We start from the raw sequence: 57,091 nt of genomic DNA, 5'->3' as shown, positions 1-57,091 counted from the left end.
GACGAGGCGGACGCCTTTGCACCTCAGAACCCGACGCCGGGCGCCGAGCGGCTGAAGGGCGCTGTCGACAAGATCGCGCGGCGCGGCCGCGTGAAGGGCTTCAGGCTGATGACGATCACGCAGCGGCCGGCGGTCCTGGACAAGTCCGTCTTGTCCCAGATCTCGACGCTGGTCTCGATGCAGCTGACATCGCCACAAGATCGGAAGGCGCTTGAGGGCTGGATCAAGGGTAACGCCGACGAGGGCGCTGCCAAGGTCGTTCAGGCCAGCCTGCCGAAGCTGGCGCGCGGCGAAGGGTGGATCTGGTCCCCGGCGGCCGATGTGCTGCGACGGGTCCATTTTCCGGCGATCCGAACGCTCGACACGTCGCGCACGCCGGAGCCGGGCGAGCGCCTGGTTGAGGCGAGGGCTGCGGCGACGGTTGATATTTCCGCGATCCGCGATGCGCTCGGTTCGGCCGCCGCGCCTGCGGCGCCGGATGTTGCGCCGACCAGCGCTCGCATTGCGCCCGAGGTGATCGAGCTGGAAAAGGCGTCGATCGAGCAGCGAGGCTATGAGCGAGGCTACGCCGAAGGGGCGCGCACGGGTGTCACCGTCGGCTGGAAAGCCGCTGCGACGTCGCTGCTCCGGGACATTGCGGGGTTTCGCAATGTCCCTGGCGAGCGCGACCATGATCTGATCGCCGATCTTCTCCTCGCGACCACTCGGCTCGGCGCCAGCGAGCAAGCGGCAAGTTTGCCGGTTGATGCGGCACCGGCGATCGTCGAGCCACTCCGACCGGCTGCCGCGCCGGTGCGCCGAAAGGCGGCGGATGCTTCATCAAGCTTGTCCGGGCCGCAGCGGCAGCTGCTCGAGGCGCTGGTGTTCTGGGCCGAGCTCGGCGAGCCCATGCCGACGCGCGCACAGATCGCCGCGGTCGCGGGATGGAAGGTCACGTCGGGACACCTCAGGAATATTGCCGGTTCACTGCGTGCAGCCGGGCTGGTCGACTATCCGGCCGAGGGGCGAGTATCGATGACGGACGCGGGCCGTTCCGCCGCACCTGAAGCGGATTCGAGCATTGGCGTCATCGAGCGGGTGAGTGCGATACTGTCCGGGCCGCAGAGGGATGCGCTCGGCGTTCTGCTGCGATCGGATGACGGCTGCCTGACGCGTGTCGAACTCGCACGCCGAGCCGGCTGGAACGCCTCCAGCGGACATTTGCGAAACGTGCTCGGCTCCCTTCGGACGCTCGATCTCGTAACCTATCCGGGCCCGGGAGAGGTTGAACTGACGGCCTGGGTGAGGGCGGCCAGGGGATGAAGAACGCGGGGCATTCTGATGCTCCACCAGCGTTTGCCGATGCGGCCACAGTTCAAACATCAGAACAGCGATGGTTGTGCCAATCGATCGACACGCAAGACACCGTTGATAAGCCAGACGTCCGGATATCGCGAATGCGTGCCCATGGCCAATACCATCCCCAGTCGAGGGTATTCGACGCCGAACTTCTCTATCATGCGCTCCAGCGCGGTCTGCTCGCCGTACAATCTCGACCATCTGAAAAATGTGGCTTCGATCTCCCAATCTTGGCAGGTTCCCTGACGATCGCCGTCTTCGGTCCGATAGCGGTAGATGAACCGGTAAGGGCAGGGCTGATACGCGGCCAACTCCTTCGCGAACAGATCGACCTGACGCGCCAGCAGCTCAAAACTTCGACGATCCCGGTCGAACTCCTCCTGAGGTTTGCGCTCGTACGAGAAGCCCAGAATTTCAGGGCGGATGACAGCTAGACTTCTGCCTTGCTCGCGCTCTTTGACTAGGCTCGAAACCACTGCCTTATCGACGAAACTGGCTCTTTCCGACTGCTTGAGCTCGCGCAAAATCCGGATCGTATCCTGATCAACGCGCTGACTTTCGAACCGCCCGTCATCCTTCGGTTTGCGCCAGTTATATCTGATCTGGTCCCATCTACCGAACTGCTGATCCTTGGTGAGCCGACGGAACGCAATCGGATAGAGGCGCCGCCAATTCCCGTAGATGTCCAAGCCGGCGCAGCAGACGGTCTCCCCGCGGGCAGTGGCGTTGGGGGCTGCCTTGATAAGGATTACGACTTCATCGGAACCCGACTTGCTCTGCTCGGTCATGTAGCGCTCGGTCCGCTTTCTCGATCGTCATGGCCAAACCTGCTTTGACGCCGAGGTGCGTAACGACAAATCCCGCCCTACGCGTCATCGCATCCGCAACCATTCGACGATGACAATTTGAAAAATCGCGTTCAAAGCAGAGTAAGCATGCCGAGCGTCCGGTTGCAGCAGCAATTGCACTATCCAATCCGAGTTGTGCTGCATCCGTTGTCAAATGTTGTGAATAGATCGATCGGAACTCGTCGAACCGACCCTCTCGCGCTGCGATCCTACCTGCCTTGGGGTCGCCGAGAGACCTGATGTGCAAATAGTCAATTCCTGCTGCAGCCAATTGAGACTCTAGCGCGCGTTTTGAAAAGCCAGGCTTTCGCGAGATCGGTACGTCCCGCACGTCGACGACGAGTTCTATGTGACGAAGGGCTAGCGTAGCCACGAAGTCGGCCAGTACGCTGCCTTCATATCCGATGGTGTATAGGGCGCGGCTGGTGAAGTCCGGCTTTATGGTCATTGCACTGCCCTCTGGCGAAGCATCTCGTTATGAGAGACGCCATAATCCATGGCTGTGCAAGAAATGGTTCATTTCATGCCGATCTTGACAATCTCTTCGTGAAACTGCCGGACGATGTCGTCGATCGCGGCATTCTCCCATCGGCGGATGGTCTCGTCATGTTTGCCGAATTTCGCGGCCAGCTTCCATGTTGGCGTGCCGAACGCTCGTGCGGTGATGATCCGCACATTGCGCGCCCCATCGTTCTGCCGGCCAAGCCAGGACAGCCAGGCGAGCACGTCGAGATAATGATCGATGTCCTTGGGCTCAGGAGAGAACCGCGCTGCCCGCGCGGCCTGCCAGCCGAACGACTCGACGGCTTCGCGCACGTGCTCCGGCATGCATGAGCGTGGGCTGCTCAGCCAGCCACGCTCGCGATCGGGCTGCGCTGCAAGGGTCAGGATAGCCCTATAGAGAAGCTTGGCGCAGCCATCCCGCAGAAGTCTGGCGTGTTCCCGGCTGGGGGAGCTTGCATAAGCGCGCTGGGTGCCGGCGACGTGTGCGGCTGAAGACGGAATCGGTAGGCCCTCCTTGGCGGGGAGAACCGGGTGCGGTGACGGCAACTATACAATCGTATCACGCAAATCCGATCCCCGCAAAAATTGCCGGCAGTTAAGTGGAGGGTGAGTTTGAATGCCAGATCTGTTCGATGGAGGACATGCATCGCCTCGCGATCAATTGCCTCCTGTTGGCCCAACGCCGTCTTTCTTGAGGACTGTGCATGGCGCCCTGAGCGGTCGGCCGGTTAGAGCAAGGCTCCTTGATCAAATCCATGTGGGGAGCATGGATGGAACGTATCGCGCTCCGGCGCCACCGTCTGGCAGAATTTCCACGATCCTCGCCAGATCCTCGGGCGTCAGGTCTAAGTCGACAGACGCAATGTTCTCATCCAGGCGGTCTTTGCGGCGCGTTCCCGGAATTGGCACGATGTCGTCACCCTGTGCGAGAAGCCATGCAAGCGCCAATTGCGAAACGGTTGCGCGTTTGGCCCTCGCAAGTTCAGTGAGCTGCCGTACCGCTTCCATGTTCCGCTCAAAATTGCCTGGCTGCCAACGCGGATCGAAGCGCCGCATGTCGTTGCTCTCGTACTCGGCTGCGGGCTTGACGGCTCCTGTCAAGAAGCCCCGGCCGAGCGGAGAGTAGGCGACGAAACCAATTCCGAGCTCGCGAAGTGTTGGAAGCAGAGATTCAACCTCACGCTCGAACACTGAATATTCGGTTTGCAGGGCGGTGACGGGCTGAACGGCATGTGCCCGACGGATTGTGGCGGCGCCAGCCTCGCTGAGGCCGAAATATTTGACCTTGCCGGCTTCGATCAGATCACGAACGGTGCCGGCGACATCCTCGATCGGCACGTTCGGATCGACCCGGTGCTGGTAGAGTATATCGATCTGCTCTATTCCGAGATTGCGGAGACTGTTATCGGCGACTTCGCGGATGTGGTCCGGCCGGCTGTCGGTGCCGAAATCGTGGGTGAAACCGAACTTGGTGGCGATAACGATGTCGTCGCGAAAGCCCTTCACCGCCTCGCCCACGATCTTTTCGTTTTCGCCCCAGCCATACATCTCGGCCGTGTCAAAAAGAGTCACACCCCGCTCGTAGGCATGCTTGATCGTCTCGACACTTTGGGCGTCATCGCTCGATCCATATGCTATTGACACACCCATCGCGCCGTAGCCGATCGCAGAAACAACCGGGCCGTCTTTTCCAAGTTTGCGGTACTTCATCGTGCATTCCCTGATCGCGCACTGTGCCCATTCGCTAAGGCTCCAACATGCGCTCGGTCCATCGGGCTCTTGCTGTCGCTTGCTCAGTTGCCGAGCATGGCCAGGAGGTCGGCTTCCGGCAGACCAGGATCGGCCAGTGGATTGGCGCTGACCTGAGTGTACCAGTCTGGCGGCACTTGCACCTTCGGGCGAGAGAAGCGGATCCAGTCGACTTCCAATATCATGTCTACCGGCGCATCGCGGTTTACGGTGCGGTTGACGACGTCAGGGTTGTCGGCGCCAATCGGGACGTTGTCACTGATGGTGTAGGCGTTCAAACCGACCTGCATGACCGGATTGCTCTCCATGCGATAGAAGCGGTCACGCACCTGCCAAGCCGTCTCGCCTTCCGGGCGCGCCATGACGATGATCGACACACCGACTCGCACCATGCGCAACTCCACCCAGCCGCTGGGGAATGGTCGCAACTTCAAGGAGGAGTAGCTGTTGAAGGTCGACTTCGCCTCCGTCATCTGCTGACCAGCCACATATCCAACGCCGGTGGTAAGGAAATGCCAGTTCTCGGAACGCGGCACCCAGGTCTTTGAGTCCAATTTGTTTGGAACACGCGCCATCAGGCCGCCCAAAGACCATGTACCTCCAGCAATTGCCTTTTCCGCTCCGCGCACCCTCACACGAGCACGAACATCGAAGTCGCCATGGACTTCGCGGAAGAGAAACGGCGCGTTCAGGTCATAGATCCAACCCGAATGGTATGGCTCGATATGCAGAGTACCGGGCGTTGTGACCCCAACATCCACCTTCTTGACTTTGTTCGGCCAGCCATACGCTTCATGAAACCAAGTCCAACCGCTCAGGCTGCCGCCGTCAAACTCATCCGACAGTGTTGCCAAATCGTCCTGCGCCGCGGCCGGCCAGGCGACCGAGGCCGCGAGCAGACCTGCTACAAATGCCATGAGTACGCGCACCGCACTTCTCCCTTCTGGACATCGAAACATAAGCGCCCGACGAACGGCCCCTTGCGCCATGTCGGCAGCCTCTAGCTTAACGGTAGGTCTTCGGGATCGTTGGCACGTGCCCAATTATCCTGACATCTTGCCTAATTCTCTCGATACGTTGTGTTTGGTCGGGAGGTTGCACTACCCTAGGGAGATGAGCACACTTGAAGAACTGCGGCGCTTGGCGCTGCAACACTCGACCAAGCAGAAGACGGTCACGCCCATCGCGCGGTTCGAGTTCCTGCGCCAGGCAATGGCTACAGAGCTGGTTCCGGTACTCTATGTGCCGGTTCTCTGCCTCGTCCTCCAGGGCGCGAAGCGCGTTCTGATCGGCGACACGGTGCTGAAATACAAAGAAGGCGAGTACTTCGTCGCAGCAATCGAAGTTCCGGCCCTTGGCCAGATCGCCGAAGCGAGCAGCGATCGGCCTTACCTCGCCATCAATTTCTATCTCGATCCGGCGATCATTGCATCAGTGCTGCTGGAAACGCCCAGCGTAGCAGAGGCCTCCGTGGCGTGTGGATTTGCGGTCAATTCGGCGGATCCGCATCTCTTGGATGCGTGGCGAAGAATGAGCGACCTGCTCAACAGACCGGAAGAAATATCTGTGCTCGCGCCATTAATAGAGCGGGAGATCATTTTCCGACTGCTCAATGGTCCCCAAGGAGCGCTCCTGCAACAAATCGCCAATTCCAACAGCCGCCTCTCCCGAATTCGAACATCAATGGCATGGATACGAGAGAAGTATAACTCATCGATTGGTGTCGAGGATCTCGCCAGAGTCGCTGGGATGAGTGTTTCAGTATTTCATAAACACTTTAAGGCTGTGACGACGTTGTCTCCGATCCAATATCAGAAGCAAATTCGCCTTCATGAGGCCCGCCGGCGAATGCTTGTCTTGCAAGATGACATTGCCAGTGCTGCTTTCTTCGTTGGATATGAGAGCGTCTCCCAATTTAGCCGAGAGTACAGACGACTGTTTGGGGCTTCGCCGGCCAAAGACAGCAAACGTCTGCGTTCGATATCGAGTCCAGATGTCTTGGCGTCAGGCGATTAGCGAGAAGCCGTTGACCATAGCGTCGGACGGATGGGGTTGTGACCCTCATCCTTGGGGCAACATGCAGCGCAACCAGAATACGAATGTCCGGTTCGGTCGCACGGCGGCGATTGGACGCTTACACGCCGACGTTCGTACAGGTCGCTAGACGAAGTTACGGTGCCAAGGGTCTATGTGATCAGAATGTCAGGCAACAGGCTCGATAGGACCAGAAAGAGCGCAAGGACGAATGACTAGCGCAATCGGAATTCTCGAAATTTCTTCGGCTAATGCCCAGTCCGCTTTCGGATCGTTTCCCGCTCCCGGAGAGCTCTGCTGGTATTCGGTGCCTTCCGAATTCAATCTGACCTACTGCCGGATCTCCCAATTTGCGGCTGCAGATGCATCTTCGACGTCGCTGACGTTGACCCGCTTCAACCATTCGAGCTTGTGCTCGAGTGTCGGTCCTTCGCCATAGCGGGGACGGTTGAACTTGTGGCCCATCAAGTCGGCCTGCAGGCGATCGGGCATGTCGGCGGCCGTCAAGCGGTCCTGGAAGCTGTGGCGAATCGAGCGTATATAATTCGTGTTCGACAATACGGCCTCTGCGTACCAGCTTTTGTACCAGAAAAAGCACCAGACGCCCGAACCAACCTCCTCTGAAAGCTGCTGAACGCTTGGATTTTGCGCCCAATCAGAGTTTAGTTCGAATCCCGCTCCCTCCGCCATCAACTAACCCATTGATATTGTTATTCTTTTTGTCTTTTGACGCTGCGAATTGGCCCGACATTTCCGCGGCTTGCGGCTGCCTCATCACCGGCGGGGGTTCGCGAGACCTTTTCCCCGCCGATTCTGTGCCGCTTTCTCGGCCGTGCCTCCCCGCCGGCTTTCGGCAGTACCAAAGCTCGGTCGGACCGGGACTGGGCGTTTCGTGGACTGCGTGCTGGCCGGTCCGGGCGGGCGAGGCGTTAGAAGACGGCGGTCCGGCACTATCGTCAGGCTTAGAAGAACGTTGGTTTCGGACCGCGGTCGACAGCGTCGCTGAGCACAGTTTGCGGCAGGTAGGCCATGATGACGGTGACAGGGCCATGAACGCACTTGGCTGGAAGCGATGGCCGGAATTGGGCTCAGTGAGCCTTGACGCCTCGATGCAGAGGGGGGCGAGGATCGTGCCTGCTACGCCGTCATCGACCGGCTATGCGAATCCGAGCGCCTGCCGCTGCCCGGCCCAATCGACGGGAAGTCGCGTATCCACCATGAGCTTGTTCGCGCTGAGTTCGACAGGCTGGCGACCCACAAGAATCACCTTCCGAGCCGGATCCCGCTTAACGCCTGAGCGAAGTCCTGGCCGACGATCCGGAACTCGCCGGCGTCGACCGACTGACCTTCCCGCAGAGCTTTCGCTGCACCAATCTCGCCCTGTGGGATGGAAAAGAACAGGACCATCGCCATGACTGGATGATCCGCCTATTCGCACCGACGAATTCGTCGCAGCGATCGTCTACTGGCGCCCACGGACGAACAACTGCGCCTTCTTCTTTGCGAACAGCATCGGCGGCTGATGGAACGGCGAAGGGTAAGGCACCCTGAGTTCCATCGATGGGGAACTCTACTCTGCTACCTTCGGCGCCAAAATGCCAGCGCCAGCAACACCGTCAGGACAAGATGCAGCGCCACCGCCGGCCAAAGCAGGACGCCGACAGGACCGCCCGCCGTGCCAAACCGCGCCAGTCCGAGCGTCACCAGAGTGCTGTAGAGCAGCATGCCGAGCAATGGTGGCCCCGGCCAGCACGCAACGCCGAGCGCGGTCAGCGCGATGCCGGCGAGGCGCGCGATATCGCCGGCGACCCCTTCAAGCGGCTGGCCGAGCAGCAAGTGCCCGACCAGCGATGGCACGATCAGCAGGGCGATGCCGGTAGCTGTCTCTGCGACGGCAGCGAAGACCAGAAGACGCTTCATGACATCTCAGGGCGGATCGGGCACGCCGCCGCCGGACTGCGCAGCATGCCACGGTCCCCGTCAGGGCTTGACGGCAGCATCGCGATCCGGCTCCAGTTTGACGGTCAGTCTATCGATCTTGCCGGTGAACTTGAACGGCGACTCGTAGCGATCCTCGACGAGCGCCACGCCCGTCCGCGTATCGAGGCCGACATCGAAGGTCTCGTCCTCGGGGAAGGTGATCGGCGTCGTGTGATCGAGCGCATTGCGAGCGACCTCCTTGCCGTCGACGGACAGCACGCCGGTTCCTCCCTTGCCGAGGCCCGGCTCGGCCGACTTGAAATCGAAGACGATCGTGTGCTTGCCCGGCTCTAGCTGCGGCCCTTCCCAAAGCGTCCGCTTCAGATCGAGCAGATTGTAGAGGAAGACGACCTTGCCGCGCCCGATGCCGAACTCGCCCTTGCCGAGATAGAGCCCATAGCCACCGAAGCGCCCGCCCTCGGTGACGATCATGCCCTCGGCTCCGCCATCAGGAATTTCGACCTCCGCCGTGATGGTATAGGACTTGTTCAGGACGCTCGGCGCCGCGCTCGGCGGGACGCCGCTGAGTTCGCCGGAATAGGTGAACTCGGTCTGGCCGGCGGTCAGGCTCGGACGTGGGGTATTCCAGCGCGTGAGAGTCGAGTTGTCGAGCGGCAGGACGTTGTATTTCGCCGCCTCGGAGTAGAAGAGCGCCTTCATCTCGTTGACTTTGTCCGGCATCTTCGCTGCCAGATCGTCAAACTGGGTCGGGTCCTTGTCGACGTTGTAGAGCTCCCAATTGTAGCCGGTGATCACGTCCGGCGGCGTCTTGGTGCTGAGTTCCCAGGGCAGCGTGACGGGTGTCGTCGCCGCAACCCAGCCATCGTGGTAGATGGAGCGGTTGCCGAGCATCTCGAAATACTGGGTCGTGTGCGGTGTCGGCGCGTCAGCATTCGCCTTGTCCCAGGTATAGGCCATGCTGGTCCCTTCTATCGGCTTCTGCGGAATGCCGTCGATCGCGGCAGGCGCCGGAATGCCGGTGGCATCAAGGATGGTCGGCACGATATCGATGACATGCGAGAACTGCCGGCGGATGCCACCGCCCTCGGGAATGTGACCCGGCCAGGACATGGCGACGCCCTGCGCCGTGCCGCCGAAATGCGACGGCACCTGCTTGACCCATTTGAACGGCGTGTCCATCGCCCAGGCCCAGCCGGCCGCGAAATGCGGGAAAGTTCGCTCCGAACCCCAGAAAGGATACCAGAGATACTGGTCCTTCACCGGCACTGCGACGCCGTTGAAGGTGGTGAACTCGTTCGGCGTGCCGTTGAGCATGCCCTCGGCTGAGGCGCCATTATCGCCACCGATATAGATGATCAGCGTATTATCGAGTTCGCCGAGGTCGTCGACCGCCTGGATGACGCGGCCGATCTCATGGTCGGCATAGGCGAGATAGGCGCCGTAGACATCTGCCTGCCGGATGAACAGCTTCTTTGACTCGAGGTCGAGTGAGTCCCATGTCGGGAGGGTGTCCGGCCAAGGCGTCAACTTCGCGCTCTCCGGCATGATGCCGAGTCGCTTCTGGTTGGCGAAGATCGTTTCGCGCACCTTGTTCCACCCCTCGTCGAAGAGATGCATGGCGCTGATCTTCTTGACCCATTCTTCCGTCGGATGATGTGGGGCGTGCGTGGCACCCGGAACGTAGTAGACGAACCAGGGCTTGCCGGGAGCGACTTCCTTCAATTGCTTCACATGCTGGATCGCTTCGTCGGCCATCGCGGTCTCGAGGTTCCAGCCGGGATTGCCCTCGAAGGGATAGATTGCCGTCGTGTTGCGGAAGAGGTTCGGCTGCCACTGGCTCGCGTCGCCGCCGACGAAGCCGTAGAAATAATCGAAGCCCATGCCGTTCGGCCACTGATTGAACGGTCCCGCCTGGCTCGACTGGAACGACGGCGTGTTGTGATCCTTGCCAAACCAGGCTGTCGAATAGCCATTGTCGCGCAGTATTGTGCCGATCGTGCCCTTGTCGATCGGGATGATCGAATCGTAGCCGGGGAAGCCGGTCGAGACCTCGCCGACCACGCCGAAGCCGACCGAATGGTGGTTGCGGCCAGTGATCAGCGCCGCCCGCGTGGGCGAACACAGCGATGTCGAATGAAAGTCGGTGTACCGCAATCCGGCCTGCGCAATGCGGTCCATCGTCGGCGTCGGGATGACGCCGCCGAACGTGCTCGGCGCGCCGAAGCCCTGATCGTCGGTCATGATCAGCAGCACATTCGGCGCGCCCTTCGGCGGCACGACGCGGGGTGGCCACCACGGCGTCGAGTCCGAGGCCTTCTCCTTGATGACGCCACCAAAGGGCGGTGGCGGCGGCGGAAGCTGCGACCCGCTGATGGTCGTGGTCGCGCTCGGTGATCCGGCGACGCCGGTTACGGTTTGAGCCGCCGATTGCGCGAGGCCGAACGAAATCAGACCCACGCTCGCCAGAAGAACATGAAAAGCCCGCATATCAGCACCTCCCCGACGCATGCCAGGTGACCCTTGCAAAATGCCGCTCGGCACGTTGGCCGTCGTCATGGCAAGACTGCTGGACTGTTGATCCCGGTCGCCGAGGACGTCAATTGATACGAAGGCGAGGGCCATGGAGATTCTGGCGTGTCGGGTCAAATCGCTCTATGGTCGCCCCGTTCTCGATTGCCCAAGGGCATTTGGGCATCGGTCGCACGGAGACCGGCCGACGATGGCGACATCCATCCCCTTGATCCGCGCGGCGCCGCTGCAGATTATCTTGCGCTGGCTTGATGCTCAGGGTCGGCCGGCAGGCGATCGGTTGCGAGCGGTAGACCTCGCCTATGTCGCCAGATGTTCAGCCGAACTCCCCATACCGCTGCTTCCCGCCCTCAGACTCCTGCGGCTGCTGGCCTTGGTCGAAGGACCGGACATCGCCGCTCGGATCATCTCGCAGAGTAACGTTGCAGACTTCGGCAATTTCGGCCGCGTCATCCTCGGTTCGGATACGCCGCGTCATGCACTCAACCGGATCGTTGCAGCGCTGCCCCGTTACTCGACGCACGAATATGTTGCCGTCGAGCCAATTGCCGGCGGGCTGTGCGTGCGGGTCGGATGGTCGCTGGTGCTGGATGATGAGCGCATGCACCTGTCGCAGCAGTTCGCTGCGTCGCTTGTCTGCGGGCTCTATGCGGCGACCTGTCGTGGCCAGACGCCGCCCCGCAGCCTCCGGATGCGTCGGCATCCAGATTTTGGCATTGAGCATCTTCGCCCACTGTTGGGACCGTCTCTCGCTTCGACTGACGCGGCGACATTGGAGATCGATCTAGACGATGCCGTCCTGGATGCGCCTCTATCCTTCGGAGCGAAGGGGTTGGCGCTTCCAGACAGCGACTGGGTACCGCTGCGGGGCGATGGCTCTTTCAATCACTCAGCGCGACTTGTCCTTGCGGCGATGGTCATCGATCCACCTGTGACCATCCAGCGACTGGCTCTTGCAGCCGGCATGTCATCGCGTTCGTTACAGCGCGTTCTGACCGCGGAAGGGACGAATTTCAGGCGCCTCAGGGACGAAACGCACGAGGCGAAGGCGCTCGGCGCACTGAAGGACGGTTACAGAAATTTGTCGGCTGTTGCCGGCCATCTCGGCTATTCGGAGCAGTCGTCGCTCAGCCGTGCAGTCCGGCGTTGGACCGGCGCTCCACCCGGGCATATCGCCTCAAAGGGCTAGCCGAATGGCGACGGGGCTCACCAAAGCGCGTTCAGGATAGACCTGCTTGCGCTTGAATATCCCGCAATCGAACCAGACTGCCGGCCAGACCAGGACACCTATCGGCAACGCGATCGTAGGGACGGTTGAAATGAGCCCGCCTTGGTCATCTCCCCCCGCGCAGCAATCCTCCGATCTGGCATCATGCCAACGCATGACAACGACCTCATCCGAAAGAGAGCAATCGTTGGTCGACTTGGAGTTCGCTTGGCGGACCGCTCCCAGCATTCGACAATCGGACTTCGCAAAGCGACAATCTCTGCCCGCCTTGCGGCAGGGCAACACTGCGTAACGACAATGCCGAACCGATATTCGACAAAGCGATCCCGCATCTGCGCAATCGGATCCCACAGGCGTGCAGTCCGATCCAGGCGAACGACAATGCAATCCCGCCAAACGACAATCGCTTTTCCCTGATAGCGACTGCGAACGCCGCTCCAGAGTCGGAAAATCGGCCCATCAATTCAACAGAGGATTTCGGGTAACCCACGGAAACAGCGTCATTTTCTAGCGGGCGTCCCCATCCGAGCCGAGAGAAAGACGCTCTCTGGCGTTTCTGCTCCGAACAGGGAATGCAGGCAGAGACGGGTTTGCAACGGACTGCGTCCGCCGCCATCAATTAACAAATTGATATTATTGCTCTTTTTGTCTTTTGACGCTGCGAATTGGCCCGACATTTCCGCGCGTTGCGGCTGCCTCATCGCCGGCGTGGTTTCAGGAGACGTTTTAGGCGCCGATTCCGCGCCGCTCTCTCGGCCGCGTCTCCCCGTCGGCTTTCGCCAATACCGAAGCCAGGCGGGCTGGGACCGGGCGTTCGCAGACTGCGCGCTTGCCAGCGTGTCTGAGCGCGGCAGGAGGCGACAACCGCAGGGCAGCCAGGCGACTCCGAAGAACTTTGGTTTCGCATCACTACCAGCGGCATCGCTGCCGCCCGAGCGACCAACGGGCTACGGAAATCGTGGGAGGCCATGGGACGTTTCTGGCTGGAGCGACGGCAGGGCCGGCTGGCAGTATTCCCCCAGCCGGCATCGATTTATCGGGTTCTTTGATCGTGTCGCCAAGCGGTCCGTGAGACCGCTACTCGAACCCAAGCGCCTGGCGCTGTCCCGCCCAGTCGATCGGAAGACGAGTATCGGCCATGAGCTTGTTCGCCGTGAGTTCGACCGGCTGCCGGCCATCAAGAATGGCGGCGATGATACCGGGCGCCAAGAAGGCCACCCGAGGCCGGGCCGCGAAAGGACCGCAGGCGTATTGTCTGACGAGGCATAACCACGATTCCTGACCCGAGATGACCGTTGATGGCTGCCCCCGTTGGCCCGTTCATAAATCCTCTGATCCGCTAGCTGTCGCGATCGGATAGCGCAATGGCGTCCTCTGCGACTGCGGGATTGACCGCCACAGGCCAGATGTTCGCTCATCAAGTCAGAAAGGAAGCGAACATGGCACAGACAATCCTCATCACCGGCGCCTCGAGCGGCCTCGGTCGCGCAACGGCCATGCAATTCCATGCCCAAGGCTGGAACGTCATCGCCACCATGCGCTCGCCCGATCAAGAGAGAGCGCTCAACGCGCTCGACAATGTGCTGGTGACGCGCCTCGACGTTCAGGATACCGCTTCAATCGACGCTGCGGTCCAGGCCGGCATCGCGCGGTTCGGACGGATCGACGCGCTGGTGAACAATGCCGGCTACGGCGCCTACGGCCCTCTGGAAGTGACGCCTGCCGATAAGATTCGGCGCCAATTCGAGGTCAACGTACTGGGGCTGCTGGCGACGACGCAAGCGCTGATCCCGCATTTCCGCGCCCTGCATGGCGGTACAATCGTCAATGTCGCCTCGGTTGGCGGGCGGTTCGCCTTCCCGCTCGGTACGCTGTACCATGGGAGCAAATTCGCCGTCGAAGGGCTGACGGAAGCGCTGATGTACGAGATGGCCCCGCTCGGCGTCCGCGTGAAGCTGATCGAGCCGGGCGGGATGCAGACCGACTTTGGCGGACGCTCACTTGATTTCAGCAATGATCCGGCAATTGCGGAATATCAGCCGCTGATCCAGTGTGTGCTTGATGTGATGGGCCCGGCCATGGCGCAGGGCTCGACGCCCGAGCGTATCGCAGAAATCGTCTATCACGCCACGACCGATCACAGCGACCGGTTGCGTTATGCCGCTGGTGACGACGCCGTCCAGCAGATCACTGCGCGGCAGGCAACCGATGACGAATCATTCTTCGCCGCCATGCGCGCGACGTTCAACCTGGCAACCTGAGGCGTTCACCGGGAACGATTGGCGGGTTAGGCTACGCAAAATAATCCAGGTGCATTGATGGTGACTACGCCACATCCGCTTTACGCGCTCGATACGACATGGCGCACGCTATTGGCCGATCTTGGCTTGCGCCCCGCCGATGTGCTGCGCCGGGCGGGACTATCGGATGATTTGCTGACACAGCCGTCTGTGCGCCTGCCTTCCGAAGACTACTACAGGCTATGGGCGAGTATCGAGGACGCCTTGGCCGATCCATTGTTGCCCCTACGTTTGTGCACCGGCGTGAGAGCGGAATCGTTCTTGCCGCCCCTTTTCGCGGCGTTGTGCAGCCCGAACCTGCTGGTGGCCTTGCAGCGCATCGCAAAATATAAGGCGCTGATCGGGCCTATCCGGCTCGGCGTGGTGCAAGAGCCCGACCGGGTGACGGCGGAGTTCAGCTGGTTGGATGCGCCGTGGACGCCGCCGCCGTCGCTAGTGATGATGGAACTTCTGTTCACCGTTCAACTGGCGCGGATGGGAACACGGGAGACGATCCGACCGATTGAATTCTCGATCGGCACCGTGCCGGGGCCGCTGGCACCATATGAGGAATTTCTCGGAATTCGTATCCGTCGGGCTAACAGCCATCGGGTGGTTTTTGATGCGCGCGATGCAGCAATGCCGTTCCTGACCTCGAACAATGCGATGTGGTCGATGTTCGAGCCAGACTTGCGACAGCGACTTGCCGATCTGGACGCAGATGTGAAGACAGCGGAGCGAGTCCACGCAGTTCTGCTCGAAGGCTTGCCGAGCGGGTTGATCGGCATGGACGCGATCGCCTCGAAGCTAGGCTTGAGCAAGCGCAGCCTCCAGCGGCGGATCGAAGCTGAGGGCACCAGCTTTCAGGAGATTTTGAGAGGCACTCGCAACGCGCTGGCGCGGCATTATCTCCGCAAGACGAGGATGCCGATTGCCGAAATATCCTTCTTGCTAGGCTTTGACGAGCCGAACTCTTTCTACCGTGCCTTTCGCAGTTGGGCAGGGATGACCCCGGAAGGTTTTCGCACTGCGTCGTCGTGAAAGCTGTCATGAACAGCGAAGACAACGCGCAATTTAGCGGATCGCCATCCTGCTCGCGAACGAGCATTTCTGTCGTGAGACGACGTTTCAGCAGTGTTCAGCGACCGACAGAGATTGGTCGGGTGCCGCCGAGAGCGAATGCCGCTTCATGGGACTAATCTGACGTTCGCGCCGCGCCAGACCTAGGGCAGCTTTTACCGTGAGCCACCGTCCGACTGGCTGGCCGCCCTCATCGTGTAAATCATGATGTCGACGCCCAGCGGTACACCGTCGGGTTCAAGCGCATCATTTCGCAGGAATGCTCAGCCATGCACGCGTTCCGCCAATGTCGCGCAACCTGATCGGAGACCGCTCACAGCGGCTAGTCCATCTCTTCAGCGGGACAGAAACGGCGCAAGCGTCTCGGTCGCCCAGTCAACGAACACCCTGACCTTCGGCGACAAGTGCCGATTGTCCGGGAACAGGATCGATATGGGCGTCGGCACTGGCCGATAATCCGCCATGACCTCGACCAAGGCGCCGGATGCGAGATCGTCGGCGAAGCGATAGCGCGGCGCCTGAACCATCCCGCACCCCAGTCGTGCCGCCGCGGCGCTCATGTCCGCACCGCTGACGAGCAGACGTGCCGGCAACGCCACCTCCACGACCGCGCCATCGACGGTGAACTCCAGAGGTAAGGGTCGGCCGGTGCGGGAGGACACGAAGCCGATCATTTGATGCCCCGCTAGCCGGTCGGGCGCTAAGGGAACGCCGTAACGCTCAAGATAGGCGGGACTGGCGCAGGTGATCTCCTCGATCGTGCCAAGGCGCCGGGCGACCATGCTGCTGTCGGCGAGCGTTCCTGCGCGCACCACGCAGTCCACCCCCTCTCGCACGAGATCGACGTAGCGCTCGCCTTCGCTGAGATGGATGCTCAGCCGGGGATGCTGCGCCAGAAAGTCGGGAAGCCCCGGCAGCAACATGGTCCTGGCAAGCGACCCTGCGACATCGACGCGCAACCGACCGGATACGGTCCCGGAGGCGGTCTGGTCCGCATCTTCCAGATCGGCGAGGATCGCCGTGCAGCGTCGGTAATAGGCATCGCCTTCGCTCGTCGGCCGAACCTGCCGCGTCGTACGGTGGAGCAGGCGGGCGCCGAGCCGCCGCTCCAGTGCCTGAATCGTCGCCGTCGCGGCGGGGCGGGACATGCCGAGGTCAGCCGCTGCAGCACTGAAGCTTCCGCGGTCCACGATACGCACGAACAGCTCAAGAGCGGTCAGCCGGTCCATGATGTTTTGTTCCTCCCTGCGGAACAGTGATGTCTGATCATTCGGTCTAAATGTCCTGCGCGGGGACCATAATATACAGGGACGCAAACAATCGGAGAAAACACCATGTCTACATCTGCACGCATCGCCATCGTCACGGGTAGCAGCCGCGGGATCGGCAGGGACGCCGTGCTCCGCCTCGCCGAGCGGGGCGTGTCTTCCATCGTCACCTACAATAGTCGGCAGGATGAAGCCGCAAAGGTGGTCGAAGCCGTCCGGGCGGCAGGCGCAAATGCAGTGGCCTTGCAGCTCGACGTGAGCCGTTCAGAAAGCTTTGACAGCTTCGTCGCCGTCGTCGGTGAGGCGCTCGCCACTCTGGGCGCGAATCGCTTCGATTATCTCGTGAACAATGCTGGCACATCGTCAACCGCGACGCTGGCGAATGGGACCGGGGAGGAGATCGACGCGCTGTTCGCCGTTCACTTCAAGGCCCCCTATCTGCTCACCCAGAAGCTGCTGCCGCTGATGAACGATGGCGGCCGCATCGTGAACATCTCTTCAGGGCTTGCCCGCTTCAGCCTGCCGGGACGGACCATATATGGACCGATCAAGGCGGCGGTGGAGACGCTGACCCGCTACATGGCGCTGGAGCTCGGGCCGCGCGGCATTACCGTGAACGTCGTGGCGCCGGGGGCCATAGCAACCGATTTTAGCGGCGGCGCTACTCGGGACAATCCGGAGATCAACAAGGCCATCGCCTCGCAGACGGCGCTGGAGCGCGTCGGAGGGCCCGAGGAAGTGGGGCCGGTCATCGCAGCTTTGCTGTCCGACGACTTTCGCTGGGTGAACGGGCAGCGGATCGAAGTCTCAGGCGGCTTCCGCCTCTGATGCGCGCGAGGGTGTGCGAGGGGCGGGTTCGGGCCTCGCATGCTTTCGGCGGCAAACTCATGTCGCGTGAGCGATGCGAACTCAGGCCTCCCAGAGAGCAGGTCGGCAGGCAATGTTGATGCGGCAGCCGTTCAACGATGATCAACCCGGCGCCCGCTTTCAGGAAGCCGGCGAGAGCGGGCGGATGACCGAGATTGGTCGAAAGCTGCCGCACTGCCGACTGAACTGCCCCGGCTTTGTCGGAGGCTCCAACTCCTGAGAGGATGGGGCTATGACGAGCAAGACGACGAACAAGTTTTCGCCTGAGGTGCGTGCCCGGGCGGTGCGGATAGTGCTGGATCACGAGGCTGAACACCCTTCGCGCTGGCAGGCGATCGTGTCGATTGCGGCGGAGCTCGACCGCCGGTCGAAGACATGATCGCGTTCATCGATGATCATCGCGATGCGTATGGGGTCGAGCCGATCTGCAAAGTGCTGCCGATCGCCCATTGACCTATCATGCGCATGTCGTCCGGCGGCTTGATCCGTCGAAGTGCTCCGCACGGGCGTTACGGGACGAGGTTACGGCCCTCCACCCGCTCTGTACTTCTCTCAGCAAACACCACTCCTTTGATTTTATGGCATGGCGTAACCGTGAGCACTTGAGACAGGGCCGATGTGTGACATGCGTCAAGAGCGGACTACGGGGTGAACGCCCAGAACGGACATTCAAGAAAGCCAACCTCTCCCAAAGCTAACTTGACGAATGGCTCCCGCCCTTGTGAGCAGGCTAAGCAAGCCGGAATCGTAGAGCTTCGATCAGCCTCGCGAAAGCCGGCGAGGTTTGGCGCCGGCTGGGGTAGTAGAGGTGATAGCCGTCAAAGATCGGCATCCAGTCGCCGAGAACTCGGACCAGTTCGCCGGCTTCGACATGCGGCATTACCATGTCCTCTGGAATGCATGCCAAGCCTGATCCGACGAGAGCCGCCGAAAGCATGTGATGGCTGCTGCTGAACGTCAGCTGGCCATCCACCCTCACATTGAGCCGGCGGCCACCATGCTCGAACTCCCACGCGTAGTTGCCACCATAGGTTGGTAGGCGCAGATTGATGCAGACATGCTCCGTCAGATCGTGAGGGCTTGAAGGCAATGTTCGGCCTTCGAAATAGTCCGGGGAACCCACGACGGCCATGCGCCAGTCCGGCCCGATCCTGACGGCGATCATGTCTTTCGCCAATTGCTCGCCAAGGCGCACGCCCGCGTCGTAGCGCTGCGCGACAATGTCGACGAAGCCGTTCTCGGCGATGATCTCCAGCTGGATATCCGGGTAGCTTTTGGTGAAATCCTGCAGCCTGGGCCAAAGCACCGAATTGATGGCGTGCTCGCCGGCACTCAGCCGGATCGTGCCCGCCGGCTTGTCGCGAAACTCGCTGACCTGTTCGAGCGCGGCGTCGACTTCCCGAAACCGAGGCTCGACCGTCGCGAGCAGGCGCTCGCCTGCGTCGGTGGGCGACACGCTTCGGGTGCTGCGCGTCAGGAGCCGGACGCCCAGACGCTTTTCGAGACGGCGGAGCGCGTGACTGAGTGCCGATTGGGACACGCCCAGGCGCGCCGCTGCGCGCGTGAAGCTCCGGTCCTGGGCGACCGTTATGAAGGCTATGAGGTCGGCAACATTATCGCGGTCCATTCATGAATCGGTATCATGAAGCGCCCATTTCGTCATCCATCGCGCTCACGATGAGCGCCGAACGGCTCTCTGGCAACGGACAATGCGCTGTCCGACTCCCCGTCGTTCCATGAATCCCATTCATAGGCTCAAGCAGGATGACGCCACTAATCAGCTGAGTGCGACGGGCTTACCTTGTCGTCGCAGCAAGGAGAGCCCTCATGAAGATTCAGCGCGCAGGTTCGCAGCCCTCCGCCAAGGGGCCGGCTGACTGGTTTACCGGAACAGTCAGGATCGATCCGCTCTATCCGGTTGAAGCCCCCAGCATCATGGCCGGAAACGCTGTGACCTTCGAGCCGGGCGCTCGCACCGCCTGGCATACCCATCCGCTCGGGCAGACGCTGATCATCACGGCCGGACGTGGTCTGGTGCAGAAAGCGGATGGCCCGATAGAAACGGTGCTGCCGGGTGACGTGGTTCGCTTCGCGCCGGGGGAAAAGCACTGGCACGGCGCCAGTGCCGCGACAGCAATGAGCCATATCGCGATCCAGGAATCCCTCGACGGCAAGGCGGTCGACTGGATGGAGCATGTCAGCGACGCGCAATACGGCATCGAGGTCGAAGGAAAGCCAGGCCGATGACCGACGTGACTGTTGTGATTGGCGCGGGCTCGATCGGCCAGGCCATTGCCCGCCGCGTCAGCTCGGGCAAGCATGTTTTGCTCGCCGACCTGCGGCTTGAGAATGCCGAGACGGCCGCCAAAGTCTTGCTCGATGCCGGCTTCGAGGTCAGCACTGCGGCCGTTGATGTATCATCGCGCGGTTCCGTCGAGGCGCTTGTCGAGACTGCGACGGCGCTGGGGGACGTGACCGGGCTGATCCACGCGGCCGGCGTTTCGCCCTCGCAGGCCAGTCCCGAGACGATCCTCAAGGTCGATCTCTACGGCACGGCGCTGGTGCTCGAGGCGTTTGGCGCCGTGATCGCCAAGGGTGGCAGCGGGGTCGTCATCGCCTCCCAGTCCGGCCACCGGCTGGGCGCGCTCACCGAAGATCAGAACAGGGCGCTGGCGACGACGCCCGCCGACCAGTTGCTAGCACTGCCCTGGCTGCAGCCATCCGCGGTTACGGACTCGCTCAACGCTTACCAATTGTCGAAGCGTGGCAATTCGCTTCGCGTGATGGCGGAGGCGGTTCGCTGGGGCAAGCGTGGTGCACGCATCAACACGATCAGCCCCGGAATCGTCATCACGCCGCTCGCCCGGGACGAACTGACCGGCCCGCGTGGCGCGGGCTATCGACGGATGATCGAGCTTTGCCCCGTGGGGCGTGCGGCTACGCCGGACGAGGTCGGCACTGTCGGCGCGCTCCTGATGGGCCCCGAAGGCGCCTTCATCACCGGCAGCGACTTCCTGATGGATGGCGGCGTGACCGCTTCCTACCGATACGGCGAACTGGCCCCGGATAACGGCCAAGCTCAGAAGGATGCCCGCCCGTGACAAACGTACCGAACCTGCAACTCAACAATGGCGTTCAGATTCCCGCCATCGGCCTCGGCGTGTTCCAGACGCCGCCTGACGAAACCACGGCAGCGGTGCAGGAAGCCCTTCGCGTCGGCTACCGCCATATCGACACGGCGGCCGCCTATGGCAACGAGCGAGAAGTCGGCGAGGGGATCCGCCGCTCCGGCATTCCGCACGAGCAGGTCTTCATCGAGACCAAGATCTGGATCAACGACTACGGCTTTGACGAAACCCTGCATGGGTTTGAAAAAGGCGCCCGGAAGCTGGGCGTCGATCAGCTCGACCTGCTGATCCTGCACCAGGCGCTGCCCTCCGCTTTCGACAAGACCCTGGCGGCTTACCGCGCCCTGGAGACGCTCCTGGCCGATGGCAAGGTTCGCGCGATCGGCGTCAGCAACTTCATGCCTGAGCATATCGAGCGCCTGCTGGCCGTGGCGAAGATCGTACCCGCGGTCAACCAGATCGAGGTGCACCCCTATTTCCAGCAGGCTGAACTGCAGGTTGTGAATAGGCGGCACGGCATCCTCACCCAAGCCTGGTCACCCATCGGCGGCATCACCTTCTACCGCGGCAACGGCAAGAGTTCGTTGGAAGACCCCACGATCCTTGGCATTGCAAAGACGCATGGCAAGTCGGCCGCGCAGGTGATGCTGCGCTGGGGCCTGCAGCAGGGCCGCTCGGTGATCCCGAAATCCATCAAGCCCGCCCGCATTGCCGAGAATTTCGACGTGTTCGACTTCGAACTGACCCCTGCCGAACTGGCAGCCATCGACGGACTGGAAACCGGCATTCGCGGCGGACCGGAGCCCGACTTCGTCACGCTCGACAATTTCAGCCGTCCGATCCCGGAAGCATGAGGAGACACGACATGAAAAGGCGACAACTCGGCGCCAGCGGCCTCGAAGTCTCCACCATTGGCCTCGGCTGCATGGGTATCAGCCAATCCTATGGCACACCGCTCGAACCCGCCGAGGGCATCAAGCTCATTCGTGGCGCTTTCGATCGCGGGATCACCTTCTTCGATACCGCCCAGGTCTACGGTCCCTATACGAATGAAGAGGTCGTCGGTGAAGCCCTGGCGCCGATCCGCGACGGGGTCGTCATCGCAACCAAATTCGGCTTCAACATTCCGGAAGGTGGCGGCATGGACAGCCGGCCCACCCATATCCGCGCCACGGTCGAGGATTCGCTGAAGCGCCTGCGCACCGACTATATCGACCTTCTCTACCAGCACAGGGTCGATCCCAAGGTGCCGATGGAAGATGTCGCCGGGACCGTGAAGGCGCTGATCGCGGAGGGCAAGGTCAAGTATTTCGGCCTCTCGGAGGCTGGCGTGGCCAATATAAGACGCGCGCATGCCGTGCAACCGGTCGCGGCCCTGCAAAGCGAGTATTCGCTCTGGTGGCGCGAGCCCGAGGAGCAGATCATTCCGACCCTCGAAGAGCTGGGTATAGGTTTTGTCCCCTTCAGCCCGCTCGGCAAAGGCTTCCTGACCGGCACCATCGACGCCAGCACCCGCTTCGCCGCAAACGACTTCCGCAACCAGGTTCCACGCTTCAGCGAAGCGAACCGCGCTGCCAATCAGGGCATCGTCGAGACGCTGGCCCGTATTGCCGGGGAAAAGGAGGTCACGCCGGCGCAACTCGCGCTGGCATGGGTCCTGTCCCGGAAGCCGACCTTCGTGCCCATTCCCGGCACCACCAAGCTGCACCGCCTGGACGAGAACATCGCCGCGGCGGATATCGAGTTGTCCGAAAGCGAACTGGCGCAGATCGACCACGCATTCTCCAACACGGCTATCCGGGGCGAACGCTACTCGCCCCAGCAGCAGGCGCGGATCGACCGATGAGCGCCGGTCTCTCAGGGTCGCCGAGAGTGATCGTGCTCGGCGCCAATGGCCAGCTGGCCCGGCATACCGCCCCGCAACTGCTGCGGGCCGGTGCGGCGCTCACACTATATCTGCGTCGCGCCAGCCGTCTCGACAATCCTGATCCGTCGCGGGTTCGGATCGTCGAAGGCGACGTGCTCGATGCAGCTGCGCTCGTGGCCGTTCGTCGGCCACGATGTGACACTGGACGGGCTGGCGACCCTGATCACGGCGCTCGCGACGACGCCGGGCCTGCATATGCGGGAGAGTCTCGGAGTCAGTCATGTCTGAACTGAAGCGCCGGACAGCCCTGCAGGCGTTGGCCCTGGCGCCGGTGATGGCCGTGCTTGGCGCGGTCGGCCCGGCAAGAGCGCTGGAAGGGCCGTCCTCGGCCTCGTCGCTGGTCGCCTATTTCAGCCGGACCGGCAACACGCGGGTCATTGCCGGGCAGATCAGGCGCGCGACAGGTTCCGTCATCTTCGAGATCGCGCCCGCTGTTCCGTATCCGGAGGACTACGAGCAGACGGTCGGACAGGCTCGGCAGGAAACGGCCGACGGCTTTCGACCTCCCTTGCGGGCCAGTGTCGAACACATCGACCAGTACGAGACAATCTATCTTGGCCTGCCCGTCTGGGGCACCACTGCACCACCCGTCATTCGCGCATTTCTGGCCGCGCACGACTTGCGGGGCAAGACGCTTGTGCCATTCATCACCCATGGCGGCTATGGCGTCGGCAGCAGTGTCTCCGTCATCGCCGGGCATGCGCCGGGTGCCCGTATCGCCGCCCCCTTCGTGATGGAAGCGGATCAGGAACGGCGCACGCTCGAACAGGTAACAGGCTGGCTCGGCAAGCTGACGCCGTAGCCGCTCGACCAACCAAAACGCTTGAAAACAAGGACGAAACGATGTTTGGAACGACCCTCTACGCGCCGGGCGACGTGCGCTACGAAGAGCTGCCGGAGCCCGCGATCCTCAAGCCCACCGATGCCATCATCAAGCTCTCGGCCACCTGCGTTTGCGGTTCCGACCTTTGGCCCTATCGGGGCGCCAACACGGTGACCGCGCCCATGCATATGGGTCACGAATATTGCGGCGTCGTGCTCGAAGTCGGCGGCGCCGTGAAGACCGTCAAGCCAGGCCAGTTCGTCGTCGGCTCCTTCGTGATTTCCGACAATACCTGCCCGCATTGCACTCATGGCTTTCAGTCGTCCTGCGAGCAGCGCGAGTTCATGACGGGTGCGCAGGCGCAATATGCCCGCGTGCCGCTGGCCGACGGCACGCTGGTGGCGACCGACGAAATGCCCGCGGATGACCTGATACCGAGCCTCCTGGCAGCCTCCGATGTTCTCGGTACCGGTTGGTATGCGGCCGATGCGGCGCGGGTGCAGCCCGGTTCGACGGTCGTCGTCGTCGGCGACGGTGCCGTGGGACTGATGGGCGTGCTGGCCGCCAAACAGATGGGTGCCGGCCGTATCATCGCCATGAGCCGGCACAAGACCCGCCAGGATCTGGCTCTGGAATATGGCGCGACCGACATCGTCGCCGAACGCGGCGAGGCCGGCATTGCCAGGATCAAGCAATTGACCAACCGCATCGGTGCGGACTCCGTGCTCGAATGCGTCGGCACGCAGGAATCCATGCAGCAGGCGCTGCAGGTCGCCCGTCCGGGCTCGATGGTCGGCTATGTCGGCGTGCCCCACGGCGTCACCTTCGACGGTCAGAACCTGTTCTTCACCCAGGTCGGCATGCTGGGTGGACCGGCGCCGGTGCGTCGCTTCCTGCCACATCTGATGGAGCTTGTGCTCACCCGGAAGATCAATCCCGGCAAGGTATTCGACCTGGAACTGCCACTCGCCGAGGTGGCCGAAGGCTATAGGGCGATGGACGAACGCCGGGCCATCAAGACACTGCTGCGTGTCTAGCCAGTCCCAGCGGCAGAAGAATGTTGCGAAATCATTGAGCCAAGTCACCGCCCCCTGATAACGCAACTATGCCGGCAAATTCGGCTCCGGGTGAAGTGCGACCGGCTGAGCGGTCGGCCTCTAGAGCGCTTCTGCTTTTGACGGAATCTGGGGATTCCCATTGGTGTGAGTTTGTGATTCGAGATGCTGGCTGGGCGGAGGCCAGCGTCGATGGTCCGAGCACTGGCTCGCCGCCCGATAGCGGACGTTCGGCTTTGCGTCCTCATTCCGGTCACGCGGGGACTCTTCCAGAGTTCCCCAACACCTGCCATTGGTTCAAAGCTCTTCGGTGGAGGATGCTGGGGACGCAGGAGCCCGCTGTCGGCGGGCAAGACACGTGAATGACCTCGCCCGCCGCGGCGCGCTCAATCCTTGCTGAACGCCTGTGAGGCTGCGAGCGTATCGAGCGCTTCTCGAAGCAGTTTTATCTTCCCGTCCTTGGCGACGAGCCGCCCGGCATAGGTCTGCTTGTAGACCTTACCGGTTGAGACCACCGGGGCCTCGACCTGATACTCGCCGAACGCCCGGTCCTCGGTCATGATCGTGATGTCGATGTTCTTGAATCTGAATTCGGGAACCTTGGAGAGGAGGCCCGAAATGAACTTCTCGATTGCGTCCGGGCCCTGGGCCCGAGCGTTGATCGTCGGAAGTTCCAAGATACCGTCATCTGCGAAGAGGCTCGCCGCAGCCGCGGGATCCTGGATGTTCGCCAGATAGGCTTCGAGCAGTTGCGTAGCGTTTTTCATAGGCTTGTCCTTCCATGGGTTAGGCCGTGCCGTAGAGATACACCTCCCACTGTTTGCACAAAGATGCGGAATATGGTTTCATAATCCATATCAGTGGATAATCGCGGCGGGTAGAGGACGATGGATCAGCTTCTCGCGATGCGCACCTTTGTGCGGATTGCTGAATCAGGAACGTTCGCAAAGGCTGCCGACCTGCTTAACCTGCCGCGGTCTACGGTCAGCAAGCTCATTTCCGACCTCGAGGATCATCTCGATACCAAGTTGATCCAGCGCACGACCAGGTCAGTCACCGTCACGCCAGACGGCGCAGAGTATTATGAGCGCGCCCTTCGCCTGCTCGACGAGCTAAATGACATGGACCAGCAGGCCCGGCGGACCAAGGCTCAGCCCCAAGGCAAATTGCGCGTCGATATCGGCTCTTTGCTCGCCAATCGGATCCTCATTCCAGCGCTCCCAGACTTTTGGCAACGCTATCCAGACATCGAAGTCTATCTCGGCGTGAATGACCGGCCAGTTGACCTTGTTGGCGACGCAGTCGACTGCGTCATTCGGGGTGGCGCGCTCAGCGACAGCTCGTTGATTGGCCGGCGCATATGCCAATTGGACTATGTGACCTGCGCCTCTCCCGACTATCTGGCGCAGCGATCCGGACCCTTGCACCCGCGTGAACTGGAGACGGGGCATCAGCTCGTAAGCTATTTTTCTGCATTGTCCGGCAAAGTCTTTCCGCTCCTTTTTGAGCGGGGGACAGAAAGAATAGAAGTGTCCCATTCAGGTGTCGCGCTCAATGAAAGTACGGCGCATCTTTCGGCGCTGCTTTCAGGTCTCGGCATCGGCCAAACGTTCCGCTTTGCTGCGCAGCCATATCTCGATGATGGACAGCTCGTCCCACTGCTCGATGACTGGACTCGCGATTGTCATCCGCTTTATGTCGTCTATCCATCCAATCGCCACCTCAATGCGAAACTGCGCGTATTTATCGAGTGGGTCGCTCAGACTTTCGCCCGAGTGGATGTGCGTCAGATGCTCGGCGAACAGTGATTTCTGCGAACCGAGTGCCCGCAAAGGCACCCGATTGTCCATCAAGGTGATCAGTGTTTCCAGATTATCTGACTGAACAGCGGTTCCTCGCTGCGCCATTTCGATCTGGCAAGTGGATCAAAGGAACCTGCCATGACCGATTCCAAGCCCCTGAACGCTGAAGAACTTCTGCTGCGCTCGCTCGACCTTCTCCCTCGCGACCTTGATGCCTGGTCAGCGTTGTTCGCCGAAGACGCCGTTTTCCATCTGCCCTACGCCGGCACCTTTGATGCGCCTACAAGTCGTGAAGGACGCGAAGCTGTCTTTGCTGGCATGACCTGGTTCTTGTCGCTTGTGGACAAACTAGAGGTCGGCGACGTGACCGTGCACAATATCGCTGCTCGCGATGCGGTCGTCGCCGAGTATTCGGTCACCGGCAGGATGCGGTCGAGCGGTAAGCCGTTCGATCAGATCTACATCGTCAGGGTCGAGGCCGAAGATGGCCTGATCACTCACTTCAGTGAGTATTTCGACACGCTGCGCTTCAAGAAGCACCTGGAAAGTTGAACTGCCAATCGCGGGCTGGCCGCAGCAAGGCGGCCGGCCCCAGACGGTCCACATCAATTGGCGTGCGCCTTTGGACGCATCACCAGGCACAAGATGAAGATAGCAAATATGCGCAATATCTCAGAAGCCAGACCGCTGAGGGGCAAGGTTGCGCTGGTGACCGGCGGGGCTCGCGGCCTTGGACTGGAAACCAGTCGTCAGCTCGCCCGCAAGGGCGCTCATGTGATGATCGCTGCCCGCGACATTTCCAGGGCAGAGGCAGCCGCAGAAAGCCTCCTCAGCGAAGGTCTGCACGTCTCGACCCTGAGACTGGAAGTGACCAGCGTCGCCGATCACCAAACAGCATACGCCGCTATCGAACGCTTGCATGAGCGGCTCGATATCCTGGTGAACAATGCCGGTATCCTGGTTGACGGTGGCGCGGGCGCCCTAGCCCCCGACCAACCGCCAAGCGATGCTCACCCGCGGACGGTGAGAGACATCGTCGATGTCAATTTTTTCGCCCCTGTTCTTCTCACTCAGACCCTGCTCCCCCTGATCAAACGCTCGGAGGCCGGTCGGATCGTGAATGTCTCCAGCATCAGGGGATCGCTGTCGCACATGTCTGACGCTAGCTCCCCAATCTATCGAAACCGTACTCTTGGGTACAACGCATCCAAGGCAGCACTGAACGCCTTCACCATTCTTCTTGCAGAAGAGTTGCGAGACACGGCGATCAAAGTGAATGCCATTCACCCCGGCTGGCTGCGAACCGACATGGGTGGGAAAGAGGCAGATATGAGCGTTGAAGAAGGCGCCGAGATCGCAGTTCACTATGCCAGCCTCCCCGAAGACGGCCCGTCCGGAGGCTTCTTTTTTGGCGAGGATCGCCTACCATGGTGAGGGGTGCAGAGCTGAGGCTTGAACGAGACGGAGAAGGGCAGAACCCTTTCCTCCGTGTTGTGCAGCACGACAATACCCATGGGCCGGCGAAAGGCATCGTCTCCAACTCCAGTTTTCACCAGCAGGCGGGTCACCATTGGGTGTCACCATGCTAGCCGTACCGCCACGATTAGCCCCGACAACCGACCCAAAGACGGTCATTGTCGTCGGTGCCGGTATCCGTGGACTTCGTGGCGGCACTCGAACTTGAGCGCGCCGGACACCATGTCCGGATCGTCGAGGCCCGGCAAAGGATCGGCGGCCGGGTTCACACACAACGTGCGCGAGACGGCGCGCCCATGGCGGAGGCGGGCGCAGGTCGAATTCCCCGATCGCATCGCTGGACCTGGGACTACATAGATCAGATGGGACTTGCCACCAGGCCGCTTTATCCGGCCGGGCTCAAAAATGTCGCCCTGATCAACGGCAAACGGTGGGTTGTTGACGCCACGACGGACTTGACGGTCGATCTGCCGACCATTCCTTTGCCAAGGACAGATCTTCTCTGGGGGGCGCGGAAGTCAGGCCTTCACGGTCTGAAATGCCATTGAAGACGCAAGCGTCGCCGCAGGCCTCTCATTGCGCCAGATCGAGGCTGAAGAAGAATGTGCTTCCCTTGCCGACGGTCGACGTCGCCTCGAGCTTTCCGCCATGGTCCTCGACGATCGAGCGGCAGATTGCCAGGCCGATGCCCATGCCGGCGCTCTTGGTCGTGAAGAACGGCTCGAAGATGCGCTTCAGCACATCGGCCTCCATGCCGGATCCGCTGTCGCTGATGCTGAGATGGACGGTGCCGCTCCGATGGATCGTCTCGACGACAAGGTGCCTTTGGGCGGGGTCGTTCCCGGCCATGGCGTGGATGGCGTTGGTGATGAGGTTGACGACTACCTGCTGCAACTGGACCGCGTCGGCGAGAACCAGGCCGGGCGCACTTTCCAGCCGCTTCACGACCGTGACGCGATGCGCGTCCAGCTCGTTCGCGGTGAGCTGCAACACGCCTTCCACAATATCCTCGAGGCGGGCTGGCGTGAGGGTGGCCGGCGCCTGCTTCGAGAGCGAGCGCAGCGACTTGATGATGCCGGCCGCACGCAGGCCGGCCGCGCGGATCTGCTGCAGGCCGCTCATGGCCTCGCCGAGATCGGGCTGCGGGCGATTGAGCCAGCGTATGGTGGCATCGGCATTGGCGACGACGCTCGCCAGGGGCTGGTTGATCTCGTGCGCGATCGAGGCCGCGAAGCCGCCCATGGCAGTCATCTGCGAGGTGCGCGCCAGTTTCGTGCGGGCTTCGCGCAGGGCGAGTTCGGCGCTGGTGCGGCGTGTGTTCTCATCGACCAGATCCTTGAAGAGCCGCGCGGCGTCGATGGAGATGGCCGCCTGTGGCGCCAGCACTTCGAGCATGGCCGTCCGGTTCGGCGTGAAGATGTCGGCCGCCAGGCTGTTCTCCAGATAGAGCACGCCGATAAGCGCGCCCCGCTTGATCAACGGCATGCAGAGCAGCGAGCGCACCACGCGGTCGTCGGGCCCGGATATGCGCAAGCGCGGCGCCTCGGCAAACGCATCCGCGAAGACCACCGCCTTGCGGGTCCGCAACACGGTGTTGAGCACGGAGAGGGGAAGATCGCGCGCGGTTGGCGGCGCGCTGTGAATGTCGACCTTCACCTCCTGCTGCTCGACGCGCGCCGAGGCCTCAATGATCGGCTCATCGCCGGACAGGAGCAGCAGCAGGCCGAATTGCGCCCCGGCATGGACCACCATGTCGCGCATCAGCGTGCGGATGACCTGCTCGAGCCCGATCTCCTCCGACAGCGTCTGAGCCGCCTTGGTCATTACGGCGAGGTCGAGATCGTTCTGCCGTTCCACGCCTTGCGGCGCGCGGCCGATGTTTTCCACCACCAGCGGAAAATCGCGCAGCAGGCGGTCCGCCTTTCCATCCGCGCCCCATGCCCGGTAGCGCTGGCAGGCAGCGCGGACATAGCCCTCGACAGGAATGTTCAGCCCGTCCTCGCGGTAGTGATATGCTGCGAACTCGTAGGCAAGAGCCTGCTCATGGACGAAGCCCGCCACAGCAGCAGCATCCGCAGCCTGTTCATAGAGGGCCTTCGCGGTTTGCCGATCGCCGGCGAGGCGCGCGGCTTCGGCCCGGAGCAGCAGGTGCTTGCAGCCGAACGTCTCCGGGTTGAGATCGGCCCAGCCTGCGAAGCGGCCGATGACGCCAGCCATGCGCTCCAGTATCAGATCCGGTGCTGAGCTCGCCTCGGTCGAGCGCGCGAGCGCAAGGCCGAAGAACAGGCTGCAGGCGGCTGTATCGATATGGGCCGGCGCAGCCCAGATCAGGCGCATCGCCTTTTCCAGATGCGCAAGAGCGCGCGCATTGTCGCCGAACAGGAACGCGGTCACGCCAGCATAATGGTTGACCCAGAACCGTGTCGGTATCGAGACGATGAGCTCTTCAGGTGCCACTCGGGCGCTGTCATAATCGCCGGAGATCAACGTATCGACGAGCAGACGCTGCGCTTCGAGGATATATTCGATATCCTTGTATTTGATCTCGCGCGTCCAGACCAAACCTTCGTCGATTTCTTCCCGCGTCGCCCCCAAGGGCTCGCCGATGATCAGCAGGTCCGAGGCGATATGGTTGCGAGCGTAGCAGGCCATGCCGAGATCGCCGGCCGCGCGACCGACCTGGGCGGCTTCCCGGGCGCGGGCAAGCGCGAAGCGCATCGGTTTCGTCCAGGCGATGATCTGGTCGAGCGCGACCAGCGTTGCGGTGCGCTGGGCCTCGTAGCCGTCTCGCTGAACCAGGTCCTGGGCTGCCAGCGCATAGGCTGCGCCGTCTTCATAGGCGCCATAGTGATGGGCGCTGTGCACGCCGAACCAGGCGAAGCCGTAAGCGGATTCGGGCGTGGCACCGTGCTCGAGCGTCAAATCGATGATCTTGATGGTGTGCAGGAAGCTCAGGCGGCTCTCGGTGAAGACCGAAGAAATCAAGGTGGACAGCAGTCCGAGCGTTGCCCTCACCGCCGGGTCCGTCGCTTCCGGGAGCGCCTTGATCTCGGCCATGGTGTAGGTGTCGAGCTTGTCGCGGCAGGCGCGATAGGCGCGTTCAAGCTGCTCTGCGTCCGGTGAGGGCTCGAGGGTAACGCCCAGAACGTCGAGGCCTGCCAGGCTGGCATCGATGGCCCGCTCATAATCCGACTGCACCGTATGGGCGATGGCCTTGAGGCGGAAGGCGTCCGCCCGGTCGAGCGGACTCATGGCGCCGGCGAGCAACCGGTCGATGGCCAGCAGCGCTTCGTCGACCGCCGCGAGCGCCAGCAGGCAGTCGATATGGAGCAGTTCGACCTCGAAGAAGAGCGCGTGATGGCTGGTCTGCCAAGCCGGCTCGACCATCTCGCGGGCAGCGTCCAGATATCCCGCCGCCTGGGAAACGGCGCCGGCGCTGCGCGCGCGTCGGGCGGCGGTCCGCAACACGCGCACGAAGGCGAGGCGCTCCGATTCGGTGAGCGTGCTGCGATCGCCGCGTTCAATCTGCGTAGCGATATCGAAGGCGTGGTCCGGCCTGTCATCGCCAAAGGCGGCAATCATGGCGCGGGCGATGCTGATATGTTCGGCCGGCCGATCCGCCTCGGGCGTCAGCGCATGGGCTGCCTCGAGCACCCGGTCGTGAGCGATCAGGAATTCCGTTCCCTGCCGCACCAGGAAAATGCTCTCCAGCAGGCGTTCGGCGGTGTCCTCCAACTGGGCTTCGCTTCTTCCGAGCAGTTGCGCGAGGAAGCGCGCCGGGCTGCGCCCGCCTATGCTGGCGAGCCGGCGCAGGAACTCGCGCTGGTCCGGCGCGAGGGCGTCGAGCCGGCGCAGCATGAAGTCGGTCACGGTGCGCTGCTGACCCAGCCGAGAGGCGTCCCAACCCCATTTCTGCCGTTCGGGATCGAAGGCCACGACGCGCTCGTCGACGAGCTTCTGCAGCAGCTGCCCGACATAGAAGGCGTTGCCCTGCGTCTTCAGGTAGATGCTTTGCGCGAGTGCGCCGACATCGGCGGGCGAGCTGTTCAAGGCGCTCGAGACGAGCTCGATCGTGTCGGCATCGCTCAGCGGACGCAGGCGAATCTCCGTCACGGGGACATCGACGGAACGTGCGGTGTTCAGCAGGGCGGCGAGCTCGGGATGCTTGACGAGCTCGTCCTCCCGATAGCTGCCGATGAGCAGCATATGGTGCGGCGCCTCTCCCAGAAACGCCCGGATCACGCCCAGACTGCCCGCATCGAGCCATTGCAGATCGTCGAGCAGCAGGATGAGCGGCGTGCGCGCGGTCGCGACGGCGGCGCAGGTCTGCAGGATGATGCGCGCGATACGGGCCTGTGCGAGGTTCGCGGAAACCTCGGGGAGGGGGGCGCTTTCCCCGAGAACGAATTCCGCTTCCGGGACGAGCTCCGTCAACAGCCGTCCATAGCCGGCCAGGCCCGCCACGAGCCGTGCCCGCGTCGATTCGAGCGCGTCGGTGTTCTCGCTCAGAAGCCAGGAAAAGATCGAGCGCAGCGCCTGCACAAAGGGGGCATAGGGAATGCCCTGCTGCAGCAGGCTGCCTTTGCCGATGGCGAAATGGGCATCGGCCGCAGGAAGGATCTTGGCCAATTGTTCCACCAGCGCGGATTTGCCGACACCCGCCTCGCCGGAGATGAACACCAACTCCGAATTGCCCGAGCGGCGGATGCGGTCGAACGTGCCGACCAGATCGGCAAGCTCCGCGGCGCGGCCGAAAATCCGGTTCGAGAGCGACGCCTTCGGGGCGAGCTCGCCGCGCCCCAATGCAAAGGCCGCGACCTCGCCCGTCTCGGCCAGCATCCTGCGGGCGATGTGCAGGTCGGCCTGAAGCGATTCGACGCTCTGGTAGCGTTGCTCGGGATCCTTCGCGACGAGCTTCAGCACGATCGCATCGATACCGGGCGGAACGTCGTCACGCAGCTCGCTCGGCTTTGGCACGTCGACCGCGACATGGGCATGCAGCCATTCTGCGGTGGTCGTGGCGTTCAGCGGTAGGCGACCGACGAGGCGCTCATAGAGGATGACGCCGAGCGCATAGAGATCGCTGCGGCCATCGGCGTAGGGATAGTGTCGGCGGGCCTGCTCGGGCGCGGCATAGGCGATTTCGACCGGCGAGAAGCTGCCGATGCCGGCAGGAGCATCCATGTCCGTCGCCGTGGCGCGGCCGAACGAATTGAACCGGACGCGGCCATCGGCCTCGACGGAGAGACGCTCCGGGCCGAGATTGCCATGCACGATGCCCAGCGCGTGGATGCGGGAGAGGGACTGCGCCGCCGCAATCGCGATATCGAGAAAGCGATCGAGCGGGATCGCACCAGCCGGCAATTGGGCCCATGTCGAACCCGTGCGCGCCGGATAGGCCAGCACCATGCGCTCGCCTTCGCCGATCCTGGCGGGACGCTCGGCAATGGTCTCGTTCAGACGCGCCGCGAGCACAGCCTCGCGCCCGAGCTGTGCGGCCGCCTGTGTGTCGGAAGCTGCGCTGAGGATGCGCCAGGACTGACCGTCAGCATCCTGCGCGGTGTGGATATCGAGCCCGTCCTCGGTCGCCTCCAGCGACAGCGAGAGGCGCGACCACCAGCTGCTGTCAATTCTCTCGATCGGCGTCGATTCGGAGCGATCATCGCTGCCATTGAGGTTCGTCGAGGGCGAGGCGGGTTGCTCCGCGGCCTCGATCACCTTTTCAACGCGCATTGAAGCTGCTCCTGGAGATCTGGCCTGCGGATCCGCGCCACGAAAATCGAAAACTCATCGGCGGGCGCGCAGGACGCGAAGCGTATCGGCATGGCTGTGTGCGCGCATGTCGTTCTCTCCGCCTAATACCTGAAATCGTGCACGATCGATGATTGACGCGCGACGATAATCGAAAAATGATGAGCTTGGGAGGACAAAAATGAACGGCAAACCCATTCTCAACCGTGTGGTGCTGGTCGACCAGGTCAGCGCGCTTCTGACGCGGCGCATTCTCGACCGCGAATATGAGCCTGCGGCACGGCTCAATATTGATGCGCTGGCGCGCGAACTGCAGGTGAGCACGTCGCCGATCCGGGAAGCGCTGTCACGTCTCACCGCCATCGGTCTCGTGGCGTCCGCGTCCTTCAGCGGCTTCTCCGTCGCGCCGGAGCCGTCGCGGGCATGGTATGAACAATTGCGCGATTTTCGCATTCTCAATGAGGGCTGGGCCGCGCAATGCCTCGCGCAAAGGGCCGACCGCAGCGTGATCGAGCGCATGCGCCGCTGCGTCGACGAGATGGAGCGCGGCGTGACGCGCGACGAAGCGGGCGCCAGCGACTATCTCAGCGTCTCGCGCCTGGATGCCGAATTTCATGACACGCTGCTCGACGAATGCGGCAATCCGATCCTCGCCCAGTCGCTGCGAAACCTTCATCCCCACCTGCACCATGCGAGGCTCTTCAGAAGCCTGCCGCACGACATAAGGCCCGTCGTCGACGAGCACCGCGCGATTCTCGACGCCATCGAGACCGGCGACCGCCACAGGGCCCAGCTCGCCGTTGAAGCCCATCTGGTAAATTCATGGAACCGCTATTGCCGCGAGGCGACGGCATCCGGGCCAAGGCTGGGGGCTCTCGTTTGAAAGGCCGAAAATAACGGCGGGCGAGCTGGCGGCGAGGTGTTATGCGGTGCCGCAGCACCCATCTGGACCGGCTGCCGCCTCAGCGAATGCAGTGGCAACAGGAGAGTTGCTGGAGACTTGCGTCAGCCCGTGTGAGCCCCACTCAAAACAGTAGGCCTCGTTCTTCCGCTCGGCGGACCGGAAATCAGCCGTTGCTACCGCATCGGCAGGTGCGTCTGGCTCTCTTCGCATGGCTCGTGCGATGTTCTGCAATCCCGAGACATCCCGAACTAGAACTTGAACGTGGCGCCGATGATCGGTCCCTGCATGGTGGTGTCGATATTGAACGAGCCGCTGTCGAAATCGACGCCCTGGGCGCGGTATCCCGCCATGCCCCAGATCCGGTCGGAGAATTTGTAGCCGACGCTGCCCATGAGATCCCAGGTGAAGGTCGAGCCGCCGGCGCCCGCCATCGCCCAGCCCGCCACGAAGAGCTTGTCCGTCAGGGCGTATTGGCTTTTGACGCCGACCATGGCATCGGCCCACGTCTCGTGCGCGTCGGCATCGAGGTTCAGGATGTTGCCGAAATTGACCGAGGTATCGACATCGACGGACCACAATCGGGCGCCCGCCATGACGTCGAAATTCCAGTCCTTCGTCTTCACCACCGAATAGCCCACCATCGGCGTCCACTCGAACAGATTGAGGCCGACATCCAGGCCGACAGCTACGCCCATCGGCTGCAGGCTGTAATCGCTGGAAACGTTCAGGTCGATCAGATCGGAGAAGAGCACGAAGCGATCATATCGCGCCTCGCCGACCAGCATGCCGCCGAAGTTCAGATTGTCGAGCAGATGCGAGAACGGTGCTTCCACATGAACGAGCGGAATGCCGCCATAGGATAGATCGCCCGATGCGCCCGCGGCCCAGACATAGGGCGCAATGGTGAACTGCCAGCGCTCCGGGCCGGGGGCGGCGAGGGCGGGCGGCTGATTGTCGAGCTCGATATCGGCGGCGGAGGCCGCGCCTGGAAGAGCCAGTGCAGCCAGCACGACCCATACGCTCCGGCGATGGGCGGCCGACGGTTGGACGGCTGCGTGCGATTGGGGGAGAACGCTCGAACCGATTGGCCTATCGCTCATAAGCATATTCGCTTGCCCGGATTTGAGACTGAAAGAGCCAACCGATTCAAGGCGAAACGGTCGGAACGCATCCGATGGCTAGCAAGCGCGGTCCGCTGAATCCATAGCTCTGCGACCCGCTCGCGCCACCGGATCGATCTGTGATGCGCATTTGAAACACCGTGGGCGAAGGGTGCCAAATCAAGGTGTAGGCCTTTGGTCAGATGCTGGCAGGAGATCCGAATCGTCACGATTGAGTTAGGGTCCGCCGCGTAGGCAATTCCGACCGAGGCTGGGAACGCACCGATGGCGGCATCTTCATTTGACTCTCTGAAGCGACATTGGGCCATGATTGCGATGGTTGGCGCGATCCTCGTCCTGGCGGCGCATGCCCTCGATCTCTTCGGCGAGACGTCGGGCTTGTTCGTCGCGCTTGCCGGTCTCTTCCTGATCGGCTCCGTCTTTGCCGCGGTGGAGCATGCCGAGGTCATCTCGCATCGGATCGGCGAACCGTTCGGATCCATCGTGCTGGCTGCCGCCGTCACCGTGATCGAGGTGTCGCTGATCGTTTCCATCATGCTTTCGGGCGCCGCGGAAGGCAGCGAGATCGCGCGCGACACGGTCTTCGCGACCGTGATGATCGTCCTGAACGGCGTGGTCGGCATCTGCCTGCTGGCGGGCGGTCTGCTCTATCGCGAACAGGAGTTCCACAATACGGGCGCGGCCGCGGCGCTGGCCGTCCTGGGCACGTTGACGACGCTGACGCTGATCCTGCCGAACTTCACGACCTCGGTGCCGGGGCCGTTCTATTCGCCGCTGCAACTCGGCTTCGTCGCGATCGTTTCGCTCATTCTCTACGGGCTTTTTCTCTTCGTGCAGACCGTGCGCCATCGCGACTATTTCCTCGATGTCGATACCGGGCCGGCAACAGAAAAGCCGTCCAACCGCGCTGCCGCGTTCAGCGCTCTCATGCTTCTGGTCGCACTTCTCATCGTGATCCTCGTCGCCGAGGACCTGACGCCGACCATCAGCAGCGCCGTGGCCTCCGCCGGGCTCAATCCCCAGCTGATCGGCGTTCTGGTCGCCGCCGTCGTGCTTCTGCCGGAAGGCACCACGGCGTTTCGCGCCGCCAGGGCGAACAAGGTCCAGCGCAGCCTGAACCTCGCCCTGGGCTCGGCGCTCGCCAGCATCGGCCTCAGCATCCCGACCATAGCCATCATTTCCATGCTGCTCGGGAAGCCGATCACCCTGGGCCTGGAGGGCGATCACGTCGTCCAGATCGTGCTGACGCTTCTGATCAGCACGATCACGCTGGCGACCGGAAGAACGACGATCCTGCAGGGTGGCGTTCACCTCGTCATCTTCGCCGTGTTCGTCTTCATCGCGGCGGCACCCTGATCGGAAGGCTCTCGCGCTCGCCCCCTACGCGTGGATCAAGTCGCCTTGCTCTCGCGCATCGTGAGGAGCGCGCCGATGAAGAAACAGAGCGCGCCGACAAACAGGTGCGCGATCGAAACCGTCGCGATCCACTGCGCCTCCGGACCGTTGGGAACATAGGCGAGGATCGCCGCGGTCATGAAGGCGATGCAGCCGATGAGATTGACGAAGGCGATCTGCCAGGTGAGTTCGCGCGGGCGCCAGCTCCAATAGCGATGCCCGGACTCGATATAGGCGAGATATCCCGAGACGAGGAAGAGCATCGAGCCGATCATGTCCGGCATCCAGATCAGCGCGTCCTGAATATCCCAGGCGGCGGGCGCCATGATCGAGTCGAACGTGTTGAAATTGAAGGCGATCGTGCCGAGGAACTGCGTGAACGTGCTGAGCCAGCCCGGGCTCGACGGATCCCAGCCAATCAGGGAGACGCGGCGCGGTTGCAGCGGGTGCGGTTCGATCGTGAAATCGCCCGCATTGGCGGCCTGGAAGTGCTGCAGATAGCCGGCCGTCGTGAAGGGAATGGAGCCGAGGAAGAAGACGCTGTTCGTCATCAAGGCGGAGGGCTGCCAAGGCCCGCTCGGCATGAGGCTCATCAGGCTCCCGAGCATGAAGAGAAAGGAGCCGACGGCGAAGATCGCCCCGACGCTCCAGTTGTAGCGCGCGCTTTGCCAGAATGGCGGCTTCGCGCTTTCGAGCGCATGCGCCTGAACACCCAGTCCCTTGCGATGCGCGCGGGCGAGCCAGACGATCGGGCGGCCGGCCAGCCGGTAGCTGCGACGGGTGATGAAGGGCCAAGGCCCTTCGATCCGGATCCGGATGCCGCTCGGATGGAGATGAATGCCCTTCATTCGGGATGACCTGGCGGACCGGGTGGAGCGAGGCGGCGGATCATCGTCGCGACCGACGGCACGGTCAGTGTCTCGTGACGCGTGGCCGGCCGCGTGCTTGACCTGCACGCGGCGCGGAAGCCGGCGGGCGTTCGCCGGTGTGGGATCAGCGCCCCTTGCCCATCAATGCGCTGGTTGCATCGATCGCGCCGCCGGGAAGCTTCTGGAGCGGAAGGATGGAGGGGAGGGTGGAGCCCGACAGCGCGTTCAAATCGAAGCAGGTATAGTTCAGGCTTCGATAGTCGCGCACGAAGAACAGCTTGCGGGCGAGGTCCGAAAGGCTGGTCCAGCAGGTGAATTCCGTCGCATAGGCTTCTGAATCACTTTGTGCCAGGCCTTCGACCTCCATGTGGCCGCCGCCCTGGCTCGGATAGTCGATCGACACGCCGCGGGGCCGGTCGAAATTGTTGAGGATGTGGGCAACGGTCTGGACTGCGAGATCGGGCGACGCCGCCTTCTCGGTAAACTGGGCATAATAGACCGCCCGCACGAAGCGGCCGACCGACGTATTGGACGACGGTAGTCCCGCCGTTGCGATGCCGGAATCGGGCTGGACGGCCTTGTAGCTGCCGAAGGTCGCGCTCGATTGGTCGACATTGCTCAGGAACGAGTAATTGTCGAGGTTGGTCAGGTGCCAGTCGAACTTCGGTCCATTGGTCATCACGCCGACCGGATTGTCGTAGAGCTTCATCGCTCCATGGTCGAACTCGATCACGAGGGCCGCGCCCGTGGCGTCGTGGACGACGTAGTGGAACGGCGATTCGACGCCCTTGAGCAGGCCGAGCGGTTGCAGCATCACCGGCTGCTCCGCGATCGCGGCCTTGACCTCGGCCACGGAGGCGAACTGACCGAGCGCCCAGGCACCGAGATCGGACGCGGACAACACGGCCTGCGTCGCATCGACGGACTTCTGCGTGCCGCCCGCAGCCGGATAGGAGAGCAGGCTGAAGGTCAGGCCCTGATCGTTGAGCCCTTCCAGGATCTTGAGGTCCGCGATCGTCATCGGTGCCGTGGCGGTCGGCACCCGGTAGGGCATGGTCACCGCCAGGATGGCGTGGCGAGCCGTGAGCTTCAGCGCGGGATGATCGGGCACTTCGGACGTCGTCTCGAAGCCTGCGGGAAAATGGACCACCTGATAGGGCAGATCCATGGTCAGCTCGAGGGTCCGCCCGAAATAGGCGTTGCCGGCGGCATCCTTGTAACCGAGTGACGTGCACATGGCGGTCGTCGTCTCCCTGACGAAGTGAAGATCCTGGCCGAGACCGGCCGTGCTCTGGACGCCGCGCCCGGGACGGCGCGGCGTTCGCGATTCAGCTAGTTGTGATTGAAGCCGCTCGCCTCGGCGGAGGTCATCGGCTGGGACACCGGATGCTGCGCGAAGAAATCGATGGCGCGCTTCATGTCGGCGATCAACAGCGAGGCCAGGTCGAAGCTCACCCCGTGGCGGACCAGAATGCGCTGGATGACGAGGTCCTGGCGATGGACGGGCATGGAATAGGCCGGCACCTGCCAACCGCGGCTGCGCAGGCGATCCGCGAGATCATAAAGCTTGTAGCCGCCTATGCCCTTATCGTCCTTCAGCGTCCAGCACAGGGCCGGAATGCCGGCCTGGCTGTCGCCGTCGAAAAGGATTTCGAACGGCCCGAGAGCCGCTATCTGTTCGGCAAGATATTTCGCCGTCGCGTAGCAGGCATTGTGGATCTTGGCGTAGCCTTCGCGGCCGAGACGCAGGAAGTTGTAGTACTGCGCGATCACCTGGCCGCCGGGGCGCGAGAAGTTCAACGCGAAGGTCGGCATGTTGCCGCCGAGATAGTTGACGTTGAACACCAGCTCTTCCGGCAGGTCTGCGGCTTCCCGCCAGATGACCCAGCCCACGCCCAACGGGGCGAGGCCGAACTTGTGGCCGGACGCGTTGATCGACTTCACGCGGTGCAGGCGGAAATCCCAGGCGACATCGGGCGCACAGAATGGCGCCAGGAAACCGCCGCTCGCGCCGTCGACGTGAATGGGAATGTCGAGCCCGGTCTCGGCCTGGAGCTTGTCCAGCGCGTCGCTGACCGCCTTCACCGGCTCGTACTGGCAGGTGAAGGTGACGCCCATGGTGGGAACCACGCCGATCGTGTTCTCGTCGACGCGCTTCAGCACCTCGTCCACGTTCATGATCAGGCGATCGCCCTCGAGCGGGATCTCGCGCAATTCCACGTCGAAATAGCGCGCGAATTTGTGCCAGCAGATCTGGACCGGGCCGCAGATGAGGTTCGGCTTGTCGGTCGGCTTGCCAGCGGCCTCCTGCTTCTTGCGCCAGCGCCATTTGAGCGCGAGGCCGCCCAGCATGGCTGCTTCCGACGAGCCGACCGTCGAGCAACCCAGCGTTCCGCTCGGATCGGGCGCATTCCAGAGATCGGCGAGCATCGCCACGCAGCGCGCCTCGATCTCGGCCGTCTGCGGATATTCGTCCTTGTCGATCATGTTCTTGTCGATCGACAGGTTCATGAGGTCGTGGATCTGGTCGTCGACCCAGGTCTGGCAGAAGGTCGCGAGATTCTGGCGCGAATTGCCATCGAGCATGAGTTCGTCGCGCAGCGAGGCGAAGACGTGTCGGGGATCGCGCTCCTGACGGGGAAAGGCCGCCTTCGGAAGAGCCAGGGCGAGATCGCCGGCCGAATAGATGTCATCCAGAAGTTCACTGCGCAGCTCTGCGCCTAGCGTATCGGAAGCCAACTTTCGTTCTCCTCACTGTTTCAGGGGATCCAGGCCATTCTTCGAGAATGGCATTATCGTTGCGGGATGCCTGCGGCCGCCTGTTCCGACGTCATGGCGCCGACGACAAAGGCGAGGTTTGCGGCGCTGACGAGCGCAGCCGCGTGAGAATCCGCTTGGGCCTGTCTGGCATCGAGCAGGCCAGTATCGGCTGCCGTTGCCGCGGTCACGGTTCCCACCCCATGCTTATAGGCCTCGAGCGCTGCGTCGTAGGTTGTATAGGCCGCGGCGGCGAGCGCGCTCGCCGCCTTGTAGGATTCGAGCGCGGTGCGCAGCGCGTTGCTGGCGGCGACGATCTCCGTCACTGCGGCGGTCTGGGTGCGCCGGAAGGTGCTTTCGGCCGCCGCTGCCACCGACTGCGCCTGCTTGAGCTGCGCGTCGCGCAGTCCGCCGTCGTAAAGCGGGACGGTCGCGCCGACCAGCACGCCGGAACCTGTCGATTGCTGGCCGATATTCGACAGGCCGTTGACGTTGAAGCCGCCCTGGCCCGACGCCACGGCACCGGCGACAAAGACCTTGGGCATGAACTCGGCTTCTGCCGCCTTGATGCCGGACTTGCTCGCCTGCACGGCCGAATAGCTCGCGATCACGTCCGGGCGCTGCGACAGGGCGAGCTTGATCATCGAATCGAGCGGCACGGCCGGCAGGTCGGGCAGTCGGCGCTGGCCGGCATCGGCGACTTGTATTCGCGTCATCGCATTGATGCCCATGGCAGCGATCAGGGCCTGGTAGGTATCGCGCTGTTGCCCCTGCGCCTGGACGAGCCGCAACTGGGATTGCGCGACCTGCTGGCGCGCCTGCGCGGTTTCCACGCTGGTGGCAAGACCGCGGGACAGCCGATCTTCGGTGGCGCTCTGTATCGCCTTGCTGTTCTTCAGCGTCTGCTGGGCGATCTTCGCGCGCGTCACCGATGCGCCATAGACATAATAGGCGTTGGTGACGTCGAAGATCAGCTTCTGATGCTCGCCATTGAACAGCACATTGGCTGCGATTGCCGCCTGTTTGGCCGCATCCACGACGGCGGCGCGCTGGCCGAAATCGAAGACGAGCCATTGCAGCGCGACGGTTGACGTCACGCCGCTCGCCGTCGTCTCGAAATAGCGCTGGGTGCCGATCGGCGCCGGCAGGGGGGCCTCGGCGGTCTGCTGGCCGCCAATGACATTGGCGGTGATCACCGGCAGATAGGTCGCCTCTGCCATGCCGACCGCCAGCGCGGCCTGCCGCGCCCGCTCCCAGGCGACACGCGTCGCGGGATTGTTCCGCTCGGCGAGGTCGATGAGTTCCGGCAGCTTGTAGACGCGGTTGCCGTCGATGTCGGGCGTCTGCGGCATGACCGCCAAGGCGGGATTTGCCGGCACGCCGAAATTGTCGCCACGCGGGCTCGGCTTCGTCCTGGTGCTCCACAGGCCGTCTTCCTTGCCGTTCGGCACCCATGGTGTCTCCGCGCTCGGCGGCGCCATGTTGAGGGCATTGGGCGAGCAGGCGGCAACCAGCATCGCCAGGCCGAAAAGGGCGGGGATGGAGCGATGGATCCGCATCAGCCGATCACCGCGTTCTGCAATCGGTCGATCCGACGATGGAGCAACGCCAGCTCTCCGGCGTCGCCGCCAGCATCGCCCGCCGCGCCACCATCCGTTCGCGCAACAAGCACGTTCAGCCGGTCGGCAATATCGGACAGCGCGTCGCGACTGAAATAGATTTCCCGGACTAGATCTGCGATTTCATCGCCCGCCGCAATCAGGCTCGCCTCGATCGCGGGTGCGGCGCGAACGCTGCGGGGTTCGAACGGCGCGAGCTCCATGGATTCTTCGATCTGGCCGGCCTCGTTCATGATCAGCGCCGCATCGGCGACGGCCGCCGTGCGCCGCTCCGGTGCCAGGGCGGCGAGGCGGGCAAGACCGGCAATCGCCGTCTTGATGCGGCGCCGCACGGCGCTCTCGACCGGCACCGGCCAGATGCGCGTGAAGATGAGATAGACGACGAGATTGCCGAGCAGGATGCCGACGATGCGATCCCAGGCGGCTGCGAGGTCGGTGCTCGGGCCGAAGCCCTGCAGCACGGTCAGGAGAAACGCGAGCGCGATCTGCACCCCGCCATAGGAGATGCGCTCGGGACCGGTCGATACCCAAGCGCCGACGAGGACGCCCGCGAAGATCAGGACCATCAGCGCGCCAATGGATTCCATTTGCGGGATCACGAAGAGAATGGCCGCGACGCCGAGTACCGCACCGATGAGGCAGCCCAGGATGCGAAGGCCGAGCTTGTGCACGGTCTCGCCCGTCGTTCCGAGAGCCGCCACATAGCATGTGATCATGGCGGTGTGGATGCCCTGCCAGTTGATGCCCGCATAGATGACGTAGCAGATCATCGCCGCCGCCGTCGTCTTGAGGGCGAAGCGCTGATAATCGGGGTTGGACAAGGCGTCGGCGGCGAAGAACGCTTGCTTTGGCGCCGCGATGATCTCGCCCTCCGGCCCGCCGGCCAGCATGTCCAAAGCCTTCCAGGCTTCTGCCTCTACCGGGCTCGCCGGTGCCTCTGAGGCTTCGACGCGCGGCGGCATCTCGCCGGCGTCGAGCGCGGCGAGCGAGCGGTTGATCCCTTCGACCAGCGCATCGCGGCGCTGGGTCGCGATGTCACGCGGCAAAGCCGAGATCGCCAGCATCAGCCGGTACGAGGCACGCACGTCGCACGCGATCTGGCCGGCAGCGGTGCGATTGACGAGGCTCAGAACCTTGACGAAACCGGCCTGCTTTTCCAGCGCGGTATTGTCGGCGCGGAGCAATTCGGCGAGGTGCTCGTCGTCACCCGGCGCGCCCGAGGCCAATGCCTCGGCCGACGCGGCGAGTCTGATCCGGAGCGTTTCTCGCAGGAGACTGACCGGTGATAGCCCGAGCACCAGATTGAACACGACCATCAGCGCCATCGGCATGATCGCGAGATAGGCTGCATAGCGCAGGCCGAATGTCACGACATCGCCCAGCGGCGCCATGTTCACGAGCGTCAGCAGGAAGGCGAAGATCAGCCCGATCACCCCGCCGATCTCGCCCAGTTGGGAAGCCGCGCCGAGAAAGAGAAAGACGAACGACACCAGCGCGATCGCGAGCATCCTGAGCAGGGGCGATTCGACGGTCGCGTTGATCAGCGGCACCATGCAGGCGACTACGATGACGACCAGCACGATCAACCCGATGGCCGTGCCGATATTCTGCACGGCGTCGGGCTTCATCAGGAAGATGATGAGGTAACAGCTGATGGCGGCTTCGGGTATCTGGTAGAGCATCGCCGTCGCGGCCACGATCGAGCAGAGCAGCGCGATCCGCCAGGTGAGCGCCGCCCGTCCGGGGAAGGGCGCGAGATCTTCAAGAGCCTGCGCGACGAGCGACTGACGGACAAGCGCCTCGGCCATCAGCATTGCCTGCCATGATTGACGATGGCCACGGCCGACGCGCCCATGCGCATCAGATCCTCCGGCGGATCGATGAGCCGGATCCTGACCGGGAAGGGCTGCACGATCCGCACCCAGTTGAGTGATTTGGGGACATAGGGCAGGCCGCGCGGCAGGTTCACGACATTCTCGGAGATGACGCCCCAGCCCAATCCCTCCACCCGTCCTTCCACGGGCCGGGAGCGATCCGCCAGCACATAGAGCCGGGCGCAGTCTCCCACGGCAACCGAGGTCAACTCGGTCTCGCGGAAAGAGGCGCTGGCGAACCAGGCCTCGGTGTTGATCAGCGTGAAGACCGATTGGCCCGGGGCGACGAACTCGCCCGTCGATATGTTCAGCCCGACGACGCGCCCGTCATGCGGGGCAAAGACCTCGGTATTGGCGAGGCTCTGCTCGGCGATGGCGAGTGCCGCTCGACGCGCTTCCACCAGGGCCTCGGAGGCGTCGATCGTGCTGATCAGACTGTCGGCGGCCTCGGACTGCTTGATGGCCTGCGCGAGGCTGGTCCGTGCGTCGTCGCGCGCAGTGCGGGCATCATCGACCTGCTGCGCCGTGACATAGCCCTTCGGGAGCAGGGGCGTGAGGCGGGCGAGCGTCTGTTCGGCGAGCGACAGGTTGGTCCGGGCGCGGTCGATCTGCTGCACCGCGATGGCGGCATTCGATTGCTCCGCGCTGATGGAGCGCATTTGCGCGTCGCGGGTCGCCTCGGCGATCTTGAGGTCGGCGCGCGCCTGATCGACGGCGAGCCGGTAGGGTTGCGGGTCGATCGAGAAGAGACGCGCGCCCTTGGCGACCTTCTGGTTCTCGGCGACCTCGAGCGTGACGATCCGACCGGGTACGGTCGCGGCGATGTTGACGATGTTTGCGGTAATAACCGCATCTTCCGACAACGGATTGCTCTCGGTGCGCTTGTAGTAGAGCCAGCCGACATAGACCGAGCCGATGACGACCAACAGGGCGATCAGCGAACCCAGCAGACGATGGCGCCGAGAATAAGCGGACGCGGCCATGCTTCAACGCCCATAGACAGTGAGCGCCAGGGCGAATCCGATGACGGCCGCGAGACAGGCATAGACGAGCAGGCGCCACGTCAAGATTTCGTCGATGCCGAGCTTGATCAGCACGGCGCGAATGATCACGGCGCCAATCACGCCGACGCTTGCACAGATGAGCCAGGAGGGAAAATAGGCGCCGAAAAGCGGTAGTGCCGGACTAGCCGGTACTGTGCAGCCTGAGAGTGAGACGGCAAAGGGAGTGGTCAGTCCAACCGCAAGAATTTCGCGGACCAGGGTCAGACACCGAGTCTGTCGCAATGGCATCCCGTATCTTCCGCCCCCGTGGCATGTCCTGATCGGAATTGTCAGGCGACGTAGGCATAAGCCAAGGGCCTTTCAGAATTATTATCCTCCCGTGTCGGAGTCTGTCACGATCGGGCCCGACAAGCCGGGTTCAACCCCTGCGCGCGCCTCGGCCGACCGCTAATTCGTGCCTGCGGGCTGGATGATCCGCTTCGGATCGCTTGGCTCCACGGGCCGCGCCGCTCCGGGGTTGCGACGCATCAGCATGACGGCGACGGCTGCCGCCAGCAGGGTTGCCCCGATGATGAGGTAGATGTCGGAGAAGGCCATGATGGTGGCTTGCCGGGCGACGAGCTCGCCGAGCATCGCTTCCGCCTGGTGAAAGGCGAGGCCGGGATCGCTCGTTCCCTGTTGCAGCAGACGACGTTGCGATTCGATCAGGAAGTGCTCGACCGTGCCGTCATAGGCCGTGACCGACTGCCCGATGATGTTGGAGTGATACTGCTCGCGCTTGGTGATGATGGTGGCGAGCACCGCCGTGCCGATGGCGCCGCCGAGGTTGCGCATCATGTTGAAGACGCCGGCTGCGGCACCCGACATGGCCTTGGGCACGCCGATGACGGCAAGGCCCGCCAGCGGCGCGAGCACGATCGCCTGGCCGGCTGCGCGCACGAGGTTGGCGGGGAAGAACTGGTCGCCGGAGCTGTCGGCGCTCAGATGAATGTTCATGAAGCAGCTGGAGGCAAAGATCACGAGGCCGGTGCAGACGATGGCGCGCGCATCGAAGTGCTTCTGCAGCAGGGGAATGAAGGGAATGATCAGCAATTGGGGCAGGCCGGCCCAGGCGAGGACGACACCGACCTGTTCGGCATTGTAGCCCTGGATTTCCTGCAGATAGGTCGGCAACACATAGACCGAGCCGAACAGCGCGATGCCGATCGCCACATTGGCGATGGTTCCGAGCGCGAAATTCCGGTGCGTGAGAAGCCGGAGCTGGACCGCGGGATTGGCGCTCCGGAACTCGATCACGACGAAGATCGTCAGCGTGACGGCGGCGATCAGCGTGAGCTGGACGATCAGCGGCGAGCCGAACCAGTCCTTTTCATTGCCCTCGTCGAGCGCGGTCTGCAGGCATGCGAGGCCAATGCTCATGAAGCCGATGCCCCACCAGTCGCCCTGGCGGAGCAGTCCGAGGTTCATCTTCTGCCGTTCGAGGGTCGGGAAGAGCAGGGCGAGCATCAGCACGCCGGGCACGAGGTTGATGAAGAAGATGTACTGCCAGCCATAATTCTCGGTGAGGTACCCGCCGATGGTTGGCCCGATCGACGGCCCGAAGGTCGCCGTCAGCGCGAAGGCGGCAAGGCCTGCCGGCTGCTGATGCTTCGGCAGCGTCGTCAGCACGCGTGCGAACGCCATCGGGATCATCACGCCGCCCCAGAAGCCCTGCATGCCGCGCAGCACGATCATCTCGCCCAGATTAGTGGCGAAGGCGCAGGCGACGGAGAAGCTGAGGAAGAGGCAGACGCTCGAGAGCAGGAACCGGCGGACGGTGAAGACGCGGCTCAGATAATCGGTGAGCGGGATCATGATGATCTCGCCGATCAGATACGCGGTCGAGATCCAGGTTCCATTGTCCGCGCCCGTTCCGATGCCGCCCTCGATATCGGGCAGCGATGAATTGGTGATCTGGATGTCCAGCACGGCGATCAGAGCGCCGAGCATGCAGCCGAACACCGAGATCCACTCGCGCAGATTGGCATTGCGTTCCCGCGGAGCGTCGGACGAGGGGGACACGGCCATGATTGCGGTCCGCTATTTCGATTGCGACGTCGGGCCGACCTCGATCGTCGTTGTGACCGACATGCCGGGCAGCAATCGTCCGGCGAGCGGGTCGGTTCGGTCGATCGCGATCTTCACCGGGATGCGCTGGACGATCTTGGTGAAATTGCCCGTGGCGTTGTCGGGCGGAAGCAGGGCGAATTCCTGGCCGCTGGCGGGCGCGATGCTCTGGACCTTGCCGCGAACCGGTGTGCCCGCGAAGGTGTCGACGTCGATCCGGACGGGCTGTCCAGGATAGACGTCGGCGAGTTGGGTCTCCTTGTAGTTGGCGACGATATAGGTCTGGCCCAGCGGCACAAGCGCCAGCAATTGCTGGCCGGGCTGGACATAGAGCCCGACCCTCAACTGGCGCATGCCGACCACGCCGTCGACGGGCGCGCGCAGGACCGTGTAGCCGAGATTGAGCTTGGCCTTGTCGAGGGCTGCCTGATTGTGCTGCAACGTCGCCTCGGCGGCCGCGCGCTGCGCGTTCAGCGTGTCGATCTGGGCCGTAGCCGCCGCGAGCGCCGCCTGGTCCTTTGTGACGGTGGCCTTGGCCGCGTTGATCTGCGACGTGGCCTGCTGCGCGTCCTGGACGGTGCCGAAGCCGTTGGTGGCGAGCGTTCCGAAGCGCCTGTTGTTCTGCTCGGCATAGAGTTCCGCCGCCTGGTCGGCATTGATGGTGGCGGTAGCCTCGCTGATCAGCGCGTGCTGTTCGTTGAGCTCGGCCCCGACGCCGGCAATCGCGGCCTGGGCCTGGGCGACATCGGCGCTGGCCTGGTCGACGGCGGCCTGATAGTCGCGCTGGTCGATGGTCGCCAGCACATCGCCGGCCTTGACGTGCTGGTTGTCGGCGACCTCGACGCTGGCGAGATATCCCGCCACCTGTGGCGCGATAGCCACCACGTCGGCCTGAACATAGGCGTCATCCGTCGCCTGCTCGAAACGCCAGACGGCCCAATACTGCCAGCCGAGATAAGCGCCGACCCCGAGGACGGCGATGACGGCCACGGCCAGGATGGCACGCCGCGCGATCAACGGTTTCGGCGCGGGGGGCGTGGCGTCCAGTTTCAGCTCTGCAGGTTGAATGACGGCGTTCATGTCCGTTCCAGAAGGCCGTTTTGAACTTTGGCGACCATGTCCTCATGGGGCGCGGCGATCTTTCGAGAAGAGATGCGGTTTTGCGAGAGCGCACGGCGGGCGTGGGTTCAACATGCGCGCCGCAGGTTCCAGACGGATCGGACAAGAGCCGTGAGGGCCATTTCGACCGCGCGATTTGGCAAGTCCGGGTGCGATGTCGAAAGAACAGGGGCTCCGGCTGGTTCAGTGTGTCGACGTGCCCGGGATGACCGCCAATGAGCGCGAGCATCCGATCTCGTCACCCGACGCGTATTTTTGCGACGGGCGTCGACCTTTCCGAGGCTGGCCCTTCCCCCCCCCCGGGGGGCAGCCTCGACGCCAAAGGAGGCCGCATGCGGCGGCATCCCGGGCATCAATCCGATCCCGATCCACGGCTCATCGTGCCCGCCAGGGTGAGCTTTCCCGGAGCCCATCATGGCCAAGGTTCTCTGCGTCCTCTATCCCGATCCCGTCACCGGCTATCCGCCGGCCTATGCCCGGGACACGATCCCCGCGATCACCGCCTATCCCGGCGGCCAGACGACCCCGACCCCGGTCGGGCCGCTCGGCTTCAAGCCGGGCGAACTCGTCGGCTGCGTTTCGGGCGAGCTCGGCCTGCGCCCCTATCTGGAGAAGCTCGGCCACGAGCTGATCGTCACCAGCGACAAGGACGGCGCCGATTCGGAGTTCGATCGCCATCTGGCGGATGCGGATGTCGTGATCTCGCAGCCCTTCTGGCCCGCCTATCTGACGGCGGAGCGGATCGCCAGGGCCAAGAAGCTCAAGCTGGCGCTGACCGCCGGCATCGGCTCCGACCATGTCGATCTCCAGGCCGCCGCCGCCCACGGCGTCACCGTCGCCGAGGAGACCTATTCCAACAGCATCAGCGTCGCCGAGCACGTCGTGATGATGGTGCTGTCGCTGGTCCGCAACTATCTGCCGGCGCATCAGATTGCGGCCAATGGCGGCTGGAACATCGCCGATTGCGTCAGCCGCAGCTATGACCTCGAAGGCATGCATTTCGGCACGATCGCGGCCGGCCGCATCGGCCTCGCCGTGCTGAAGCGCCTGAAGCCCTTCGATGTTCATCTGCACTACACACAGCGCCACCGGCTTGCCGACGAGGTCGAGCGTGAGCTCGGACTGACCTTCCACGAGACGCCGGAATCGCTCGTCGCGGCCTGCGACGTGATCAACCTGCAGACGCCGCTCTATCCCTCGACCGAGAACATGTTCGACGACCGCATGTTCGAGCATGTGAAGCGCGGCTCCTATCTGATCAATACCGCGCGCGGCAAGCTCTGCGATCGCGACGCGGTAGTGCGGGCGCTGAACTCGGGCAAGCTCGCGGGCTATGCCGGCGACGTGTGGTTCCCGCAGCCGGCCCCGGCCGATCATCCCTGGCGGACGATGCCCTTCAATGGCATGACGCCGCATATGTCCGGCAGCTCGCTATCGGCCCAGGCACGCTATGCCGCCGGCACGCTCGAGATCCTCGAATGCTTCTTCGAGGGCCGTCCGATCCGTCCGGAATATCTGATCGTCGATGGCGGCAAGCTCGCGGGCACCGGCTCGCAATCCTACAAGCTCACCTGAGCCGAGACGCCGAGCCCGCGACCCGTCCGACAAGGACCCGGTGTCGCGGGCCGAGCCAACCTCGACGCCGGACCAGGATCAACGCGCGGCGGGAGCGCGACCTTGGCAAGGTCCGGCGATCGATGTCATGTGGCTGGTCTAGCGGCCAAGCCACCGGGGAGTCTCTGATGCCAGCCAGAACCATGGTCGCACCGAGGTTCCTGTCCTTTGCCATGGTGAGCGCCATCACGGCCGTCGCCGGCTATGTCGATGCGGTCGGCTTCATGCATCTCTCCGGCCTCTACCTGTCCTTCATGAGCGGCAACACGACCCGCCTCGGCACACTGATCGCCACGGCCGATTGGCCCGCCGTCGTGGTCTGCTGCGCTGTCATCGCCAGCTTTGTCGCAGGCGCCACGCTCGGAACACTCGCGAGTGAGAGATATGCGATGAGCGGGCCCGCGCCGATCCTGGCGGCCGAGGCCGCCCTCGTCGGCGTCGGCCTCATCCTCAGCCTCTTCGACGACGGACCCTACAGCCTGTTGCTGATCGTCGTGGCGATGGGCATGCAGAACGTGCTGCATCGAACGATCAGCGGTGCGGATGCGGGCAAGACGTTCGTCACCGGCGCGCTGTTCTCGCTCGGCCAGTCGATCGCGCATCTGGTGAGCGGCAAGGGCAATCTGGCCGAACCGGCGATCCTCGCCGCGTCATGGGCTGCGTTCGTGATCGGGGCGACGTCCGGCGGCTTCCTGCTCGCGCGCCTGCATCTGACTCAAACCCTTGGTCTGGCCCTGTTGCTGCTCATCGCTGCCGCAGCGGTTGCCGCCTGGCTAACGCCGCCGCGGCCGCAATAGCAGCTGCGCATGTCATGGATCGCGGCCGAATGGATCTCGATCGATCCGCCTGCCATCTGCCGGTCGGTTGGGACCCATGCCCATTCGTCTCCGGCTGCGGTGGTTCGGCAGCGTGATCTTCTTGCGGGCCACGCACTGCCAGCGTCGCATTGAAGCCGCTGCCCACGAGCACGGCCGTGATGGCCATAGCCGACGAGGTAAGCCTCAGTCGATATCGACGTTCGTGCGCGCCCGCGCCACGGCATGCGTTGCCAGCGCGCCGACACGTTGGTCGCCATCATAGTTGACGAAGACGCGCTGGTTCGGCAGCACGCCATAGAGGATCGCGCCATCCTCGGTCCGGAATACCTCACCGGCCCGCGGGGGCTCCGTTCCCCGGACGCCAAGAACGTCCTTCGAAGCATCTTCGGGCTGCTGGGCGGCGACCGCCGCGACTATACCGGCGAGAACGGCTGCCGCCGACATGAGAATGACCTGTCTCATCTTTGCCTCCAATAGCTTCAACGGTGCATTCGCTCAATTGCACGGGACTGGACGGTCATATGATGCGGATTACGGGCCGATCTACATATTGGATCGGCGTATACTGCTGTAGGGCTGAGATATGAACGCCCTATACAGAAGTATGTTCACATTGTTTATATTGCCGACAATTGAAGCGCTTTGTTCTGAATCAAATGGCGCGGCTTTGTCGTGCCGGTCGAGAACATGTGGTGCGAATGACTTGGGGTGCCGTACGACACGTCTCTCAAGCCGATATCGTGCCCTCGGCAGGTCGCCTGAGGTGCTCGCTCGCTGACGCGGGTTCTCAGGCGCTGCTTGCGCGGATCGGAAAATAGAGCTCGATGGCCCGTCCCTCATCCTTCGTCCGCGTCTCGACATGCCCCTCCAGGCAGGCCATGGCGCGCGACAGTCGGCGGACGGACCGCTTCGGCCAACCCTTTTTTGCCTCTTCGGCAGGGCGCCCATCCCCGCCCGCTCGCCGGTCGGCCGGCAGGACCTGACCTATCCCGACGCAGATATAGGCGCCGGGCGCGAGCTCGCCATGCGGAGCCCGCAGGATGGCGCGACACGTCTCGACACGGATCGGCGCGCTTTTCGCATGCGCCGCGTTTTCGGAGAACAGCAGGAAGCCCTGCAGCAATGCGCCCGAGATCTCGTCGGTGTCGCGATGGACCGGCGGCAGCGCCTGCGCCAGCGCGAATTGCAGGCCGCCGCCAAATCCGGCCTCGTCGAGCGAACGGCCGACGGTCAGGACGATCTCGTTGACGTCGGCCGGTTCGGGCGCTTCGAGGGAATTGCCGAGGAAGGGGGCCAGTCCGCGGGCCAGCGTGCCGGCGCGGGCAGTGGCCTGTTCGGCGTCGTCGATCAGCGGCTCCAGATCGGTCGACTGGGCGCGCCGGATGCGCAGGCGCATCAGCGCCAGCGTGCTGGAGAGGCAGTTGATCATCTCTTGCAGATCGTCGAGCGGGCCGCACGGCGACCATCCGCTTTCGGTCGTCGACCGATCCGCGCCGGGAAAGAGAGCGCCGAGATCAGGCAGGGTGGCCCGGCGTGTCTGGGGCCCAAGAAACTCGATCATGTCGGTCGACCATCTGCGTTGATATTCAGGGAGAAGATCGAGGTCAGGAGATCATCGCGCCCTGGCTGGCGTCGTGGGACGGCCAACGGCCGGCAGGTGCCTGGACCCGGCCCGGCTGGGCAACGCCCCGACGCTGTGCACGCGCGGGCGTGCGTCCTGCCGCTTGGGCGCGGCGCCACTGATAGGGCGTGTCGCCGACGAAGCGCTTGAAGACGGTGGTGAAATGGGCCTGCGTCTGGAAGCCGACGGTCAAGGCGACGCCGACGATCGTCTCCCGGTCGTCGAGCAGCAATTGCTTGGCGCGATCGATCCGCCGGCGGAGCAGGAAGGCATGCGGCGGCAGGCCCGTGCTGGCACGGAACTGCGCCGCGAAATGCATGCGGGTCAGCCGCGCCGCCTCCGCCATTTCGGCCAGCGTGATCGTCTCGCCGAGATGGGCGTCGATATACTCGATGGCGCGCTTCAGCCGCCACTTCGACAGCGTTCCGCAGGGGCGACGGGCGCCCTCGGCGCGCAGCGGCGATTCCTCCGCAATCCGTGCCGCGAGGGTCGCCCCGATCGCATTGGCATAGAGTTCGGACGACGCCGGCTCGGCCTGTTTGGCGCGAAGCAGAGAGGCGGCAAGCTGTTCCAGCGTCGCGTCGGGCTTGATGCGGAGGTCGATGACGAGGAAGCCCGCATGGACCTTCTGCTGGCGCAGCGCGCTGAAGAAGCGGCGCAAATCCGGATTGGTGGCCGGCGCGATATGGGTCGGCATCGCCTCGGGAAGCAGCGCGACGGCACGATCGAGCGGGGAGGCGAGGTCGCCCGTCATGCCGGCGCGATCGTCACCCGGGATGACGACGACGAGGTTGGCCTTGTCCGTGACGATGGCAAGCGTGAAGAGCGTATCCAGGAGCGCTGCATCGGATGCGGCATCGATCTCGAACTCGCCCGCCAGATCATCGTCGTGGAACATCTGGGACGTCTGTGCCGTGGTCTGAGTAACCGCCTGGACATCGTTGAACATCGTCAATCTCCTCGCTGCTTCATCTCTGTCAAACGGCAACGCTTCCATGGACCAGAGCTGGATCGATCTTGCAGATTGCCGATCCTGGTCGTGGGCTATGGGGTTGCCCGATGAGATTGAGCTTACGGAGGAGCGCTCTGACGCCATATCCTACGCATGGGCAGCGGCAGTATCGAATGGCGTTAGCAGCATAAACTTAGGTATAGGACGCGCCGGCCACGCTCTCGACCAACTTCATCATGGCGCGCGGACGTTCCCGGAGCGCGTTGCCATGAAGACCAATTGTGGCGGGCCGCTTCCCGGTGCCTGTTCACGATCCGCATGGCTGCTGCGCAGATCAGCCGTGTCCCCAAGCGGGGGTGCTTCGTCATGCCGGTCGGTTGCCACTCTTCGGCTTTGGCTCCTTTGCGCGCTTCACAACGCGCTTGCCAGCGACATCTACGAGGCGCCGAAACGTCGGGCACTCCATATGGGAGGGTGCCGGGCAATCGGCGACATGGCGGAGCGTATCGCGCAGCGCCATCAATTCGCGGATCTTGAGGTCGATCTCATCCGCTTTCGCGTGGATTTTGTCGCGCGACAGGTTGGGCATTCCATCTCGATAGAACATCCCGGCGATCTCCTCGAGCGAGAATCCAGCCGTCTTCCCCATCGCAATCAGCTTGAGCTGCAGCAGCACCTCGGGAGGAAACTGCCGGCGCAGTCCGTGACGCGCGACCGAGGTGATCAGCCCCGCCTCCTCGTAATAGCGAAGCGCCGAGGGCTTGATTCCGCTCTTTTCCGCAACCTCTCCAATGTCGAGAAATTTCATGCTTGACCTCAAGTTGGCTTGAAGTGGCAGCCTGCTCTCCAGTGGACATTGAATCAAGAGGACGAAGTCATGGAACAGGCAAAATCATATGGATCCAACAAGGCCCAAACGGGAATCACGATCACACTGGCGCTCTCGATGCTGCTGGCCTCACTCGGCACCAGCATTGCCAACATCGCGCTGCCAACGCTCGCGGAAGCCTTCTCCACGCCGTTTTCGCAGGTCCAGGCGGTGGTCGTCGCCTATCTCGCGGCGCTTACAGTCTCGGTCGTGATCGCTGGTCGACTGGGAGATGCCTACGGGTTGAGGCCCATGCTGGTCGCCGGTCTGGCCGTGTTCGCTGCCGCCTCGCTGCTCTGCGCCATCGCTTCGAGCCTCCCCCTGCTGATCGCCGCGCGGGCGCTTCAGGGTATTGGTGCCGGATTCCTGATGACGCTCGCCATGGCGCTGATGCGCCACACCGCGAACGAGGCGCGTGTCGGGCGAGCCATGGGGCTGCTGGGCACTGTATCGGCGCTGGGAACAGCGCTTGGCCCCTCGCTGGGCGGCCTGCTGATCCCGGTGGCGGGATGGCGCGGCATCTTCTGGGTCCAGGTACCGCTGGCGGTCATGGCCCTGATCCTGGCCATCTTCATGCTCCCGGCCGCCGCGTCAAAGGAAAGGGCGCCTTCCGCTGGCCTCTGGCAGGTCATGAATCGGCAACTGGTGCCCAATCTGCTCGTGAATGTCATGGTCGCCGCCGTGATGATGACGACGCTGGTGGTCGGTCCCTTCTATCTCGGCATTGGCCTGGGCCTGACGGCGACGCAGGTCGGTTTCGTCATGGCGGTCGGCCCCGTCATCTCGATCTTGAGCGGCATTCCGTCCGGGCGACTGGTCGATGCGTGGGGCACGGACCGCATGCTGGCCATCGGCCTCGTCCTCCTCGCAGCGGGAGCGTTTCTGCTGGCGCTGCTGCCAAACGGGGCCGGTGTCTACGGCTATGTGCTTTCCATCATCGTGCTGACGCCCGGATATCAGCTCTTCCAGGCGGCCAATAACACGGCCGCGCTGGCCGACATCTCCAGGGAGCGACGCGGCACGGTCTCTGGATTGCTCAGCCTGTCACGCAATATCGGTCTCATCGCCGGCGCCTCGGCCATGGGCGCGGTCTTCGCCTTCGGCGTGGGGACGGAAGAGTTCGCTCGCGCGACCGCTCCGGCCATCGCCTCAGGGACGCGGCTGACCTTCCTGCTGGCCGGCGCCATGATGCTGGTCGCCCTTGGGCTCGCATTTGCACACCAAAACTCGTCCAGACGCTCGTCTTGATCAGTGTTTCCCGCGCGGTCGGTCGAGAAATCCGCCGACCGCACGGAGGGCGCCGAGGTGCACAGCGATTTGATCGACGGCCGAACGCCTCGGTGATCCATGACGTCGCGATCACCGAGAATCATGTCGTCTGGTTCGATCCGAGTGTCGCGCTCGATCACCAATCCGGTCGTGCCTTTCCCTATACGTGGCAGGACAGCTACCGGGCGCGCATCGGCGTGATCCCGCGCGACCGTTCGAAGGGGGTGTCATCTGCATGGACATCGTTCCCGATTGCATGCTGCATTTTGCCAATCGCACGGTTGATCACGTCTCGTCCTTGATAAGGTCGCTGCGCCCTTCAGCGCCGATCGGCACCGCCCGCCTCATCGGCGGCTGGTGGCCGTTGCGTGCTCAGGCGACGTTCGCGGCCCAAGTCGGGAAGGGGTCGTGCAGCTTTGCCCATGCCTTTGGCGTGAAGGCCGTGACCGAGGGGACGAGGCAGTCGTCGAGTTGCTGGCGCAGGGCTTGCTCGTCCATCGGGTCGATGCCGATGAAGACGATTTCCTGGCGCCGGTCGCCCCATACGGGATCGAGATAGCCGCGCATCGCTGCGCGCCATTCCGCATCATCGGGCCAGCGCTGTGGCGACACCGAGGCCCACCAGCGTCCGCGGCGGAGCGTGCGCACCAGTGCGCCGGCCTGGGCGATCTCGCCGACGAGATCGGGGCGCGTCGCAAGCCAGAAGAAGCCCTTGGCGCGGATCACCCCCGGCCATGCCACCTGCGTGAAGGCGTGGAAGCGGGCGGGATCGAAGGGGCGGCGCTGGTGATAGACGAAGGAGCGGATGCCATATTCCTCCGTCTCCGGAACATGATCCCTGAAGCCGTTCAACTCCTTGAACCAGAGCGGATGGGTCTGCGCCTTCTCGAAATCGAACAGGCCCGTATCGAGGATGGCGGCGAGCGGGACGCGGCCGTGCTCGGCCTCGATGATGCGCGCTTCGGCATTGAGCGCCATGACGATCTGGCGCGCGACCATGATGTCGTGCCTCGAGGCGAGATCGGCCTTGTTGAGAATGACGACGTCGGCGAACTCGATCTGCTCGACGATCAGATCGACCAGCGTGCGGTCGTCGCCCTCGCCGGCGGTCTCGCCGCGATCCTTCAGGAAATCATGGCTGCCATAGTCGTGGATCAGGCTGGCGGCGTCGACCACCGTCACCATGCAGTCGAGACGCGCGACATCGGCAAGGCTCGCGCCATTCTCGTCGCGGAAGTCGAAGGTCGCGGCCACCGGTAGCGGCTCGGCAATGCCCGTTCCCTCAATGACCAGATAGTCGAACCGGCCATCCGCCGCGAGCCGCCGCACCTCGGTCAGGAGGTCGTCGCGCAGCGTGCAGCAGATGCAGCCATTGGTCATCTCGACCAGTTTCTCCTCCGTGCGGGACAGGCCGCCATCCTGGCGAACGAGTTCGGCGTCGATATTCACCTCGCTCATGTCGTTGACGATGACGGCGACGCGGCGGCCCTCGCGATTGGCGAGGATATGGTTCAGCAGGGTGGTCTTTCCGGCGCCGAGAAAGCCGGAGAGCAC

Annotated in this window: 51 protein-coding genes, 3 pseudogenes and 1 other annotated feature (2 of these 55 only partly in view); of the genes and pseudogenes, 25 read left to right on the top strand and 29 right to left on the bottom strand. The window is 63.2% G+C overall.

What is annotated here, in order from left to right:
• Positions 1–1,302 carry the 3' portion of a hypothetical protein gene (locus QO014_RS13655; RefSeq protein WP_266349247.1) on the top strand. The gene continues 414 nt to the left of window position 1, outside the view, so only the last 1,302 of its 1,716 coding nucleotides appear in the window; the start codon falls outside the window, past its left edge; the stop codon is at positions 1,300–1,302.
• 59 nt (positions 1,303–1,361) lie between these two features.
• Here the strand turns inward: QO014_RS13655 and QO014_RS13650 are convergent, their stop codons facing one another.
• From QO014_RS13650 to QO014_RS13630, 5 genes are all read right to left on the bottom strand, one after another.
• The gene (locus QO014_RS13650; RefSeq protein WP_266349246.1) at positions 1,362–2,126 is read right to left on the bottom strand and encodes a DUF8758 domain-containing protein; all 765 of its coding nucleotides are present in this window, start codon (positions 2,124–2,126) and stop codon (positions 1,362–1,364) included.
• Positions 2,095–2,634 carry a DUF488 domain-containing protein gene (locus tag QO014_RS13645; protein ID WP_266349245.1) on the bottom strand — a complete coding sequence of 180 codons (540 nt, stop codon included), beginning with the start codon at positions 2,632–2,634 and terminating at the stop codon, positions 2,095–2,097. The genes QO014_RS13650 and QO014_RS13645 overlap by 32 nt, the downstream gene beginning before the upstream one ends.
• A gap of 68 nt (positions 2,635–2,702) precedes the next feature.
• Positions 2,703–3,014 carry a DUF6362 family protein gene (locus QO014_RS24580; RefSeq protein ID WP_323181239.1) on the bottom strand — a complete coding sequence of 104 codons (312 nt, stop codon included), beginning with the start codon at positions 3,012–3,014 and terminating at the stop codon, positions 2,703–2,705.
• A 423-nt stretch (positions 3,015–3,437) separates the two neighbouring features.
• On the bottom strand, positions 3,438–4,400 hold the full coding sequence (locus QO014_RS13635) for an aldo/keto reductase (RefSeq protein WP_266349243.1): 963 nt from the start codon (positions 4,398–4,400) through the stop codon (positions 3,438–3,440).
• An 83-nt stretch (positions 4,401–4,483) separates the two neighbouring features.
• On the bottom strand, positions 4,484–5,368 hold the full coding sequence (locus QO014_RS13630) for a DUF1349 domain-containing protein (protein WP_266349242.1): 885 nt from the start codon (positions 5,366–5,368) through the stop codon (positions 4,484–4,486).
• 184 nt (positions 5,369–5,552) lie between these two features.
• On the opposite strand from QO014_RS13630, the gene QO014_RS13625 reads away from it, so the two are divergent.
• Positions 5,553–6,455, top strand: a complete 903-nt coding sequence (locus QO014_RS13625; protein WP_266349241.1) for an AraC family transcriptional regulator — start codon at positions 5,553–5,555, stop codon at positions 6,453–6,455.
• 348 nt (positions 6,456–6,803) lie between these two features.
• On the opposite strand, the gene QO014_RS13620 is transcribed toward QO014_RS13625, so the two are convergent.
• The 4 genes from QO014_RS13620 to QO014_RS13605 form a co-directional block, all read right to left on the bottom strand.
• Positions 6,804–7,163 (bottom strand): hypothetical protein, encoded by a 360-nt coding sequence (locus QO014_RS13620; RefSeq protein WP_266349240.1) that lies wholly within the window; start codon positions 7,161–7,163, stop codon positions 6,804–6,806.
• Positions 7,164–7,736: 573 nt separating this feature from the next.
• On the bottom strand, positions 7,737–7,886 hold the full coding sequence (locus tag QO014_RS13615) for a hypothetical protein (RefSeq protein WP_266349239.1): 150 nt from the start codon (positions 7,884–7,886) through the stop codon (positions 7,737–7,739).
• Between the two features lie 165 nt (positions 7,887–8,051).
• Positions 8,052–8,393 carry a hypothetical protein gene (locus tag QO014_RS13610; RefSeq protein ID WP_266349238.1) on the bottom strand — a complete coding sequence of 114 codons (342 nt, stop codon included), beginning with the start codon at positions 8,391–8,393 and terminating at the stop codon, positions 8,052–8,054.
• A 60-nt stretch (positions 8,394–8,453) separates the two neighbouring features.
• Positions 8,454–10,901: an arylsulfatase gene (locus tag QO014_RS13605; protein WP_266349237.1), complete on the bottom strand. Its 2,448-nt coding sequence runs from the start codon at positions 10,899–10,901 to the stop codon at positions 8,454–8,456.
• A gap of 232 nt (positions 10,902–11,133) precedes the next feature.
• On the opposite strand from QO014_RS13605, the gene QO014_RS13600 reads away from it, so the two are divergent.
• Complete coding sequence (locus tag QO014_RS13600) at positions 11,134–12,132, top strand: helix-turn-helix domain-containing protein (RefSeq protein WP_266349236.1); 999 nt, start codon at positions 11,134–11,136, stop codon at positions 12,130–12,132.
• A 1,116-nt stretch (positions 12,133–13,248) separates the two neighbouring features.
• Here the strand turns inward: QO014_RS13600 and QO014_RS13595 are convergent.
• Positions 13,249–13,380 (bottom strand): hypothetical protein, encoded by a 132-nt coding sequence (locus QO014_RS13595; protein WP_266349235.1) that lies wholly within the window; start codon positions 13,378–13,380, stop codon positions 13,249–13,251.
• Between the two features lie 155 nt (positions 13,381–13,535).
• Between QO014_RS13595 and QO014_RS13590 the strand changes: the two genes are divergently transcribed.
• Complete coding sequence (locus QO014_RS13590) at positions 13,536–14,432, top strand: SDR family oxidoreductase (protein WP_266349234.1); 897 nt, start codon at positions 13,536–13,538, stop codon at positions 14,430–14,432.
• A 57-nt stretch (positions 14,433–14,489) separates the two neighbouring features.
• Positions 14,490–15,491 (top strand): AraC family transcriptional regulator, encoded by a 1,002-nt coding sequence (locus QO014_RS13585; protein WP_266349233.1) that lies wholly within the window; start codon positions 14,490–14,492, stop codon positions 15,489–15,491.
• Between the two features lie 374 nt (positions 15,492–15,865).
• Here the strand turns inward: QO014_RS13585 and QO014_RS13580 are convergent, their stop codons facing one another.
• Positions 15,866–16,759 carry a LysR family transcriptional regulator gene (locus QO014_RS13580; RefSeq protein WP_266349232.1) on the bottom strand — a complete coding sequence of 298 codons (894 nt, stop codon included), beginning with the start codon at positions 16,757–16,759 and terminating at the stop codon, positions 15,866–15,868.
• A 105-nt stretch (positions 16,760–16,864) separates the two neighbouring features.
• Between QO014_RS13580 and QO014_RS13575 the strand changes: the two genes are divergently transcribed.
• Both QO014_RS13575 and QO014_RS13570 read left to right on the top strand, forming a co-directional pair.
• Entirely contained in the window at positions 16,865–17,626 is a 762-nt protein-coding gene (locus tag QO014_RS13575) for an SDR family NAD(P)-dependent oxidoreductase (protein WP_266349231.1), read from the top strand.
• 271 nt (positions 17,627–17,897) lie between these two features.
• A pseudogene (locus tag QO014_RS13570) lies at positions 17,898–18,183 on the top strand (IS3 family transposase); the annotation flags it as partial.
• Positions 18,002–18,114: a sequence feature (AL1L pseudoknot), on the top strand. It overlaps the preceding pseudogene by 113 nt.
• Before the next feature lie 212 nt (positions 18,184–18,395).
• Here the strand turns inward: QO014_RS13570 and QO014_RS13565 are convergent.
• A complete protein-coding gene (locus QO014_RS13565; protein WP_266349230.1) occupies positions 18,396–19,292 on the bottom strand; it encodes a LysR family transcriptional regulator in 897 nt (298 codons plus the stop codon).
• Between the two features lie 200 nt (positions 19,293–19,492).
• Between QO014_RS13565 and QO014_RS13560 the strand changes: the two genes are divergently transcribed.
• From QO014_RS13560 to QO014_RS13530, 8 genes and pseudogenes are all read left to right on the top strand, one after another.
• Complete coding sequence (locus QO014_RS13560) at positions 19,493–19,912, top strand: (R)-mandelonitrile lyase (protein WP_266349229.1); 420 nt, start codon at positions 19,493–19,495, stop codon at positions 19,910–19,912.
• Complete coding sequence (locus QO014_RS13555) at positions 19,909–20,766, top strand: SDR family oxidoreductase (RefSeq protein WP_266349228.1); 858 nt, start codon at positions 19,909–19,911, stop codon at positions 20,764–20,766. Before QO014_RS13560 ends, QO014_RS13555 begins: the two co-directional genes overlap by 4 nt.
• A 59-nt stretch (positions 20,767–20,825) precedes the next feature.
• Positions 20,826–21,647: an aldo/keto reductase gene (locus QO014_RS13550; protein ID WP_266349227.1), complete on the top strand. Its 822-nt coding sequence runs from the start codon at positions 20,826–20,828 to the stop codon at positions 21,645–21,647.
• Positions 21,648–21,658: 11 nt separating this feature from the next.
• The gene (locus tag QO014_RS13545; RefSeq protein ID WP_266349226.1) at positions 21,659–22,639 is read left to right on the top strand and encodes an aldo/keto reductase; all 981 of its coding nucleotides are present in this window, start codon (positions 21,659–21,661) and stop codon (positions 22,637–22,639) included.
• A pseudogene (locus QO014_RS24575) lies at positions 22,636–22,779 on the top strand (hypothetical protein); the annotation flags it as partial. The gene QO014_RS13545 and the pseudogene QO014_RS24575, both read left to right, overlap by 4 nt.
• A gap of 40 nt (positions 22,780–22,819) precedes the next feature.
• Positions 22,820–22,948, top strand: a complete 129-nt coding sequence (locus tag QO014_RS13540) for a hypothetical protein (protein WP_266349225.1) — start codon at positions 22,820–22,822, stop codon at positions 22,946–22,948.
• Positions 22,941–23,522 carry a flavodoxin gene (locus QO014_RS13535; RefSeq protein WP_266349224.1) on the top strand — a complete coding sequence of 194 codons (582 nt, stop codon included), beginning with the start codon at positions 22,941–22,943 and terminating at the stop codon, positions 23,520–23,522. Before QO014_RS13540 ends, QO014_RS13535 begins: the two co-directional genes overlap by 8 nt.
• A 41-nt stretch (positions 23,523–23,563) precedes the next feature.
• On the top strand, positions 23,564–24,580 hold the full coding sequence (locus QO014_RS13530; protein WP_266349223.1) for a zinc-dependent alcohol dehydrogenase family protein: 1,017 nt from the start codon (positions 23,564–23,566) through the stop codon (positions 24,578–24,580).
• 404 nt (positions 24,581–24,984) lie between these two features.
• Here QO014_RS13530 and QO014_RS13525 read toward each other — a convergent pair whose 3' ends face one another.
• A complete protein-coding gene (locus QO014_RS13525) occupies positions 24,985–25,365 on the bottom strand; it encodes a nuclear transport factor 2 family protein (RefSeq protein WP_266349222.1) in 381 nt (126 codons plus the stop codon).
• A 120-nt stretch (positions 25,366–25,485) separates the two neighbouring features.
• On the opposite strand from QO014_RS13525, the gene QO014_RS13520 reads away from it, so the two are divergent.
• The 4 genes from QO014_RS13520 (at position 25,486) to QO014_RS13505 (ending at position 28,424) form a co-directional block, all read left to right on the top strand.
• The gene (locus tag QO014_RS13520; RefSeq protein WP_266349221.1) at positions 25,486–26,406 is read left to right on the top strand and encodes a LysR family transcriptional regulator; all 921 of its coding nucleotides are present in this window, start codon (positions 25,486–25,488) and stop codon (positions 26,404–26,406) included.
• Positions 26,407–26,538: 132 nt separating this feature from the next.
• Positions 26,539–26,952 carry a nuclear transport factor 2 family protein gene (locus QO014_RS13515; RefSeq protein ID WP_266349220.1) on the top strand — a complete coding sequence of 138 codons (414 nt, stop codon included), beginning with the start codon at positions 26,539–26,541 and terminating at the stop codon, positions 26,950–26,952.
• A 108-nt stretch (positions 26,953–27,060) separates the two neighbouring features.
• Positions 27,061–27,834, top strand: coding sequence for an SDR family oxidoreductase (locus tag QO014_RS13510; protein ID WP_266349219.1), 774 nt, complete (start codon positions 27,061–27,063; stop codon positions 27,832–27,834).
• 209 nt (positions 27,835–28,043) lie between these two features.
• Positions 28,044–28,424 carry an FAD-dependent oxidoreductase gene (locus tag QO014_RS13505; RefSeq protein ID WP_266349329.1) on the top strand — a complete coding sequence of 127 codons (381 nt, stop codon included), beginning with the start codon at positions 28,044–28,046 and terminating at the stop codon, positions 28,422–28,424.
• A 25-nt stretch (positions 28,425–28,449) separates the two neighbouring features.
• On the opposite strand, the gene QO014_RS13500 is transcribed toward QO014_RS13505, so the two are convergent.
• Complete coding sequence (locus QO014_RS13500) at positions 28,450–33,609, bottom strand: trifunctional serine/threonine-protein kinase/ATP-binding protein/sensor histidine kinase (protein WP_266349218.1); 5,160 nt, start codon at positions 33,607–33,609, stop codon at positions 28,450–28,452.
• A gap of 199 nt (positions 33,610–33,808) precedes the next feature.
• Between QO014_RS13500 and QO014_RS13495 the strand changes: the two genes are divergently transcribed.
• Positions 33,809–34,510 carry a GntR family transcriptional regulator gene (locus tag QO014_RS13495; RefSeq protein ID WP_266349217.1) on the top strand — a complete coding sequence of 234 codons (702 nt, stop codon included), beginning with the start codon at positions 33,809–33,811 and terminating at the stop codon, positions 34,508–34,510.
• A 269-nt stretch (positions 34,511–34,779) separates the two neighbouring features.
• Here the strand turns inward: QO014_RS13495 and QO014_RS13490 are convergent, their stop codons facing one another.
• Positions 34,780–35,541: a hypothetical protein gene (locus tag QO014_RS13490; RefSeq protein WP_266349216.1), complete on the bottom strand. Its 762-nt coding sequence runs from the start codon at positions 35,539–35,541 to the stop codon at positions 34,780–34,782.
• A 417-nt stretch (positions 35,542–35,958) separates the two neighbouring features.
• Between QO014_RS13490 and QO014_RS13485 the strand changes: the two genes are divergently transcribed.
• Entirely contained in the window at positions 35,959–37,008 is a 1,050-nt protein-coding gene (locus QO014_RS13485) for a calcium:cation antiporter (RefSeq protein ID WP_266349215.1), read from the top strand.
• Between the two features lie 35 nt (positions 37,009–37,043).
• On the opposite strand, the gene QO014_RS13480 is transcribed toward QO014_RS13485, so the two are convergent.
• The 9 genes and pseudogenes from QO014_RS13480 to QO014_RS13440 all read right to left on the bottom strand — a co-directional run bounded on the left by QO014_RS13480 (position 37,044) and on the right by QO014_RS13440 (position 48,356).
• Entirely contained in the window at positions 37,044–37,895 is an 852-nt protein-coding gene (locus tag QO014_RS13480; RefSeq protein WP_266349214.1) for a hypothetical protein, read from the bottom strand.
• 145 nt (positions 37,896–38,040) lie between these two features.
• Positions 38,041–39,153: a linear amide C-N hydrolase gene (locus QO014_RS13475; protein WP_266349213.1), complete on the bottom strand. Its 1,113-nt coding sequence runs from the start codon at positions 39,151–39,153 to the stop codon at positions 38,041–38,043.
• 95 nt (positions 39,154–39,248) lie between these two features.
• Positions 39,249–40,655, bottom strand: coding sequence for a glutamate decarboxylase (gad, locus tag QO014_RS13470; RefSeq protein ID WP_266349212.1), 1,407 nt, complete (start codon positions 40,653–40,655; stop codon positions 39,249–39,251).
• A 53-nt stretch (positions 40,656–40,708) separates the two neighbouring features.
• Positions 40,709–42,232 carry a TolC family protein gene (locus QO014_RS13465; RefSeq protein WP_266349211.1) on the bottom strand — a complete coding sequence of 508 codons (1,524 nt, stop codon included), beginning with the start codon at positions 42,230–42,232 and terminating at the stop codon, positions 40,709–40,711.
• Entirely contained in the window at positions 42,232–44,100 is a 1,869-nt protein-coding gene (locus QO014_RS13460) for an FUSC family protein (protein ID WP_266349210.1), read from the bottom strand. Before QO014_RS13460 ends, QO014_RS13465 begins: the two co-directional genes overlap by 1 nt.
• Complete coding sequence (gene mdtN, locus QO014_RS13455) at positions 44,100–45,149, bottom strand: multidrug transporter subunit MdtN (protein ID WP_266349209.1); 1,050 nt, start codon at positions 45,147–45,149, stop codon at positions 44,100–44,102. The genes QO014_RS13460 and mdtN overlap by 1 nt, the downstream gene beginning before the upstream one ends.
• Before the next feature lie 3 nt (positions 45,150–45,152).
• Positions 45,153–45,458, bottom strand: a complete 306-nt coding sequence (locus QO014_RS13450; RefSeq protein WP_266349208.1) for a YtcA family lipoprotein — start codon at positions 45,456–45,458, stop codon at positions 45,153–45,155.
• A gap of 202 nt (positions 45,459–45,660) precedes the next feature.
• Positions 45,661–47,237 (bottom strand): annotated as a pseudogene (locus QO014_RS13445) (MDR family MFS transporter); the annotation flags it as partial.
• A 12-nt stretch (positions 47,238–47,249) separates the two neighbouring features.
• On the bottom strand, positions 47,250–48,356 hold the full coding sequence (locus QO014_RS13440) for an HlyD family secretion protein (RefSeq protein ID WP_266349207.1): 1,107 nt from the start codon (positions 48,354–48,356) through the stop codon (positions 47,250–47,252).
• Between the two features lie 453 nt (positions 48,357–48,809).
• On the opposite strand from QO014_RS13440, the gene QO014_RS13435 reads away from it, so the two are divergent.
• Entirely contained in the window at positions 48,810–49,970 is a 1,161-nt protein-coding gene (locus QO014_RS13435) for an NAD-dependent formate dehydrogenase (protein ID WP_266349206.1), read from the top strand.
• A gap of 167 nt (positions 49,971–50,137) precedes the next feature.
• On the top strand, positions 50,138–50,806 hold the full coding sequence (locus QO014_RS13430) for a YoaK family protein (RefSeq protein ID WP_266349205.1): 669 nt from the start codon (positions 50,138–50,140) through the stop codon (positions 50,804–50,806).
• A 204-nt stretch (positions 50,807–51,010) separates the two neighbouring features.
• Here QO014_RS13430 and QO014_RS13425 read toward each other — a convergent pair whose 3' ends face one another.
• From QO014_RS13425 to QO014_RS13410, 4 genes are all read right to left on the bottom strand, one after another.
• Positions 51,011–51,289, bottom strand: coding sequence for a hypothetical protein (locus QO014_RS13425; RefSeq protein WP_266349204.1), 279 nt, complete (start codon positions 51,287–51,289; stop codon positions 51,011–51,013).
• A 325-nt stretch (positions 51,290–51,614) separates the two neighbouring features.
• On the bottom strand, positions 51,615–52,388 hold the full coding sequence (locus QO014_RS13420) for a sensor histidine kinase (protein WP_266349203.1): 774 nt from the start codon (positions 52,386–52,388) through the stop codon (positions 51,615–51,617).
• 43 nt (positions 52,389–52,431) lie between these two features.
• Positions 52,432–53,397, bottom strand: coding sequence for a helix-turn-helix domain-containing protein (locus tag QO014_RS13415; protein WP_266349202.1), 966 nt, complete (start codon positions 53,395–53,397; stop codon positions 52,432–52,434).
• A gap of 367 nt (positions 53,398–53,764) precedes the next feature.
• The gene (locus QO014_RS13410) at positions 53,765–54,208 is read right to left on the bottom strand and encodes a helix-turn-helix domain-containing protein (protein WP_266349201.1); all 444 of its coding nucleotides are present in this window, start codon (positions 54,206–54,208) and stop codon (positions 53,765–53,767) included.
• 69 nt (positions 54,209–54,277) lie between these two features.
• Between QO014_RS13410 and QO014_RS13405 the strand changes: the two genes are divergently transcribed.
• Complete coding sequence (locus tag QO014_RS13405) at positions 54,278–55,516, top strand: MFS transporter (RefSeq protein WP_266349200.1); 1,239 nt, start codon at positions 54,278–54,280, stop codon at positions 55,514–55,516.
• Positions 55,513–55,839 (top strand): carotenoid oxygenase family protein, encoded by a 327-nt coding sequence (locus tag QO014_RS24570; RefSeq protein WP_370877133.1) that lies wholly within the window; start codon positions 55,513–55,515, stop codon positions 55,837–55,839. The genes QO014_RS13405 and QO014_RS24570 overlap by 4 nt, the downstream gene beginning before the upstream one ends.
• A gap of 70 nt (positions 55,840–55,909) precedes the next feature.
• Here the strand turns inward: QO014_RS24570 and QO014_RS13400 are convergent, their stop codons facing one another.
• Positions 55,910–57,091, bottom strand: partial view of a GTP-binding protein gene (locus QO014_RS13400; protein WP_266349199.1) — the 3' portion only. It continues 27 nt past the right edge of the window; only the last 1,182 of its 1,209 coding nucleotides appear in the window; the start codon falls outside the window, past its right edge; its stop codon occupies positions 55,910–55,912.

The sequence above is a fragment of the Kaistia dalseonensis genome, from assembly GCF_030814715.1.
Classification (GTDB): Bacteria; Pseudomonadota; Alphaproteobacteria; order Rhizobiales; family Kaistiaceae; genus Kaistia; species Kaistia dalseonensis.
This window is presented reverse-complemented; position numbering and strand designations above follow the sequence as displayed.

Excerpts from the sequence above, each read along its gene's own strand:
- QO014_RS13540 (WP_266349225.1), top strand. The coding sequence starts at position 22,820 with ATGCAGCTGCGCTCGTGGCCGTTCGTCGGCCACGATGTGACACTGGAC.
- QO014_RS13525 (WP_266349222.1), bottom strand. The coding sequence starts at position 25,365 with ATGAAAAACGCTACGCAACTGCTCGAAGCCTATCTGGCGAACATCCAG.
- QO014_RS13585 (WP_266349233.1), top strand. The coding sequence starts at position 14,490 with ATGGTGACTACGCCACATCCGCTTTACGCGCTCGATACGACATGGCGC.
- QO014_RS13450 (WP_266349208.1), bottom strand. The coding sequence starts at position 45,458 with ATGCCATTGCGACAGACTCGGTGTCTGACCCTGGTCCGCGAAATTCTT.
- QO014_RS13495 (WP_266349217.1), top strand. The coding sequence starts at position 33,809 with ATGAACGGCAAACCCATTCTCAACCGTGTGGTGCTGGTCGACCAGGTC.
- QO014_RS13580 (WP_266349232.1), bottom strand. The coding sequence starts at position 16,759 with ATGGACCGGCTGACCGCTCTTGAGCTGTTCGTGCGTATCGTGGACCGC.
- QO014_RS13440 (WP_266349207.1), bottom strand. The coding sequence starts at position 48,356 with ATGAACGCCGTCATTCAACCTGCAGAGCTGAAACTGGACGCCACGCCC.
- QO014_RS13650 (WP_266349246.1), bottom strand. The coding sequence starts at position 2,126 with ATGACCGAGCAGAGCAAGTCGGGTTCCGATGAAGTCGTAATCCTTATC.
- QO014_RS13430 (WP_266349205.1), top strand. The coding sequence starts at position 50,138 with ATGCCAGCCAGAACCATGGTCGCACCGAGGTTCCTGTCCTTTGCCATG.
- QO014_RS13530 (WP_266349223.1), top strand. The coding sequence starts at position 23,564 with ATGTTTGGAACGACCCTCTACGCGCCGGGCGACGTGCGCTACGAAGAG.
- QO014_RS13615 (WP_266349239.1), bottom strand. The coding sequence starts at position 7,886 with ATGGCGATGGTCCTGTTCTTTTCCATCCCACAGGGCGAGATTGGTGCA.
- QO014_RS13500 (WP_266349218.1), bottom strand. The coding sequence starts at position 33,609 with ATGCGCGTTGAAAAGGTGATCGAGGCCGCGGAGCAACCCGCCTCGCCC.
- QO014_RS13425 (WP_266349204.1), bottom strand. The coding sequence starts at position 51,289 with ATGAGACAGGTCATTCTCATGTCGGCGGCAGCCGTTCTCGCCGGTATA.
- QO014_RS13420 (WP_266349203.1), bottom strand. The coding sequence starts at position 52,388 with ATGATCGAGTTTCTTGGGCCCCAGACACGCCGGGCCACCCTGCCTGAT.
- QO014_RS13510 (WP_266349219.1), top strand. The coding sequence starts at position 27,061 with ATGCGCAATATCTCAGAAGCCAGACCGCTGAGGGGCAAGGTTGCGCTG.
- QO014_RS13520 (WP_266349221.1), top strand. The coding sequence starts at position 25,486 with ATGGATCAGCTTCTCGCGATGCGCACCTTTGTGCGGATTGCTGAATCA.
- QO014_RS13460 (WP_266349210.1), bottom strand. The coding sequence starts at position 44,100 with ATGGCCGAGGCGCTTGTCCGTCAGTCGCTCGTCGCGCAGGCTCTTGAA.
- QO014_RS13605 (WP_266349237.1), bottom strand. The coding sequence starts at position 10,901 with ATGCGGGCTTTTCATGTTCTTCTGGCGAGCGTGGGTCTGATTTCGTTC.
- QO014_RS13565 (WP_266349230.1), bottom strand. The coding sequence starts at position 19,292 with ATGGACCGCGATAATGTTGCCGACCTCATAGCCTTCATAACGGTCGCC.
- QO014_RS13480 (WP_266349214.1), bottom strand. The coding sequence starts at position 37,895 with ATGAAGGGCATTCATCTCCATCCGAGCGGCATCCGGATCCGGATCGAA.
- QO014_RS13625 (WP_266349241.1), top strand. The coding sequence starts at position 5,553 with ATGAGCACACTTGAAGAACTGCGGCGCTTGGCGCTGCAACACTCGACC.
- QO014_RS24580 (WP_323181239.1), bottom strand. The coding sequence starts at position 3,014 with ATGCCGGAGCACGTGCGCGAAGCCGTCGAGTCGTTCGGCTGGCAGGCC.
- QO014_RS13515 (WP_266349220.1), top strand. The coding sequence starts at position 26,539 with ATGACCGATTCCAAGCCCCTGAACGCTGAAGAACTTCTGCTGCGCTCG.
- QO014_RS13620 (WP_266349240.1), bottom strand. The coding sequence starts at position 7,163 with ATGGCGGAGGGAGCGGGATTCGAACTAAACTCTGATTGGGCGCAAAAT.
- QO014_RS13410 (WP_266349201.1), bottom strand. The coding sequence starts at position 54,208 with ATGAAATTTCTCGACATTGGAGAGGTTGCGGAAAAGAGCGGAATCAAG.
- QO014_RS13415 (WP_266349202.1), bottom strand. The coding sequence starts at position 53,397 with ATGTTCAACGATGTCCAGGCGGTTACTCAGACCACGGCACAGACGTCC.
- QO014_RS13485 (WP_266349215.1), top strand. The coding sequence starts at position 35,959 with ATGATTGCGATGGTTGGCGCGATCCTCGTCCTGGCGGCGCATGCCCTC.
- QO014_RS13535 (WP_266349224.1), top strand. The coding sequence starts at position 22,941 with ATGTCTGAACTGAAGCGCCGGACAGCCCTGCAGGCGTTGGCCCTGGCG.
- QO014_RS13590 (WP_266349234.1), top strand. The coding sequence starts at position 13,536 with ATGGCGTCCTCTGCGACTGCGGGATTGACCGCCACAGGCCAGATGTTC.
- QO014_RS13645 (WP_266349245.1), bottom strand. The coding sequence starts at position 2,634 with ATGACCATAAAGCCGGACTTCACCAGCCGCGCCCTATACACCATCGGA.
- QO014_RS13475 (WP_266349213.1), bottom strand. The coding sequence starts at position 39,153 with ATGTGCACGTCACTCGGTTACAAGGATGCCGCCGGCAACGCCTATTTC.
- QO014_RS13555 (WP_266349228.1), top strand. The coding sequence starts at position 19,909 with ATGACCGACGTGACTGTTGTGATTGGCGCGGGCTCGATCGGCCAGGCC.
- QO014_RS13610 (WP_266349238.1), bottom strand. The coding sequence starts at position 8,393 with ATGAAGCGTCTTCTGGTCTTCGCTGCCGTCGCAGAGACAGCTACCGGC.
- QO014_RS13405 (WP_266349200.1), top strand. The coding sequence starts at position 54,278 with ATGGAACAGGCAAAATCATATGGATCCAACAAGGCCCAAACGGGAATC.
- QO014_RS13635 (WP_266349243.1), bottom strand. The coding sequence starts at position 4,400 with ATGAAGTACCGCAAACTTGGAAAAGACGGCCCGGTTGTTTCTGCGATC.
- QO014_RS13465 (WP_266349211.1), bottom strand. The coding sequence starts at position 42,232 with ATGCGGATCCATCGCTCCATCCCCGCCCTTTTCGGCCTGGCGATGCTG.
- QO014_RS13545 (WP_266349226.1), top strand. The coding sequence starts at position 21,659 with ATGAAAAGGCGACAACTCGGCGCCAGCGGCCTCGAAGTCTCCACCATT.
- QO014_RS13575 (WP_266349231.1), top strand. The coding sequence starts at position 16,865 with ATGTCTACATCTGCACGCATCGCCATCGTCACGGGTAGCAGCCGCGGG.
- QO014_RS13560 (WP_266349229.1), top strand. The coding sequence starts at position 19,493 with ATGAAGATTCAGCGCGCAGGTTCGCAGCCCTCCGCCAAGGGGCCGGCT.
- QO014_RS13435 (WP_266349206.1), top strand. The coding sequence starts at position 48,810 with ATGGCCAAGGTTCTCTGCGTCCTCTATCCCGATCCCGTCACCGGCTAT.
- mdtN (WP_266349209.1), bottom strand. The coding sequence starts at position 45,149 with ATGGCCGCGTCCGCTTATTCTCGGCGCCATCGTCTGCTGGGTTCGCTG.
- QO014_RS13600 (WP_266349236.1), top strand. The coding sequence starts at position 11,134 with ATGGCGACATCCATCCCCTTGATCCGCGCGGCGCCGCTGCAGATTATC.